Annotated in this window: 47 protein-coding genes, 1 pseudogene and 1 riboswitch; of the genes and pseudogenes, 22 read left to right on the top strand and 26 right to left on the bottom strand. The window is 66.3% G+C overall.

Going from position 1 to position 55,544, the window contains the following annotated elements:
- Window positions 1–219: 219 nt before the first annotated feature.
- Together DQ229_RS08995 and DQ229_RS08990 are read right to left on the bottom strand one after the other, a co-directional pair.
- On the bottom strand, window positions 220–672 hold the full coding sequence (locus tag DQ229_RS08995) for a hypothetical protein (RefSeq protein ID WP_114965945.1): 453 nt from the start codon (window positions 670–672) through the stop codon (window positions 220–222).
- Between the two features lie 4 nt (window positions 673–676).
- Window positions 677–1,879: a pyridoxal phosphate-dependent aminotransferase gene (locus tag DQ229_RS08990; protein ID WP_114965944.1), complete on the bottom strand. Its 1,203-nt coding sequence runs from the start codon at window positions 1,877–1,879 to the stop codon at window positions 677–679.
- Between the two features lie 85 nt (window positions 1,880–1,964).
- Between DQ229_RS08990 and DQ229_RS08985 the strand changes: the two genes are divergently transcribed.
- The 3 genes from DQ229_RS08985 (at window position 1,965) to DQ229_RS08975 (ending at window position 3,255) form a co-directional block, all read left to right on the top strand.
- Window positions 1,965–2,366, top strand: a complete 402-nt coding sequence (locus DQ229_RS08985) for a helix-turn-helix domain-containing protein (protein ID WP_114965943.1) — start codon at window positions 1,965–1,967, stop codon at window positions 2,364–2,366.
- Window positions 2,363–2,656, top strand: a complete 294-nt coding sequence (locus tag DQ229_RS08980; protein ID WP_114965942.1) for an FAD assembly factor SdhE — start codon at window positions 2,363–2,365, stop codon at window positions 2,654–2,656. Before DQ229_RS08985 ends, DQ229_RS08980 begins: the two co-directional genes overlap by 4 nt.
- Window positions 2,657–2,757: 101 nt before the next feature.
- On the top strand, window positions 2,758–3,255 hold the full coding sequence (locus DQ229_RS08975; RefSeq protein ID WP_114965941.1) for a MarR family winged helix-turn-helix transcriptional regulator: 498 nt from the start codon (window positions 2,758–2,760) through the stop codon (window positions 3,253–3,255).
- An 84-nt stretch (window positions 3,256–3,339) separates the two neighbouring features.
- Here DQ229_RS08975 and DQ229_RS08970 read toward each other — a convergent pair whose 3' ends face one another.
- Window positions 3,340–3,768 (bottom strand): VOC family protein, encoded by a 429-nt coding sequence (locus tag DQ229_RS08970; RefSeq protein ID WP_114965940.1) that lies wholly within the window; start codon window positions 3,766–3,768, stop codon window positions 3,340–3,342.
- 65 nt (window positions 3,769–3,833) lie between these two features.
- On the opposite strand from DQ229_RS08970, the gene thyX reads away from it, so the two are divergent.
- Window positions 3,834–4,751, top strand: coding sequence for an FAD-dependent thymidylate synthase (gene thyX, locus DQ229_RS08965; protein ID WP_114965939.1), 918 nt, complete (start codon window positions 3,834–3,836; stop codon window positions 4,749–4,751).
- 95 nt (window positions 4,752–4,846) lie between these two features.
- Here the strand turns inward: thyX and DQ229_RS08960 are convergent, their stop codons facing one another.
- Together DQ229_RS08960 and DQ229_RS08955 are read right to left on the bottom strand one after the other, a co-directional pair.
- Entirely contained in the window at window positions 4,847–5,455 is a 609-nt protein-coding gene (locus tag DQ229_RS08960) for an outer membrane protein (protein WP_114965938.1), read from the bottom strand.
- Window positions 5,456–5,760: 305 nt separating this feature from the next.
- Window positions 5,761–6,228: a hypothetical protein gene (locus DQ229_RS08955; protein ID WP_114965937.1), complete on the bottom strand. Its 468-nt coding sequence runs from the start codon at window positions 6,226–6,228 to the stop codon at window positions 5,761–5,763.
- Window positions 6,229–6,684: 456 nt separating this feature from the next.
- Here DQ229_RS08955 and urtA point away from each other — a divergent pair, with 456 nt between their 5' ends.
- From urtA to DQ229_RS08925, 6 genes are all read left to right on the top strand, one after another.
- Window positions 6,685–7,971 (top strand): urea ABC transporter substrate-binding protein, encoded by a 1,287-nt coding sequence (gene urtA, locus DQ229_RS08950; protein ID WP_114965936.1) that lies wholly within the window; start codon window positions 6,685–6,687, stop codon window positions 7,969–7,971.
- 53 nt (window positions 7,972–8,024) lie between these two features.
- On the top strand, window positions 8,025–10,028 hold the full coding sequence (gene urtB / locus DQ229_RS08945; protein WP_238381012.1) for an urea ABC transporter permease subunit UrtB: 2,004 nt from the start codon (window positions 8,025–8,027) through the stop codon (window positions 10,026–10,028).
- Between the two features lie 19 nt (window positions 10,029–10,047).
- Entirely contained in the window at window positions 10,048–11,265 is a 1,218-nt protein-coding gene (urtC, locus tag DQ229_RS08940) for an urea ABC transporter permease subunit UrtC (protein WP_114965947.1), read from the top strand.
- On the top strand, window positions 11,262–12,005 hold the full coding sequence (gene urtD, locus DQ229_RS08935) for an urea ABC transporter ATP-binding protein UrtD (RefSeq protein ID WP_114965935.1): 744 nt from the start codon (window positions 11,262–11,264) through the stop codon (window positions 12,003–12,005). Before urtC ends, urtD begins: the two co-directional genes overlap by 4 nt.
- A gap of 3 nt (window positions 12,006–12,008) precedes the next feature.
- Window positions 12,009–12,704 carry an urea ABC transporter ATP-binding subunit UrtE gene (gene urtE, locus DQ229_RS08930; RefSeq protein ID WP_114965934.1) on the top strand — a complete coding sequence of 232 codons (696 nt, stop codon included), beginning with the start codon at window positions 12,009–12,011 and terminating at the stop codon, window positions 12,702–12,704.
- Between the two features lie 288 nt (window positions 12,705–12,992).
- Window positions 12,993–15,482 (top strand): GcvT family protein, encoded by a 2,490-nt coding sequence (locus DQ229_RS08925; RefSeq protein WP_114965933.1) that lies wholly within the window; start codon window positions 12,993–12,995, stop codon window positions 15,480–15,482.
- A gap of 47 nt (window positions 15,483–15,529) precedes the next feature.
- Here the strand turns inward: DQ229_RS08925 and DQ229_RS08920 are convergent, their stop codons facing one another.
- The 8 genes from DQ229_RS08920 to xdhA form a co-directional block, all read right to left on the bottom strand.
- Window positions 15,530–15,868 (bottom strand): carboxymuconolactone decarboxylase family protein, encoded by a 339-nt coding sequence (locus DQ229_RS08920; protein ID WP_114965932.1) that lies wholly within the window; start codon window positions 15,866–15,868, stop codon window positions 15,530–15,532.
- Between the two features lie 281 nt (window positions 15,869–16,149).
- Window positions 16,150–17,226, bottom strand: a complete 1,077-nt coding sequence (locus tag DQ229_RS08915) for a BMP family ABC transporter substrate-binding protein (RefSeq protein ID WP_114965931.1) — start codon at window positions 17,224–17,226, stop codon at window positions 16,150–16,152.
- A gap of 56 nt (window positions 17,227–17,282) precedes the next feature.
- Window positions 17,283–18,215 (bottom strand): ABC transporter permease, encoded by a 933-nt coding sequence (locus tag DQ229_RS08910; protein ID WP_114965930.1) that lies wholly within the window; start codon window positions 18,213–18,215, stop codon window positions 17,283–17,285.
- Entirely contained in the window at window positions 18,215–19,300 is a 1,086-nt protein-coding gene (locus DQ229_RS08905) for an ABC transporter permease (RefSeq protein ID WP_114965929.1), read from the bottom strand. Before DQ229_RS08905 ends, DQ229_RS08910 begins: the two co-directional genes overlap by 1 nt.
- Window positions 19,297–20,898 carry an ABC transporter ATP-binding protein gene (locus DQ229_RS08900; RefSeq protein ID WP_114965928.1) on the bottom strand — a complete coding sequence of 534 codons (1,602 nt, stop codon included), beginning with the start codon at window positions 20,896–20,898 and terminating at the stop codon, window positions 19,297–19,299. Before DQ229_RS08900 ends, DQ229_RS08905 begins: the two co-directional genes overlap by 4 nt.
- The gene (gene xdhC / locus DQ229_RS08895) at window positions 20,895–21,875 is read right to left on the bottom strand and encodes a xanthine dehydrogenase accessory protein XdhC (protein ID WP_114965927.1); all 981 of its coding nucleotides are present in this window, start codon (window positions 21,873–21,875) and stop codon (window positions 20,895–20,897) included. The genes DQ229_RS08900 and xdhC overlap by 4 nt, the downstream gene beginning before the upstream one ends.
- Entirely contained in the window at window positions 21,872–24,211 is a 2,340-nt protein-coding gene (gene xdhB / locus DQ229_RS08890; RefSeq protein WP_114965926.1) for a xanthine dehydrogenase molybdopterin binding subunit, read from the bottom strand. Before xdhB ends, xdhC begins: the two co-directional genes overlap by 4 nt.
- Window positions 24,208–25,689 (bottom strand): xanthine dehydrogenase small subunit, encoded by a 1,482-nt coding sequence (xdhA, locus tag DQ229_RS08885; protein ID WP_114965925.1) that lies wholly within the window; start codon window positions 25,687–25,689, stop codon window positions 24,208–24,210. The genes xdhB and xdhA overlap by 4 nt, the downstream gene beginning before the upstream one ends.
- 202 nt (window positions 25,690–25,891) lie before the next feature.
- On the opposite strand from xdhA, the gene dnaE reads away from it, so the two are divergent.
- Window positions 25,892–29,335, top strand: coding sequence for a DNA polymerase III subunit alpha (gene dnaE / locus DQ229_RS08880; protein ID WP_114965924.1), 3,444 nt, complete (start codon window positions 25,892–25,894; stop codon window positions 29,333–29,335).
- A gap of 200 nt (window positions 29,336–29,535) precedes the next feature.
- On the opposite strand, the gene DQ229_RS08875 is transcribed toward dnaE, so the two are convergent.
- Together DQ229_RS08875 and DQ229_RS16300 are read right to left on the bottom strand one after the other, a co-directional pair.
- Entirely contained in the window at window positions 29,536–29,742 is a 207-nt protein-coding gene (locus DQ229_RS08875) for a SlyX family protein (protein ID WP_114965923.1), read from the bottom strand.
- A gap of 457 nt (window positions 29,743–30,199) precedes the next feature.
- Window positions 30,200–30,427 (bottom strand): hypothetical protein, encoded by a 228-nt coding sequence (locus DQ229_RS16300; RefSeq protein WP_155326480.1) that lies wholly within the window; start codon window positions 30,425–30,427, stop codon window positions 30,200–30,202.
- 115 nt (window positions 30,428–30,542) lie between these two features.
- On the opposite strand from DQ229_RS16300, the gene pheT reads away from it, so the two are divergent.
- The 4 genes from pheT (at window position 30,543) to mscL (ending at window position 34,826) form a co-directional block, all read left to right on the top strand.
- Window positions 30,543–32,963 carry a phenylalanine--tRNA ligase subunit beta gene (gene pheT, locus DQ229_RS08870; protein ID WP_114965922.1) on the top strand — a complete coding sequence of 807 codons (2,421 nt, stop codon included), beginning with the start codon at window positions 30,543–30,545 and terminating at the stop codon, window positions 32,961–32,963.
- 192 nt (window positions 32,964–33,155) lie between these two features.
- Window positions 33,156–33,863 (top strand): phosphoribosyltransferase, encoded by a 708-nt coding sequence (locus tag DQ229_RS08865; RefSeq protein WP_114965921.1) that lies wholly within the window; start codon window positions 33,156–33,158, stop codon window positions 33,861–33,863.
- A 4-nt stretch (window positions 33,864–33,867) separates the two neighbouring features.
- Window positions 33,868–34,317, top strand: coding sequence for a YtoQ family protein (locus tag DQ229_RS08860; protein ID WP_114965920.1), 450 nt, complete (start codon window positions 33,868–33,870; stop codon window positions 34,315–34,317).
- A gap of 95 nt (window positions 34,318–34,412) precedes the next feature.
- Window positions 34,413–34,826: a large-conductance mechanosensitive channel protein MscL gene (gene mscL, locus DQ229_RS08855; protein WP_202909544.1), complete on the top strand. Its 414-nt coding sequence runs from the start codon at window positions 34,413–34,415 to the stop codon at window positions 34,824–34,826.
- Between the two features lie 128 nt (window positions 34,827–34,954).
- Here the strand turns inward: mscL and DQ229_RS08850 are convergent, their stop codons facing one another.
- The 3 genes from DQ229_RS08850 to rpsU form a co-directional block, all read right to left on the bottom strand.
- Window positions 34,955–35,899 carry a nickel/cobalt transporter gene (locus DQ229_RS08850; RefSeq protein WP_114965919.1) on the bottom strand — a complete coding sequence of 315 codons (945 nt, stop codon included), beginning with the start codon at window positions 35,897–35,899 and terminating at the stop codon, window positions 34,955–34,957.
- Window positions 35,887–36,573, bottom strand: a complete 687-nt coding sequence (locus tag DQ229_RS08845; RefSeq protein ID WP_114965918.1) for a DUF1007 family protein — start codon at window positions 36,571–36,573, stop codon at window positions 35,887–35,889. Before DQ229_RS08845 ends, DQ229_RS08850 begins: the two co-directional genes overlap by 13 nt.
- Before the next feature lie 204 nt (window positions 36,574–36,777).
- Window positions 36,778–36,984 (bottom strand): 30S ribosomal protein S21, encoded by a 207-nt coding sequence (gene rpsU, locus DQ229_RS08840; RefSeq protein WP_114965917.1) that lies wholly within the window; start codon window positions 36,982–36,984, stop codon window positions 36,778–36,780.
- A gap of 111 nt (window positions 36,985–37,095) precedes the next feature.
- Here rpsU and DQ229_RS08835 point away from each other — a divergent pair, with 111 nt between their 5' ends.
- Window positions 37,096–37,800 (top strand): COQ9 family protein, encoded by a 705-nt coding sequence (locus DQ229_RS08835; RefSeq protein WP_114965916.1) that lies wholly within the window; start codon window positions 37,096–37,098, stop codon window positions 37,798–37,800.
- 42 nt (window positions 37,801–37,842) lie between these two features.
- On the opposite strand, the gene DQ229_RS08830 is transcribed toward DQ229_RS08835, so the two are convergent.
- From DQ229_RS08830 to purD, 3 genes are all read right to left on the bottom strand, one after another.
- Window positions 37,843–39,291, bottom strand: coding sequence for a TrkH family potassium uptake protein (locus tag DQ229_RS08830; RefSeq protein ID WP_114965915.1), 1,449 nt, complete (start codon window positions 39,289–39,291; stop codon window positions 37,843–37,845).
- Between the two features lie 85 nt (window positions 39,292–39,376).
- Entirely contained in the window at window positions 39,377–40,486 is a 1,110-nt protein-coding gene (gene folE2 / locus DQ229_RS08825; RefSeq protein ID WP_114965914.1) for a GTP cyclohydrolase FolE2, read from the bottom strand.
- Window positions 40,487–40,694: 208 nt separating this feature from the next.
- Window positions 40,695–41,987, bottom strand: a complete 1,293-nt coding sequence (gene purD, locus DQ229_RS08820) for a phosphoribosylamine--glycine ligase (protein ID WP_114965913.1) — start codon at window positions 41,985–41,987, stop codon at window positions 40,695–40,697.
- 76 nt (window positions 41,988–42,063) lie between these two features.
- Here purD and xseA point away from each other — a divergent pair, with 76 nt between their 5' ends.
- Window positions 42,064–43,677: an exodeoxyribonuclease VII large subunit gene (xseA, locus tag DQ229_RS08815; RefSeq protein ID WP_114965912.1), complete on the top strand. Its 1,614-nt coding sequence runs from the start codon at window positions 42,064–42,066 to the stop codon at window positions 43,675–43,677.
- Window positions 43,678–43,684: 7 nt separating this feature from the next.
- On the opposite strand, the gene DQ229_RS08810 is transcribed toward xseA, so the two are convergent.
- Window positions 43,685–44,134 (bottom strand): hypothetical protein, encoded by a 450-nt coding sequence (locus DQ229_RS08810; RefSeq protein WP_114965911.1) that lies wholly within the window; start codon window positions 44,132–44,134, stop codon window positions 43,685–43,687.
- A 69-nt stretch (window positions 44,135–44,203) separates the two neighbouring features.
- Window positions 44,204–44,935, bottom strand: a complete 732-nt coding sequence (locus tag DQ229_RS08805; RefSeq protein ID WP_114965910.1) for a BUD32 family EKC/KEOPS complex subunit — start codon at window positions 44,933–44,935, stop codon at window positions 44,204–44,206.
- A 110-nt stretch (window positions 44,936–45,045) separates the two neighbouring features.
- Between DQ229_RS08805 and ftsY the strand changes: the two genes are divergently transcribed.
- Window positions 45,046–46,332, top strand: a complete 1,287-nt coding sequence (gene ftsY, locus DQ229_RS08800; RefSeq protein WP_114965909.1) for a signal recognition particle-docking protein FtsY — start codon at window positions 45,046–45,048, stop codon at window positions 46,330–46,332.
- A gap of 76 nt (window positions 46,333–46,408) precedes the next feature.
- On the top strand, window positions 46,409–47,050 hold the full coding sequence (locus tag DQ229_RS08795; RefSeq protein WP_114965908.1) for an inner membrane-spanning protein YciB: 642 nt from the start codon (window positions 46,409–46,411) through the stop codon (window positions 47,048–47,050).
- A gap of 9 nt (window positions 47,051–47,059) precedes the next feature.
- Here DQ229_RS08795 and DQ229_RS08790 read toward each other — a convergent pair whose 3' ends face one another.
- On the bottom strand, window positions 47,060–47,776 hold the full coding sequence (locus DQ229_RS08790; protein ID WP_114965907.1) for a glutathione S-transferase N-terminal domain-containing protein: 717 nt from the start codon (window positions 47,774–47,776) through the stop codon (window positions 47,060–47,062).
- Window positions 47,777–47,894: 118 nt separating this feature from the next.
- Window positions 47,895–47,973, top strand: a riboswitch (SAM riboswitch).
- A 48-nt stretch (window positions 47,974–48,021) separates the two neighbouring features.
- On the opposite strand from DQ229_RS08790, the gene metZ reads away from it, so the two are divergent.
- Window positions 48,022–49,227, top strand: coding sequence for an O-succinylhomoserine sulfhydrylase (gene metZ, locus DQ229_RS08785; RefSeq protein WP_114965906.1), 1,206 nt, complete (start codon window positions 48,022–48,024; stop codon window positions 49,225–49,227).
- 30 nt (window positions 49,228–49,257) lie between these two features.
- On the opposite strand, the gene DQ229_RS08780 is transcribed toward metZ, so the two are convergent.
- Window positions 49,258–49,722 carry an Lrp/AsnC family transcriptional regulator gene (locus DQ229_RS08780; protein ID WP_114965905.1) on the bottom strand — a complete coding sequence of 155 codons (465 nt, stop codon included), beginning with the start codon at window positions 49,720–49,722 and terminating at the stop codon, window positions 49,258–49,260.
- Window positions 49,723–49,824: 102 nt separating this feature from the next.
- Between DQ229_RS08780 and putA the strand changes: the two genes are divergently transcribed.
- Window positions 49,825–53,313, top strand: coding sequence for a bifunctional proline dehydrogenase/L-glutamate gamma-semialdehyde dehydrogenase PutA (gene putA / locus DQ229_RS08775; RefSeq protein ID WP_114965904.1), 3,489 nt, complete (start codon window positions 49,825–49,827; stop codon window positions 53,311–53,313).
- A 31-nt stretch (window positions 53,314–53,344) separates the two neighbouring features.
- Window positions 53,345–54,085: pseudogene (locus tag DQ229_RS08770) on the top strand (rhomboid family intramembrane serine protease); the annotation flags it as partial.
- Window positions 54,086–54,308: 223 nt separating this feature from the next.
- On the opposite strand, the gene DQ229_RS08765 reads toward DQ229_RS08770, so the two are convergent.
- Window positions 54,309–55,097 (bottom strand): inositol monophosphatase family protein, encoded by a 789-nt coding sequence (locus DQ229_RS08765; RefSeq protein ID WP_114965902.1) that lies wholly within the window; start codon window positions 55,095–55,097, stop codon window positions 54,309–54,311.
- Window positions 55,098–55,544 lie beyond the last annotated feature (447 nt).

Here is a 55,544-nt window from a genome sequence, read left to right as displayed (position 1 = left end):
GCCCCACCGGGGCGACGGTCCCCCTCCATCCCGGCAGGCGCTTCAGACGCCTCACATCTTGTAACGTTGAAAGTTTCCACGGCGTTGCGCCAGTGGCGCCGTCAGGCATGAGCGCCTGCCCAGGCAGGCGCTGCCCTCGGGCCTTTTCGCGGGCCGAGTTATGCAGAGGTCGCTCAAATGCGATTCCCCTGCATCTGCAAGCGCGCCTTCGCCCCCTGTTCAGGAGCCGCCATCACCCCCGGGCGGGCCGGGCGCGACCCCTGCCTTTTCGGCGTCGCGCTTGAGCAGCCGATCAGCCTTGCGGCGCACCAGCACGCCGCGCAGGTCGTGCATGGCCAGCAGAAGCCGGTCGGTCACGGCATCGAGGTCGTCATCGGCGGCGCGCGCCTGCGCCCATTGCGAGACATGGTTGAGATGATCGATGGCACGGAAGATGTCGTCGACCTCGCGGCGGGCCAGTTCGGCCTGCCGGGCCTCCATCCATTCGGTGATGGCGGCTTTCTCGTCCAGGCTGAGGATGCGGTCGCCCTGGGGCTTGATCTGCCCGTTACGGATGTTGACCACGGCGATCTGCTCGAGCTCGAGGCGGCGCTGGCGGTTTTCGCTGTCGACACGAAAGACCGCCGCGCCATTCTCACGCACCCGGAAATAGAATTCCGGCAGATCGCCCATGCAGTTACTCCAGGCCCTTGCAGAAATCCTGTATCCGCGTACAGGCCTCGCGCAGGGCCTCGTCCGAGGTGGCATAGCTGACGCGGAAACAGGGCGAGAGTCCGAAGGCCGCGCCGAACACCACGGCGACGCCCTTTTCCTCGAGCAGGGCTGTGGCGAAGGTCTCGTCATCCTCGACCGTGGCACCGCCCTTGCTGGTCTTGCCCAGGCACCCCGAGATCTCGGGATAGACATAAAAGGCGCCTTCGGGCACCGGGCAGGTGATGCCGGGGGCGGCGTTGAGCATCTCGACCACCATGTCGCGGCGGCGCTTGAAGGCCTTGTTGTTCTCGGCGATGAAATCCTGCGGGCCATTCAGCGCCTCGACCGCGGCCCATTGGCTGATCGAGCAGGGGTTCGACGTGCTTTGCGACTGGATCTTGCCCATCGCCTTGATCAGATCCACCGGGCCGGCGGCGTATCCGATGCGCCAGCCGGTCATGCAATAGGCCTTGGAAACCCCGTTGACGGTGAGCGTGCGCTCATAGAGGCGCGGCTCGACCTGCGCGGGGGTGCAGAACTCGAAATCGTCATAGACGAGGTGCTCGTACATGTCGTCGGTCATCATCCAGACATGGGGATGACGCATCAGGACATCGGTCAGCGCCTTGAGTTCGTCCCACGTGTAGCCCGCGCCCGTGGGGTTCGAGGGCGAGTTGAAGATCAGCCACTTCGTGCGCGGGGTGATCGCGGCCTCAAGCGCCTCGGGCGTCAGCTTGTAGGCGGTCTCGGCCGAGGCCGGCGCGATCACCGGCTCACCGCCGGCCAGCAACACCATGTCAGGGTAGCTGACCCAGTAGGGCGCGGGGATCACCACCTCGTCGCCGGGGTTCAGCGTGGCCATCAGCGCGTTGTAGAGCACCTGCTTGCCCCCAGTGCCCACAGTCACCTGCGCGGGGGTGTATTCCAGCCCGTTGTCGCGGCGGAATTTCTCGCAGATGGCCTTTTTCAGCTCGGGGATACCATCGACGGGGGTGTACTTGGTGCGGCCTTCGTCCATCGCGCGCTTGGCCGCGGCCTTGATGTTGTCAGGCGTGTCGAAATCCGGCTCGCCGGCGCCGAGGCCGATCACATCCTTGCCGGCGGCCTTCAGCTCGGCGGCCTTAGTCGTTACCGCGATGGTGGGCGAGGGCTTTACGCGGGCAAGCGTATCGGACAGGAACGGCATTTAGACCTCCGGTTTGAAACTGGCGCGCCCTTGTCTTAAGTTGCCGTCAGGTGGCGTTCAAGCGCAATAGGAAAAGGCGGCTGTAATGAGTGATGAATCCGGGCCGGGCTGGTTCAGCGAGGAAGCCGCCACTTTCGGCGACCGGCTGGCCGCCGCACGCGAGGCTGCGGGGCTTTCGCAATCCGATCTGGCGCGGCGGCTGGGCGTGCGGCTGAACACCGTCACCTCGTGGGAAAACGACATCTCCGAGCCCCGCTCGAACAAGCTGCAAATGGTGGCCGGGCTGCTCAATGTCTCGCTCACCTGGTTGCTCACCGGACAGGGCGACGGGGTCGAGCCACCAGATGAATCCGGCGCACTTCAGGCCGATGCGCGAGGGCTGGTCGCCGAGGCCCGGCAGGTGCGTGTCGAGATGAGCGCGCTGACCGAGCGGCTGGGCCGGCTGGAAAAGCGGCTGCGCAACCTGCTGCGCGAGGCCGCGCAATGAGCGCGGCGCCCGGCGGGTTGCCCGCGCAGGAGGCCCGGCTGAAACGGCTGCGGATGCGGGCCTGGCGGCGCGGCACCAAGGAGATGGACCTGATCCTCGGCCCCTACGCCGATGCCCGGCTTGCCGTGATGTCACCGGCCGAACTGGACCTGTTCGAGACAATCCTGGAAGAAAACGATCAGGATCTCTACCTCTGGGTCACCGGCAAGGGCACGCCGCCGGCGGAGATTTCCGGGCTGCTGGAGGCCATCGCCGCACATGCCCGCGCGCGGCTGTCGCCCCACGGCTGAAGCCACCACCCCGCCCCGGCAAGGATTGGCCGGGCGGCCTTAACCTTCTGTTCTCCAATTGTCCCCATGCTGACCGGCAGAAGGGAGCAGCGGAGACAGAGATGACACTTCAGAACCTTACACGCGACGATCCTGCCCACGACGCATTGGAGGCATACCTGGAAAGTCTCGCACTGGTCGAGCGGCTGCATCGCCTGCTGCTCGATGTCATCAAGGACGAATTCGAACGCCTGGGCATCATCGACATCAACGCCGTGCAGGCGCTCCTGCTGTTCAACATCGGCGAAAACGAGGTCACGGCGGGCGAGTTGAAATCGCGCGGCTATTACCAGGGCTCGAATGTCTCGTATAATCTGAAGAAGCTGGTCGATACCGGCTATATGCACCACAAGCGCTGCAATGTGGACCGGCGGGCGGTGCGGGTGCGGTTGACGGCCCAGGGGCGGCGCATCCGCACCGTGGTCGCCACGCTGTTCGAGCGGCATGTCACAGTGCTGCGGGGCCGCGGGCTGGCTGGCGGCACCGGGTTTGAGGATGTGAACCGCAGCCTGCGTCGGCTGGAACGCTTCTGGGCCGAACAGATACGGTATATCTACTGAGCGGAGGCCGGCTGGTCCGGGCGCAACCGGCGCAATGTGCCGGGCGGCGCCCCTTGGGCAGATTGCCGAGGAGCGGACCGCCGCTTACCAATGGCCGGTGTTGCCCATGCTGGCCCATGGCTCTTTCGGTGACAGGGCCTCGCCCATCTGCAACAGCTCGATCGAGATGTTGTCGGGTGAGCGCACGAAAGCCATGCGCCCGTCGCGCGGGGGGCGGTTGATGGTGACGCCATTGTCCTGCAAATGCTGGCACATGGCATAAATGTCCTCGACCGCATAGGCCAGATGCCCGAAATGCCGGCTGTCCGAGGGCAGGCCATCGTCCCCGTCCCAGTTGTAGGTGAGTTCGACCGGGCAGTCCTCCTGCCCCGGCGGGGCCATGAAAACCAGCGTGAAGCGCCCCTTTTCATCCTCGCGGCGGCGGGTCTCGCGCAGGCCGAGCAATTCGTAGAAGGCCATCGACTTTTGCAAATCCTTCACGCGCACCATGGTGTGGAGGTATTCGATCTTCATATTGATGCCCCTTCCGGTTAATCAGATTGCTGAACCAGTGTTAGCCGAAACCCACGGAGCCCGCCATGCCCCTGACGCCCGAGCAAGAGGCCGAGATCCAGGCCGCCCGCGCCACCCCGCAACCGACGCTGCGCGCGGTGGCGCCGGGGATGGAAAAGCACCTCTACACCGCCTATCCGGTGCTCGATCATGGGTTCGTGCGTGTCGTCGATTACATGGGCGACGATTCGGCCATCGTCCAGGCGGCGCGCGTCAGCTATGGCGCCGGCACGCGGCATGTTTCCAACGACGAGGGACTGATCCGCTACCTGATGCGGCACTGGCACTCGACCCCGTTCGAGATGTGCGAGATCAAGCTGCACGTCAAGCTGCCGGTCTTCGTGGCGCGCCAGTGGATCCGCCACCGCACCGCCAATGTGAACGAGTATTCGGCACGCTATTCGATCCTTGACCGCGAGTTCTACATCCCCGCGCCCGAGAACCTGGCCGCGCAATCGACGGTGAACAACCAGGGCCGGGGCGAGGTGCTTTCGGGCGACGAGGCCGCGCGGGTGCTGGAAATGCTGAAATCGGATGCCATGCGCGCCTATGACAATTACGAGGCGATGCTCAGCCAGGAGGGCCAGCAGGGCCTCGCGCGGGAACTGGCGCGGATGAACCTGCCGGCCAACATCTATACCCAGTGGTATTGGAAGACCGACCTGCACAACCTGTTTCACTTCCTGCGACTGCGCGCCGATGCCCATGCCCAGTACGAGATCCGCGTCTATGCCGAGGCCATTGCCGCCTGCGTTCAAGATTGGGTGCCGCTGGCCTATGGCGCCTTTGCCGATTACCGGATGGGCGGGCTCAACCTTTCGGCGGGCGCGGTGGCGTGCCTGCGCCGGATGCTGGCAGGCGAGGCCGTCACGCAGGAAAACTCGGGCCTGAGCAAGCGCGAGTGGCGCGAGTTTGCCGAGGCGCTGGACCTGCCGGAAGGGTAGGACCGGCGCGGCCCGTTATGAAAATGAGAACGCGAAAAGCCCCGGTCGCGGCCTGCGGCTCGGGCCTTTTGATCGCGCGGCGTTCTACCCGCCGTTCAGAACCGGAACGAAACCCCGGCCGAGGCCGAAGTGGCGTTGACGGTGTTGCTGGTGCCCGCGACATTGCGGAAGCGGTGATGCACCAACTCGCCGGTGACGACCCATTGCGGATCGAGCGCGTGCGAAACCCCCACCCCGGCCAGCCAGCCAGTATCCGAGTGTGACCCGCCTGCGCCCGAGGTGCGCACATGCGCCGCGCCCAGCGTACCGAAGGCGAAGGTGCGCCCGTCAATGCCCAGTTTCGGCCCGGCGCGCAGCTTCAGGCGCCCGGCTTCCTTGAGGTCCTGATTGCCGGAACTGAGATCAACCAGCGCGCTGGGGGCGAAGTCAACCTCGCCGCCGATAACCCAGTCGCCCATATCGTGGTTCATGCCCAGGTGAAAACCGGCGCCCACACCGCTTTCGTTGGGCCGGTCGCTGAACGTCACCCGACCGACGCCAACGGTCACCCCGGCATAGGGGCCGGTCCAGTTGTAGCTGGCCGGTGCGCCGGCCGACGGGGCTGGCGTGACCACTGGTTCAGGCGCGGGTTCCAGCGCGCCCGCGTTTGCCGCGACCGGGGCGGCAAGCCCCGCGGCCAATGCAAGAATAAGGTGCTTTCTCATCTTCTGCTCCGCATCTGCGCCACACTGCGTTGGGTGGTCTTTTATCTTCTCGGCACGGCAGCGGTGATGGTCACATCACGGTAACTGCGGCGCCCCTGCTCGCCCGAGAGCACGCCCTGACAAGTGTATTATCCGCACTCTCCCTGAAAAAGGGTAAAGCCTGCCGCAAACCTGTCAACCTTAGCGTGTGCAGTGGGCGAAGACTTGCCGCTGGCGTCACCTGGGCACCACAAATATCTGCGGCGGCGCGCGTTGTGGACGCGTCAGTTTTCGACTTGCCGGTAAATCAAATCATCCCCAAGTATTTACCGTTCAAACTGCTCTTCCGCAGGCCCGTCCCATTCGCCCTGACTGTGCAGGCCGAAATAGCCCTCAACCCCGCCGCCGAAATTGAAATCGGCCCCGCCGTGCACATGCGGCGCCCAGAAGCCCGCCGTGCCGAACAGGCCGTCATTGCCAAAGCCCACACCGGCCTCAGCCATAGCGTTGTTCTTGCCGGTCATCCCGGTGAGCCGGACACCGCGGAAGGAAAAGCCATCCGTCAGCCCGATATTGACCGAGGCCCGCACCCCGCGGGAATTGTCATTGGCCTTGGTGCGCACACGAGCGACGCCCAGCACCCCGTCAGCACGCGGTGGGCCGGCACCGAACGCCCAGTTGAGCCCGACGAAGGCGCGGGTTTCGGTGTTCGCGTTCGAGCTTCCCACCTGAGCGGATGCGGCGGCGGGCGCTACGGCGATCAGGGCGGCGGCGATAATTGCTGCTGTGCGCATCAGGTAATTCCTCCTTGTTCATTCCAATGCAGACATATTCCATTTCTCTGTTGGCATTTCAGGCAGCAAGCTTCAACCCAAGCGGCAAGCTAGAAACCGACTGACGCAGCGCGCCCGGTGCAAAGACGCGTCAGCAACGTGCCCCGAGTGCGTAAATTCCCGGCAGTCTGGACATTATTGCCGGAAGTTTGGTCAATCCGGCCCGAAGGATGACGTTGCGGCACCCTTGGCGGGGCCGACATGTTGGCATTCACCCCGAGCATACGTTTGGTGAAAGCGCGCAGGCCGGATCGGTCGCGCATCAAAGCTGCCCGGCGGTCTCATCCTGCCAGACTCCGACCGCCGGACATGTGCAACATGGAATGCTGCGTGGGGGTAATCTGGATGCTTTTCGCAAAAAGACAAGGGCTTGGCGGCCCGCCACCCATGCAGCGCAGACACAGGAGCTTGCGCCCCATGACCAACCGGAACCTTCTTGCCACCGCCGCGACGGCCTCGCTGATAGCCGCCGCCGGCCCCGCGCTGGCCGTCGATTGCCCGATCCAGGTGGGTGTTCTGCATTCGCTTTCGGGCAGCATGGCTATTTCCGAAACGACGCTGCGCGACGTGATGTTGATGATGGTCGAGCAGCAAAACGCGAAAGGCGGGCTGCTGGGCTGCGAGCTGGAAGCCGTGGTCGTCGACCCCGCCTCGGACTGGCCGCTGTTCTCGGAACTCACCCGCCAGCTTCTGACCGTGAACGAAGTCGATGTGATCTTCGGTGCCTGGACATCGGTGAGCCGCAAGGCGGTGCTGCCGGTGCTGGAGGAACTCAACGGCCTGATGTTCTACCCCGTGCAATACGAGGGGCAGGAATCCTCGCGCAATGTGTTCTACACGGGCGCCGCACCCAACACCCAGGCAATCCCGGCGGTGGACTACTTCCTTGAGGAACTGGGCGTGGAAAGCTTCGCGTTGCTGGGCACCGATTATGTCTATCCGCGCACCACCAACGCCATTCTGGCCGCCTACCTGGCCGACAAGGGCATCCCCGAGGAAGATATCTTCGTCAACTACACTCCCTTCGGCCATTCCGATTGGTCCACGATCGTGTCGGATGTGGTCGCACTGGGTGCGGGCGGCAAGCAGGTCGGCATCGTCTCCACCATCAATGGTGACGCCAATATCGGCTTCTACAACGAACTGTCCGCTCAAGGCGTGAGCGCCGACGACATCCCTGTCGTGGCCTTCTCGGTCGGCGAGGAAGAGCTTTCGGGCCTCGACACGTCGCGGCTGGTCGGGCACCTGGCGGCGTGGAACTACTTCATGTCGGCCGACACGGCCGAGAACGAGGAATTCATTGCCGCCTGGCATGACTTCATCGGTGACACCGGCCGCGTCACCAACGACCCGATGGAGGCCCATTACATCGGCTTCAACATGTGGGTGAACGCGGTCGAGGCGGCCGGCACGACCGATGTGGATGCCGTGCGCGAAGCGATGTGGGGGCAGGAGTTTCCCAACCTGACCGGCGGCACGGCAGTGATGAACGTCAATCATCACCTGTCCAAGCCGGTTCTGATCGGCGAGATCCGTGCCGACGGGCAGTTCGACATCATCAGCCAGACCGAGGAGGTCCCGGGCGAGGCCTGGACACCCTACCTTTCCGAAAGCGCCACGCTGGTAAGCGACTGGCAGGAACTTGGCTGCGGCATGTTCGACACCGCAACCGAGACCTGCGTGCAGCTGACCTCGAACTACTGAGTGCGACCGGGTGCGGGCGGCCATCTGCCCGCACCCCTTTTCCCACGCCGAACATGAAGGCCCTTTCAATGCCGCTCAGCTTTCGCACCGCGCCCGTACTGGCGTGCCTGATCTGCCTGTGCCTGGCCGCATTGCACCCGCAGCCGCTGGCCGCGCAGGATGATGCGCCCCAAGGCACCTTGCAGGCACTGCTGCAAACCCATCAGGAAGAAGTTGCACGCCCCTCGCGCAATTCCGTGGCCCTGGTGCTCGATGCCCTGCTTGATGCGCAGCTTGACGGCACGCTGGAATTTCTGCGCCTGTGGCAGGATCGCGAGGTTTATGAGCGTGACGCGGACGGGCTGTTTTTCTATGCTCGCGAGGGCCAAGACCGGATGCTGGTGCTGACCGACATCGACACGGGCGAAGAGGCCGGCGTCATCGGCAGCCGCGAGATCAATCAGATCCGCCCCAATGCCGGTGTGCGGCGCGAAATCGCTGCGGCTCTGGTGCAGTTCGAACTGTCCGATCCCGACCCGGCGCGCCGCCTGGCCGCGCTCGAGGCGATCAGCCGCAGCCCCGACCCCGAGCAGATTCCGCTGCTGGCCGCCGCCATCGAAGGCGAACCCGACCCGGCGATCAGGGAGCGCAAGGAACGGGTGCTGAGCCTTCTCATCGCGCGCCACGGCTCCGACAGCGCCGAGCGAGTCGCAGCCATCGAGGCCCTGACCGGCGACATCAGCACCGAGGCCCGGCGCGTGCTCAACCAGCTTCTGCAAACACAGGCAGGCATTGCCGGGGCGCTGCCCGAGGACGCCAATATCGAACGCGTCCGCAGCCCCGGCGACGATCTGGACCTGATCACCGCCTATGACCGGCTGGCCGATGCCGGGCTGGCGCCCGCGCGGCGAGGCCACAACGCCATTCGCGACGCCTTGCGCGCGCATGTCGCCAACGGACAGGTCGGCGGCGTGGCCCTGCATCGGCTCAGTACCGATGAGGCCCGCCGCGAAGCCTACCGCACGTTGGAAGAGGCCGGCCTCGTGCCGCCCCTTGTCACCGAGGCCGCCATGCAGGCCGCAGTGGCGCAATATGTCTTTTTCGACGCCTATGTCGAACCTGATGCGGCCGTGACGGATGCCGCGCGCGACGCGCTCGACAGCACACGCACGAAGATCGGCATCTACCAGGCCTTTGGCCTAACGCTGGATGCGCTTTCGCTTGCCTCGATCTTCTTTCTGGCGGCGATCGGCCTGGCAATCACCTTTGGCGTGATGCGGGTGATCAACATGGCGCATGGCGAATTCATCATGATGGGTGCCTATACCGGTTATGTGGTCCAGCTTTTCATCCCAAATTACACCTTCAGCCTGGCGGTGGCGCTGCCGCTGGCCTTCGCCATAACATTTGGCGCTGGTGTGGCGATGGAGCGGCTGGTGATCCGCTATCTCTACACCCGCCCGCTCGAGACGCTGCTGGCCACTTTCGGTATCTCGATCGCGCTGCAGCAGCTGGCCAAGAACATATTCGGCACCCAGGCGCGGCCGCTCACCGCGCCCGACTGGCTGGCCGGGTCGGTGGTGTTAAATGACATCGTCAGCATCAGCAGCATCCGAGTGGCGATTTTCGTCCTGGCGCTGATGTTCCTGGCGATGCTGGTGGTGATCCTGCAGCGCACGCGGCTGGGGCTGGAGGTGCGTGCGGTCACGCAGAACCCCGGCATGGCGGCGTCGATGGGGATCAACCCCGACCGCATCAACATGCTGACTTTCGGGCTGGGCTCGGGCATCGCCGGGGTCGCGGGGGTGGCCATCGGGCTATATGCGCAGGTCACATCCGAGATGGGCGCCAACTATATCGTGCAAAGTTTCATGACCGTGGTGGTGGGCGGTGTCGGCAGCGTCTTCGGCACGCTGGCAGGCGCCGGGCTGATCGGCTTCCTGCAAAAGGGGATCGAGTGGTTTAACCCCGGCAACACGCTGGCAGCGCAGACCTACATGGTCCTCTTCATCATCCTGTTCATCCAGTTTCGGCCGCGGGGCATCGTTGCCCTGAAGGGCCGCGCAGCGGGGGATTGACCAAATGGCCGCAGACATCATGACCAGGGGGGCGCGCGGCCCCGCCAAACCGCGCCAACCCGCACCGCCGCGGCGGCGCAGCTTTCTGGCCGAGAACCCTTCGGTCCTGTGGTTCATGCTGGCGTTGGGGCTGTTCACTGCCGTCGTCAGCGTGTTGTCCGAGGCTTTCGGCGCCGGGCTGCTCTCGACCTCGCTGATCAAGGTGCTCGGGATGACGCTGTGCCTGTGCCTCATTGCCATCGCCATGGATGTGGTCTGGGGCTATTGCGGCATTCTCAGTCTCGGGCATTTCGCCTTTTTCGGGCTGGGCGGCTATGCCATCGGCATGTGGCTGATGTATGCCCGCACCGAAATCGTGATCCGCGAGAACCTGGCCTCGGGCACGATCCCGCCCACCGAAACCGAAGTGACCGAAGCCGTCACCGCCCAGATCTTCGGCGTGGTCGGCAGCTCGGAGCTGCCGCTGATCTGGAGCTTCGCCTACAGCCTGCCCTTCCAACTGGCCATGGTGGTGCTGATGCCGGGGCTGCTGGCGCTGATTTTCGGCTGGCTGGCGTTTCGCTCGCGCGTGACGGGGGTCTACCTTTCGATCCTGACCCAGGCGATGACGCTGGCGCTGTCGCTTTACCTGTTCCAGAACGACACCGGCCTGCGCGGCAATAACGGGCTGTCGGGGCTTCAGAACATCCCCGGCTTCCTCGATGTGCCGCAATCGGTGATCTCGATGTGGTTCTTCTGGGCTTCCGCCTTCGCGCTGGGCGCGGGATACCTGCTTTTCGCCTGGGTGGTCTGGGGCAAGTTCGGTTCGGTCATCCGCGCAATCCGGGATAATGAATCGCGCGTGCGCTTCCTTGGCTACAATGTGGAAGGCTACAAGCTCTTTGTCTTCACGCTCACGGCGGTGGCCTCGGGGCTGGCTGGCGCGCTCTATTATCCGCAGGCGGGCATCATCAACCCCGCCGAGATCGCGCCCATCGCCTCGATCTACCTGGCGGTCTGGGTGGCCATCGGCGGGCGCGGGCGGCTTTACGGCGCGGTGATCGGGGCGGCCTCGGTGTCGCTGCTGTCAAGCTGGCTGACCGGGGGCGGTGCGCCCAATATCGACCTCGGCTTCTACCGCATCATCTGGACCGACTGGTGGCTGGTGCTGCTCGGGCTGGGCTTCGTGCTGGTGACGCTGTTCTTCCCCAAGGGCATCGGCGGGCTGTTCGATTACCTGGTGAGGAAGCGGCCATGAGCAAGACCCTGCTGGAAGTCTCGGGCGTGTCGGTCACATTCGACGGGTTCCGCGCCATCAACAACCTCTCGATCCAGGTCGCCGAGCCGGAGTTGCGCGCGGTGATCGGGCCCAATGGCGCGGGCAAGACGACCTTCATGGATATCGTCACCGGCAAGACGCGCCCCGACGAGGGCTATGTGATCTGGGGCGAGCGGTCGGTGTCGCTGCTGGAGATGTCGGAAAGCCAGATCGCGCGCGCGGGCATCGGGCGCAAGTTCCAGAAGCCCACCATTTTCGAGGAACAGACAGTGCGCGAGAATCTCGCAATGGCGCTCAAGAACAGGCGCGGCCCGCTTCCGGTGCTGTTCTGGCGGCCGGGCGCGGCCGATCACGCCCGCATAACCGAACTGGCGCAGGAGATCGGCCTGAGCGACCGGCTGGAACATCGCGCCGGTGATCTGAGCCACGGGCAGAAGCAATGGCTGGAAATCGGCATGCTGCTGGCGCAGGACCCGCGGCTCTTGCTGGTCGACGAGCCTGCCGCCGGCATGACCCCGGCCGAGCGCGCGCACACCACCGATCTGCTCAAGCGGGCAGCGCAGACCCGCGCGGTGATGGTGATCGAGCATGACATGGAGTTCATCCGGCGCCTCGATTGCAAGGTCACCGTGCTGCACGAGGGCGCGGTGCTGGCCGAGGGCAGCCTCGACCACGTGACGCAGAATCAACAGGTGATCGATGTCTATCTGGGGCGCTGAACAATGCTGAACGTGAAGGACCTGACCCTGCATTACGGCCAGTCACAGATCCTGCATGGTGTCTCGCTCGAGGCCCGGCCGGGGGCGGTGACGGCGGTGATGGGACCGAACGGAGTGGGCAAGACCAGCCTGCTGCGCGCCATCGCCGGGCGCCACCCCTATTCAGGCGGCACCATCGCGCTGAACGGCAAGCCGCTCGATCACCTCAGCGCGGCACGGGCGGCGCAGTCGGGGATCGCCTATGTGCCCCAGGGGCGCGAGATCTTCCCCCTGCTCACCGTGACCGAGAACCTGCAGACCGGCTTTGCCTGCCTGCCGCGTTCCGAACACCGCATCCCCGAACGAATCCACGATCTGTTTCCGGTGCTGGAGCAGATGAAGAACCGGCGCGGGGGCGATCTGTCGGGCGGGCAGCAGCAACAGCTTGCCATCGCGCGGGCGCTGATCGCACGGCCCAAGGTGCTGCTGCTCGACGAACCGACCGAAGGGATCCAGCCCAACATCATCAAACAGATCGGCAAGGTGATCGCGCTATTGCGCAGTGAGGGCGAAATCGCCATCGTTCTGGTCGAACAGTATTTCGACTTCGCCTATGGGCTGGCCGATGAGTTCTGCGTGCTCAATCGCGGCGAAGTGGTGCTGTCGCGCCCCGCAAAGGCGGTCAAGCGCGAGGAAATTCTTGCACGGGTTTCGATCTGAGCGGCCTTGCCGCCGCCCGCGCGCCCCTGGCGTACGGCGGATGCCTCCGGCGGGGATATTTTGCTCACAGTGAAAGGGCTGACGTTGGTAACAGGCGGGACGCAGGCTTTCCTGTGCGCGCGTGTCCCTTCTTCTTGGTAATAAATATCCATGCCCGGCTTCAGCCTGTGCGCGGCCGGGGGCGGGGCGCGTCGCAATCGGGCGATGAATGGTCGTGACGATCTTTCCGCCAGGGCCGCGTTCGCGCCATTGATGGCGCAAGGCGGATTGGCACGAAGGAGGCGCCCGATGAAAACCCATGTCAAAGCGCTCGTGGTCGGGGGCGGCGCGGTGGGCACCGCCATTGCCTATCATCTGGCGCGCGCGGGCTGGGACTGCACGCTGCTGGAGCGCGACGAGCTGACCGCCGGCTCCACCTGGCACGCCGCCGGCCTCTTGCCGCTGTTCAACATGAGTTACGCCACCAGCCATATCCATGATTACAGCGTGCGGTTCTACAAGTCTCTGGAGGAGGAAACCGGCCTCAACCCCGGCTTCTATGTGGTGGGCAACCTGCGCATGGCGCAAAGCCGGGAGCGCATGGACGAATACATGCTCTATGCCTCCACCGCCGAGACCGTGGACATCCCCTATGAATGGCTCAGCCCGGCGCAGATAAAGGAACGCTGGCCGCTCGTTCGCACCGAGGATCTGAAGGGCGCGATCTATCATCCGACCGACGGCTACATAAACCCCGCTGACGTGACCCAGGCCATGGCCAAGGGCGCGCGGCAGTTGGGGGCCGAAGTCATGCGCCGGGTGCAGGTGGACGGCTACCGCTGGACCGGCAGTGAATGGGTGGTGTCCTGCACGAAGATGGTGGAGAGGGGCGGCAACCTCGTGCCCTCGGAGGAGCGTTTCGAGATCACGGCCGAGCATGTCGTCACCGCCACCGGCAACCACGCCCAGCGCACCGCACGGCTTCTGGGGCTGAAGATCCCGGCGATCCCTGTCGAGCATCAGTATATCGTGACCGAGCCTGACCCAGTGTTGCGCGACTGGCGCGCGGCCGGCAACCCCGAGCACCCGGTGCTGCGCGATGCCGATGCCAAATGGTATGTGCGCGAGGAGCGCGGCGGCTGGATTCTCGGCCCCTATGAGCGCGGCGCCCCTGCGCGGTTCCTTTACGATGTGCCGGAATCCTTCCGCGCCGACCTGTTCCCGCTCGATCTGGAGCGGATCGAGGAAGAGTACATGTCGATGATTCACCGGCTTCCCAGTTCGGAAACCGTGGGGCTGAAGGACGACTATAACGGCCCGATCTGCTACACGCCCGATGGAAACCCGCTGCTTGGGCCTGCGCCGGGGCTGCGCAACATGTGGCTGGCCGAGGGTTTCAGCTTCGGCATCACGGCGGCTGGCGGTGCCGGCCACTACCTGGCGCAGATGATGACCGGGGGCGAGGCCGAGATCGACATGGCAAGCCTCGATCCGCGGCGCTACGGCAGCTGGATGACAACCGAGTATGCCGCGCGCAAGAACGAGGAAGCCTATGAGCATGTCTATATCCTGCACCACCCGGATGAGGAGCGCGAAGCCTGCCGCCCACTGCGCACAGCCCCATGTTACGACCGGGTAAAGGCGCGCGGCGCGCAATTCGGGCAGGTGAACGGCTGGGAGCGGCCCAACTATTTCGCGCCCGAAGGATTTGACGATCACGCCGCGCGCAGCTTTCGCCGGGGTGGGTGGTGGCAATACGCGCATGACGAGGCCAAAGCGATCCGCGAGGGCGTCGGCATGATCGACGCCACCGCCTTTACCAAGCATCTTGTGCGCGGCCCCGGCGCCACCGCGTTTCTCGACTGGTTCACCTGCAACCGCCTGCCGAAGGTGGGGCGCATCAACCTGACCTATGCGCTGACAGAGGCCGGAACGGTGCGCACCGAATACACCATCGTGCGGCTCGCGGAAAACGCGTATTACCTGATCTCCGCCGGGGCATGGACGGAATATGACGGCGATTACCTGCGCAAGGCCGCCGAGGACAAGCTTGCCGAGTTCGGCTGGATCGACATTCACGATGTCACCACGCAATGGGGTGTCTTTGCCGTGGCCGGGCCGAAATCGCGCGAGCTGCTGGGCAAGCTGGTCAAGGATGCAAACCCCGAAACTGCGCTATCGAACAAGCGCTTTCCGTGGCTTTCGATGCGCCATATCGAGCTGGGCATGTGCCCGGTGCGCGCGGTGCGCGTGGCCTATACGGGCGAATTGGGATGGGAGTTGCACCACCCCGTCGAGATGCAGAATTACCTGTTCGACCAGATCATGGCCGCGGGCGAGGGCGTGGGGCTGAAGCTGGTCGGCGCGCGGGCGCAGAACTGGCTGCGGCAGGAAAAGAGCTATCGGGCGTTTGGCCACGAACTGGGCCGCGATGCGACGGTGATCGAGGCCGATCTGCCGCGCTTTGTCGATATGTCCAAGGATTTCCACGGCAAGGCAGAGATGGAGGCCATCGGCATACGCTCGAAATGCTGCACGCTGCTGATCGACGGCCCCGAGGATGCCGACCCCTGGGGCCGCGAGGCGCTTTATTCAGGCGACGAGAAGGTCGGGCGGCTGACCTCGGGCGGGTATTCGGTGGTGTTCGGAAAATCCATCGGCATGGGCTATGTCCACCCCGAGCTGGCCGCGCCGGGCACACGACTGAAGGTCAGGATGCAGCACCAGCTATGGGACGCCGCGGTGGTCGAGGACAGCCCCCATGATCCGCAAAACCTGCGGATCAGGGCGGATGGTTGAGCCTGCCCGCCAAACAGATATCGGTGAACGGATGAGGGCGGCGCGATCTATTTCGCGGCAAGCTCGTCCCAGCAGGCCAGCGCCTTGGCGGCATACATCACCGCCGGGCCGCCACCCATCTGGATGCACATGCTCAGAACATCGGCCAGTTCCTCGCGCGAGGCACCGGCCTTCATCAATGCGGCCACGTGAAAGGCGATGCAGTCTTCGCAGCGCACCGCGACGGCGATGCCAAGGGCCACAAATTCCTTTTCCTTGACGCCCAGCGTGCCGCTTTCCTTGACGCCCCGGGACAGCCCGGCAAAGCCCTTCATCGCCTCGGGCGCGGCCTGGGCAAGCGCGCGGCTTTGCTCGCGGGTTTTCTGGATCAGGTCGGAATAGCTCATGTGAAGTCCCTCGACGTGAAGTGAATGCCGGAAGTCTTGCCTGCGGAGCGGGCGGGGCGCCTTGATACAGGTCAGTTTCGCTGCGGAAGGGGATTGCCTGACGCGGTGATGGCTTAATGTTGAAAATGGATAATTTTTAGCGTGTAAACAGCCAAATTCTGGGAAATTTATGTTGAATAAATATAATTCATTTCCACCGGAGGGCGGGCGCGCACGATGTGCTGGCGCCGAAAAAGGCCCGCGCGTGTGGCGCGGGCCTTCTCAAGATCAGGCGCGTGGCCTCAGTTGGGGATCTCGGCGGTGATCCCCTCGACATAGAAGTTCATGCCCAGCAGGTCGCCATCGGGCGCGGTCTCGCCCTCGGCAAGCCATGGGCTTCCGTCCTGGCGGTTGATCGGCCCGGTGAAGGGGTGATACTCGCCTGCGGCGATTGCCTCGATCATGAATTCGGCCTCGGCGCGGACATCTTCGGGGATTCGCTCGTTCAAGGGGGCCAGCGCGACCATCCCTTCGGCAAAGCCGTGCCAGACATCGCCGGCTTGCCAGGTGCTGTCCATCACCGCCTGAATACGCTCGATGTAATAGGGGCCCCATTCATCGAGGATCGCGGTCAGATGGGCGTCGGGACCGAAGGCGACCATGTCCGAAGCCTGGCCGAAGGCCATGACCCCGTTCTCCTGCGCAATCGCGATCGGCGCCGAAGAGTCGGTGTGCTGCATCAGCACGTCGGCGCCCTGCTCGATCAGCGCGGTCGCGGCATCGGCCTCTTGCGCCGGGTCGAACCAGCTGTAGACCCAGATGATACGGAACTGTACATCGGGGTTCGCCGCCTTGGCATGCAGATAGGCCGAGTTGATCCCCATGATCACTTCGGGAATCGGGTAGGAGGCGATGTAGCCGATGGTGTTGGTCTCGGTCATCTTGCCGGCGATATGGCCGATCACGGCACGGCCCTCATAGAAGCGCGCATTGTAGAGCGAGACGTTGTCGTGGTCCTGGGTGTAGCCGGTGGCGTGCTCGAACTTCACATCCGGGAAACGCGCCGCGACGTTGTTGGCGTCGGGGCCGAAGCCAAACGAGGTTGCAAAGATCAACTCGTGGCCGGACAGCGCCATCTGGGTCATCACCCGTTCGGCATCGGCGCCCTCGGGCACGCTTTCGACATAGGATGTCTCGACGCCGTCGCCGAAATGCTCTTCGACCATCTGACGCGCGGCGTCGTGGGTGGCGGTCCAGCCATAATCGCCCACCGGGCCGACATAGACAAAGCCGACCTTGAGCGGGTCATCCGCCAGCGCCGGCGAGACGGCGAGGCCAAGCGCCATGGCCGAGCTGGCAAGAAGGGTTCTGCGTTTCATCGGGCGTTCTCCCTGTTGAACGGGGCACGCCTGCGGCGTGCCGGTTTGGGCCCCGTCTATTGCGAGGCGTGGTAGGTCCGGTTCAATGACCCCGGCGCGTTCAGGGCGTTGCGCCCGCGCGACGAGGATATGATCACAAGCACGAGAATCGTTATCAGATACGGCGACATTGCCAAGTATTCGACGGGGATGCGCACCCCGGCGGCCTGCAGATTCAATTGCAGGACGACGATGCCGCCGAAAAGATAGGCACCCAGCAACAGCCGCCAGGGCCGCCAGGCGGCAAACACCACCAGCGCCAGCGCGATCCAGCCTGCGCCGGCGGTCATGCCCTCGGTCCATTGCGGCACCCGCACGAGGCTCAGATAGGCGCCGCCCAGCCCGGCCATCGCGCCGCCAAAGGCAATCGCCATCAGCCGCACCCGCACCACGCGATAGCCCAGTGCATGGGCGGCGTGATGGTTCTCGCCCACCGCACGCAGGATCAGCCCGGCGCGAGTGAACTTCAGGAATACCCAGACCGCCACCACCAGCAGCAGCGAAATGTGGACCATCGGATCATGGCTGAACAGAATGCGCCCCAGCACCGGGATATCGGACAGATAGGGGATCTCGATGCGCGGCACCCGTGGTGGCCGCACCCCTTGATAGCCCTGGCCGATCAGCGCCGACAGCCCCAGCCCGAACAGCGTCAGCCCCAGCCCCGTGGCCACCTGGTTGGCCATGAGAACCTGCGTGATGATGCCGAAGATCAGCGAAATCGCCAGCGCCGCCAGCGCCGCAAAGGCAAAGCCCAGCCAGGGGTTGCCGGTGCCGGCGGCAACGACGAAGCCACAAACGGCGCCGGTGATCATCATCCCCTCGACCCCGAGGTTCAGCACGCCGGATTTCTCGCAGATCAGCTCGCCCGTGGCGGCCAGCAGGATCGGCGTCGCCGCCGCCATCATGCTTGCGATCAGCACGATCGGATTGATCGAGGAAAGGTCCATCACGCCACCTCGCGCGGCTTCAGCCGGATACGGTAATTCGACAGCATATCGAGCGCCAGAAGGAAGAACAGAAGCATCCCCTGAAAGGCCTGAATGGCCGCCGAGGGCAGCCCCAGCATCATCTGCGCCAACTCGCCGCCGATATAGGTCAGCCCCAAAAGCAGCCCGGCCAGCAGGATGCCAATTGGATGCAGCCGGCCCAGAAACGCCACGATGATCGCGGTGAAGCCATAGCCCGAGCCGAAGTCGATATTGATGCGCCCGGCCGGGCCGGCCACCTCGAACATGCCTGCAAGCCCCGCCAGCAGCCCCGCGAGGCCAAGGCAGAACATCACCAGCCGGTCTGGGTTGACCCCGGCGAAGCGCGCCGCGCGCGGGGCCTGCCCGGCCAGTTGCACATGATAGCCCAGAATGTGCCGATGCAGCAGGATGTAGCCGAAGATCACCGCGATGAAGGCCGTGACCACGCCCCAGTGCATCCCCGTGTTCGCGATCAGTTCGGTGTTCGAGGCCGAAGGATAGTTGGCAATGTTGCGCGAGCCGGGGAAGCCGCCGCCTTCGGGGTTGCGCATCCGCCCCATCGCCAGCGCCGCCAGCAGCCGCTCGGCCACATAAACCAGCAGGAGCGACACGAGGATCTCGTTGGTGTTGAAGCGCGTCTTCAGGATCGCCGGAATCATCGCCCAGGCCCAGCCGCCCAGCGCCCCCGCCAGCACCATCAGCGGAAAGATGAACCAGGCCTCCAGCGGGTAGAAGGCCAGCGCCACCCCAGCGCCACACAGCGCACCGATGATGTATTGCCCCTCGGCGCCGATGTTCCAGATATTGGCCCGGAACCCGAACGAGAGCCCCACCGCGATCAAGATCAGCGGCCCCGCCTTCACCAGAAGCTGCGGCCGCGAATACGAGGCGAATTGCGGATTGAACAGCGGATCCCAGAAGATGATGCGGATCGCCGCGACAGGGTCCTTGCCCAGGAGCGCAAACATCAGCCCCCCCGCCAGCATGGTCAGCAGCACCGCCAGCACGGGTGTGGCAGCGGTCCAGAATCGCGACGGGGCCGGGCGGCGCTCAAGCCGGATCATGGGCGGGGCTCCTCGTTGGCGGCGCCGGGCTGGACCAGTTCGCTGATCACTTCCCCGGTGCGTTCGACCGCATCATCCGCGGCAACCTCCATGTCATGGGCACCGCCCAGCATCAGGCCGATCGCCTCAAGCGAAAGCTCACGCATATCGCGCGGCGGGCTGAGGCGCCCGGCATTGAGCGCGGCAAATCGGTCGGCGATTTCCATGAGTTCATCCAGGTCCTGGCTGATCACGACAACTGCCGCGCCCTGCGCCGCCAGATCCATCAGCGCCTGACGGATCGCGGCGGCCGCCTTGGCATCCACGCCCCATGTCGGCTGGTTCACCACCAGCACATCAGGCCGCTGCAAGACCTCGCGCCCGATGACGAATTTCTGCAAATTGCCGCCCGAAAGCGCCCGCGCCGGGGTTGCGGGACCCGGTGTGCGCACGTCGAATTCCTGGATGATGCGGCGCGCAAAGGCCCGCGCGCGCCCCCAGCGGATGAAGCCCGAAGACACCAGCCGTTCGCGCGAGGCGCCGGTCAGCAGGGCGTTTTCCGTCAGCGACATGTCGGGGGCGGCCGCATGGCCCAGCCTTTCCTCGGGCGCTGACAGCAGCCCCAGCGCGCGGCGGCGCTCGGCACCAAGCCGCCCTATCCCGATCCCGCTCAGCTTGAGCGCCTGCGCCGGCAGCCGCGTCTCGCCCGAAAGCACGGCCAGCAGCTCGTCCTGCCCGTTGCCCGCCACTCCGCCGATCCCCAGGATCTCGCCCGCGCGGACCGACAGCGACAGATCGCGCAGCGTGGTGCCGAAGGCCAAAGCGGGCGGCAAGGTGCGAATGTCCAGTTCCAGCACTGTCTCGCCGGGGGGGGCCTTGGCCCGCGCGGGTTGCTGAAGCGTGCCGCCCACCATCATCTCGGCCAATTCGCGCGCGGTCTTCTCGCGCGGGTTGCAGGTATCGACCACGCGGCCATCGCGCAGGATCGTGGCGGCCTCGCACAGCGCGCGGATCTCTTCCAGCTTATGGCTGATATAAAGGATTGCGGTGCCCTCGGCGGCCAGTTTGCGCAGGGTGCGAAACAGGATTTCCACCTCCTGCGGGGTCAGCACGCTTGTGGGCTCGTCCATGATCAGCAGCTTGGGGTTTTGCAGCAGGCAGCGCACGATCTCGACGCGCTGGCGCTCGCCCGCGCTCAACTCACCCACCAGCCGCGACGGGTCGAGCGGCAGGCCATAGGCCTGGCTGATCTCGCGGATCGAGCGCGCAAGCTGGCGCTGGGGCGGCGCATTTTCCATGCCGAGCGCGACGTTCTCGGCCACGTCGAGCGCATCGAAGAGCGAAAAATGCTGAAATACCATGCCAACGCCGGCAGCGCGCGCGGCACTCGGGTCGGCGGGGTGAAAGGGCGCGCCCTGAAACCACATCTGCCCGGCATCGGGGCGCACCAGCCCGTAGATAATCTTGACCAGTGTGGACTTGCCTGCACCGTTCTCACCCAGCAAGGCGTGCACCTCGCCCGGGCGGATGGCGAAGGAGATGTCGTCATTGGCGATCACGCCGGGATAGGCGCGGGTTATCCCCTCGACCCGCAACAGCGCCTCTGTGGTGTCACTCATCCGGCCTGCCCCCGTGAATCAACCGCTCCAACCTGCCGTGACAGCATGTCAGCGACAACACCAAGCGCAATCTTTTGCGGATGTTTTCCCAACTCCGGCGCACCGATCGGGCAGGTGATGCGCGCGATTCGGGCATCGGCGTGCCCCAGCGCCCGCAGCCGCGCCCGGAACCGCGCCCATTTGCTGGCCGACCCGATCAGCCCGGCGCGGGCGAAGCCATGGCCTAGCAGCCGGTGGCAAAGCTCCAGGTCGAGGGCATGGGAATAGGTCAGGATCAGGTGCTCGGCCCCGCGCGGGGCATGGGCCACCAGCGCGGCGGGGTCGGCGGCAGGCACAATGGTCACGCCCTCGGGCGCGGGGTCGGGAAAGCGCGCCGGCGCGGTATCGACCCAGGTGATGGCGAAATCCGGCAGCGGCGCGGCCATGGCGACGATGGCGCGCCCCACATGCCCCGCGCCCCAGACCCAAAGCACCCGGCGCAGTTGCGAGACAGGCTCGACCAGCCAGCCCTGCACCAGCCGCGGGGCCGCCGGCGGGGGTGTCGCGCCGTTGCGCGCAGCGGCCAGAAGGCGGCGCAGGGCAAGGGGCGGCACGCTGCGGCGGCAGGCCTCAACGGTGACGGGCCGGGCGATCAGGCCGTTCTCGGCGTGGCCCTCCAGTTCAGCCAGCCGCGCGGCGTCGAACCATTCATAGACCAGCGTCACCGCGCCGCCGCAGCACTGGCCCAGCCGGGGGCCCAGCGCATGGCGTTCGACCAGCGTATGCGGATCGGCCCGTGCAAGCATCTCCCGCGCGCGCTGGCTTGCGGCATATTCCAGCGCGCCGCCCCCGATGGTGCCCGATTGCCCCTCGGCATGAACCAGCATGAACGCGCCCGCCTCGCGCGGGCTCGATCCCTCGTGCCCGGCGATCAGCACCCGCACAACCGGGCCATGCGCCGCAATCTCGTGCGCCAGGGTTTGCGGCTCAAAGCTCATGGAACTGTCTGCCGGCGGCTTGCGGCGCGCTGGCGCTCGACCGCCCAGAGCACCCGCTCGGGCGTGGCCGGCGCATCCAGCGCGGGATAAAGCGTGCCATCGCCACAGGCCGCCACCGCATCCGACAGCGCCATCAGCACCGAAATCCCCAACATCAAGGGTGGCTCGCCCACCGCCTTGGAGCGGTGAATGGTATCCTCACGGTTGGGCGCGTCATGGAGCACCACGTTGAACACGCGCGGGCGGTCGCCAAAGGCGGGGATCTTGTAGGTCGAGGGCGCATGGGTGCGCAGCCGGCCCTTGTCATCCCAGACCAGTTCCTCGGTGGTCAGCCAGCCCGCGCCCTGCACATAGCCGCCTTCGATCTGGCCGATATCGAGCGCGGGGTTCAGGCTGCTGCCAGCGTCGTGCAGGATATCGGTGCGCAGGATGCGGTGCTCGCCGGTCAGGGTGTCGAGCACCACCTCGCTCACCGCCGCGCCATAGGCGAAATAGTAAAACGGCCGCCCGTGCCCGGCGATCCTGTCCCAGCTCAGCTTGGGGGTGCTGTAAAAGCCCGTGGCCGACAGGCTGATCCGGGCCTGATAGGCGCGCCGGACGACTTCATTGAAACTGTAGTCGCCCGCGCCCGCCTGCACCCGCCCGCCGGCAAAGCGCACCTCGTCGGGGCGGCATTGATGTTCTTGCGCCAGCATCCCGGCCAGCCGGTCGCGGATCGTCATGCAGGCCGCGCGCACCGCCATGCCGTTGAGGTCCGACCCCGACGAGGCCGCCGTGGCCGAGGTGTTGGGCACCTTGTCGGTATCGGTGGCGGTCAGGCGCACTGCGCCGTCCTGCACGCCGAAGGCATGCGCCGCCACCTGCGCGACCTTGCCGAACAGCCCCTGGCCCATCTCGGTGCCACCGTGATTGAGCTGGATCGAGCCATCCTGATACACATGCACCAGCGCTCCGGCCTGGTTGAGATGGCTTAGCGTGAAAGAGATTCCGAACTTCACCGGCGTCAGCGCGATTCCGCGCTTCAATATCGGATTTTTGCTATTCCAGGTGGCAATATCAGCCTTGCGTTGGGTGTAATTGGCAGATTTCTGCAACTGCTCAGTGATCTCATCAAGGATGAAATCCTCCACCTCCATGCCATAGGGGGTGAGGTTGCGCGGCGTTTTCGCTGGCTTGGCGAGGAGTGTCCCGGCTGGCGGATCATAGAAATTGGCGCGGCGGATTTCCAGCGGATCGCGGCCCAGCGCATGGGCGATTTGATCCATCAACCGCTCGACCCCGACCATGCCCTGCGGCCCGCCAAAGCCGCGAAAGGCCGTGGCGCTTTGGGTGTGGGTACGCAGGCGGTGGCTTTCGATGCGCACGGCGGGCAGGAAATAGGCATTGTCGGCATGGAGCATGGCGCGGTCGCAGACCGGCAGCGACAGATCCTGCGCCCAGCCGCAGCGGGCATACTGCCGAAAGACCACGCCCTGCACGCGCCCTTCCCCGTCAACCCCCGCGCGGTACTGGATGCGGAAATCGTGCCGCTTGCCGGTGATCATGAAATCGTCGTCGCGGTCATAGCGCATACAGCAGGGGCGGCCGATAAGCGCCGCGGCCACCGCGCAGGCCACCGCCGGGGTGTTGGCCTGGCTTTCCTTGCCGCCAAAGCCACCACCCATGCGCCGCACCTCGATGCGCACCGCGTGCATCGCAACGCCCAGAACCTCGGCCACCTTGTGCTGCACCTCGGTCGGGTGCTGCGACGAGGCATGCACGATCATGTCGCCGCCTTCCTGCGGCAGCGCCAGCGCGGCCTGGCCTTCGAGGTAGAAATGTTCCTGCCCGCCGATCTCGATCTCGCCCTCGATCAGGCGCGGTGCGGCGGCGATTGCGGCCTCGGCATCGCCGCGCGCCCAGATGCGCGGCCCGCCTTCGAAATAGCTGTCTGCGGCCAGCGCGTCGTCGATGCTCAGAAGCGGCGGCAGCGGGTCGATCTCGGCGCGGCCCAGCCGCGCGGCGCGGCGCGCGGCCAGGTGGCTGTCGGCCAGCACCAGAAAAAGCGGCTGGCCCAGGTAATGCACATGGCCATCAGCCAGCAAAGGCTCGTCATGCGCGGCGGAGCTGACATCATTGGCGTGCGGCAGGTCGGCCGCCGTGAATACCGCGTGCACGCCGGGGGCGGCGCGCACGGCCTCAAGATCGAGCCCGTGCAGTATACCATGCGCAACCTCCGAAAGGCCGAAAGCCAGATGCAGCGCGCCGGCGGGCGCGGGGATGTCATCGACATAGCGCGCCTGTCCGGTCACATGGCGCAGCGCGGAATCGTGGGGCAGCGGGTTGCGGATGCTCATGGCGCGACCTCCAGTATGCTGACACCGCCGCCCCGGCTTTCATGGCAGGCGCGCAGAAGCATGTTGCCCGCGGCGCGCATCCGGTAGCCGCCCGAGGCGCGCATGTCACTGATCGGGCTGAAATCTTCGCTCAAGGCGTCGAGCACGCCCGCCACTGCCTCGGGCCGCCAGTCCAGCCCTTCCAGCGCCGCCTCGAGCGCGCGGGCACGCGCAGGCACCCCGGCCATGCCGCCATAGGCGATGCGGGCCTGCGCGACCCGATCGCCGCCGTCGAGCGTGATGAAGAAGGCGCCACAGACGGCCGAGATATCCTGATCGAGCCGCTTGGACAGCTTGTAGCAGAAAAGCCGCCCCGGCTGCCTCGTGACACTGACACCTTCGACGAATTCGCCGGGGGCACGGTCCTGCTTGCCGTAATCGAGGAAGAAATCCTCGAGCGCGATCTCTCGGCGTGCATCGCCACAGCGCAAGTGCAGCCGTGCGCCCAGCGCGATGAGTGCCGGCGGCAGGTCGCCGATCGGTGAGCCATTGGCGATGTTGCCCCCCACCGTGGCAGCGTTGCGCACCTGTTCGGACCCGAAGCGGCGAACCAGTTCGCCGAGCGCGGGATAGGCCGGGGCGATGGCGGCGCCGAACTCGGCGAGTGTGACGCAGGCGCCTGCCTTGAGATGGTGGTCGTCGAACGAAAGGCCGCGCAGATCCTCAATCCCTGCGATGAAGGCCACCGGCCCGAGATCGCGCAGTGCCTTGGTGACCCACAGCCCCACATCGGTGGCGCCTGCAATCAGCCGGGCCTCGGGGTTGGCGGCATACCATGCGGCCAATTCATCGGAACTGCCGGGACGAAAGCCGGCGGCCGAATCGGGGGGCTGTCTGCCCCCGGACCCTGAAGTTGCGGGGGGCTGTCTGCCCCCCGGCCCCGCCTGGGCGGGGCCACCCCCCGAGGATACTTGGCCCACAGTGAAGGGCAGATCGGCGATGGCTTTCTGGTCGTCGCGCATCCAGTCGGGAACCGGGGCGGAGGCGGCGGCGCGGGCCGCGCGCAGGATCGGGGCGTAGCCGGTGCAGCGGCACAGGTTGCCGGCCAGCAGCGTATCGGGGGCGGGGTGCGCGTTGAGGTGGCCCACGGCCATCGAGACGATGAAACCGGGTGTGCAGAAGCCGCATTGGCTGCCGTGGTGGTCGATCATCGCCTGCTGCACCGGGTGGAGGGTGCCGTCGGGGGCCGCGATGCCTTCGACCGTGCGCACGGCCTTGCCATGCAGTTGCGGCAGCATCAGGATGCAGGCGTTGAGCGCGCGGCTGCCGTTTGCGTCGGTAACCATGACGGTGCAGGCCCCGCAATCGCCCTCGCAGCAGGCCTCCTTGGTGCCGGAGAGGCCGCGTTCCTCGCGCAGCCAGTCGAGCAGCGTGCGCGTGGCCGGGCAGTTTGCCAGCGTGACGGGCGCTCCGTTCAACAGAAACGCTGTTTGTGTCATGTATCAGTGACCTGCCGCGTTACCAGTCTCTGGGTGGGGGACCCTGGTGCCTGACCCGATGCGGCGTAAGGTCGGCGCTACCCCCTGCTGTGGTTTTCAGCAAAGCGGCAAAATGCCGCCCATGCAAGGGGGTTCGTGGCGTGAGGCATTTTCCTGCGGCAACCTACTTTCGCTTTTGCCCGGCTGCGCCTAACCTTGTGGCATGACCAAGCCTCCCCGATTCATTCACCTGCGCCTGCATACCGAGTACTCGTTGCTGGAAGGGGCGGTGCCGGTGAAATCGCTGGCCAGGCTGTGCCGCGCCCATGACATGCCGGCGGTGGCGGTGACCGACACCAACAACATGTTCGCGGCGCTGGAATTTTCCGTGCTCGCGGCGGGGGCCGGGGTGCAGCCGATCATTGGCTGCCAGGTAAGCATCACCCATGATCCGGTGCAGCCGGGCGAGCGCCCGCGCACGCCTGCACCGATCGTTCTGCTGGCGCAGTCCGAGGCAGGCTATGGCAATCTGATGAAGCTGAACTCGTGTCTCTATCTGGAGGACACGGGGCTTGAGCCGCAGGTGACGCTCGAGCAGCTCGAGGCGCATGCGGACGGGCTGATCTGCCTGTCGGGCGGGCCGGACGGGGCGATCGGGCGACATCTGCAGGCCGGGCAGCGCGCCAGGGCCGAGGCGCTGATGACCCGGCTTGCAGCGATCTATCCGGGGCGGCTTTACGTAGAGTTGCAGCGCCACCCAGGCGAGGGCGGGCAATGCACCGAGGCCGAGCGCGCCACCGAACGCGGGCTGGTCGAAATGGCCTATGCGATGGATCTGCCGCTGGTCGCCACGAATGACGTGCATTTTCCCAAGTCCGACATGTATGAGGCCCATGACGCGCTGCTGTGCATCAGCGAGGGCGCTTACGTGGACCAGCAGGCCCCGCGCAGGCGTCTGACCCCGCAGCATTATTTCAAGACATCCGAAGAAATGGCGGCACTGTTCGCCGATCTGCCCGAGGCGTTGGAGAACACTGTCGAGATCGCCCGGCGCTGCGCCTTCAAGGCCGAGAAGCGCGACCCGATCCTGCCGCGTTTCGCCGATGACGAGGTGGAGGAGCTACGCCGCCAGGCGCGCGCGGGCCTGGCCGATCGGTTGCGCGTCAACCCTCATGCTGCCACGGTCGAGGACTACGAGGCGCGGCTCGATTACGAGCTGGGCATCATCGAGGGGATGGGGTTTCCCGGTTATTTCCTGATCGTGGCTGATTTCATCAAATGGGCCAAGGACCAGGACATCCCGGTGGGACCGGGCCGGGGCTCGGGCGCGGGCAGCCTTGTCGCCTGGGCGCTGACCATCACCGATCTGGACCCGCTGCGTTACAAGCTTCTGTTCGAGCGCTTCCTCAACCCCGAGCGCGTGTCGATGCCCGATTTCGACATCGATTTCTGCATGGATCGCCGCGAGGAGGTGATCCAGTATGTGCAGGAAAAATACGGGCGCGAGAAGGTGGGCCAGATCATCACCTTCGGCGCGCTCTTGTCCAAGGCGGCGGTGCGCGATGTGGGGCGGGTGTTGCAACTGCCTTATGGCCAGGTCGACAAGCTTTCGAAGATGATCCCGGTCGAGGGGGTGAAGCCGGTCTCGATCGAGAAGGCGCTGGCCGACGAGCCGCGCCTGCGCGAGGCGGCGCGCACCGAGGAGGTGGTGGGCCGGCTGCTCGATTACGCCAAGCAGATCGAGGGGTTGTTGCGCAATGCCTCGACCCACGCCGCGGGGGTGGTGATCGGCGACCGCCCGCTTGATGAACTGGTGCCGCTATACCGCGATCCGCGCTCGGACATGCCGGCCACCCAGTTCAACATGAAATGGGTCGAGCAGGCAGGGCTGGTGAAGTTCGACTTTCTCGGCCTGAAGACGCTCACGGTGATCCAGAACGCGGTTGATCTGCTCAAGCCGCGCGGGGTCGAGGTGGACCCGGTCATGATCCCGCTCGATGACGAAAAAACCTATGAGCTTTACGCCAGCGCGCGCACGGTGGCGGTGTTCCAGGTGGAAAGCTCGGGCATGATGGATGCGCTGCGGCGCATGAAGCCCACCTGCATCGAGGATATCGTGGCGCTGGTGGCGCTCTATCGGCCCGGCCCGATGGAGAACATCCCCAAATATTGCGAGGTCAAGAACGGCCAGCGCGAGCGAGAATCGATCCATCCGCTGATCGACCATATCCTCGAGGAAACCCAGGGCATCATCGTCTATCAGGAACAGGTGATGCAGATCGCGCAGGAGATGGCGGGCTACAGCCTTGGCGGCGCCGACCTGTTACGCCGCGCCATGGGCAAGAAGATCAAGGAGGCGATGGACGCCGAGCGCCCCAAGTTCATCGAAGGGGCAAAACAGAACGGCGTCGACGCAAAGAAGGCCGGAGAGGTCTTCGACCTGCTGGAGAAATTCGCCAATTACGGTTTCAACAAGTCGCACGCAGCGGCCTATGCGGTGGTCAGCTACCAGACCGCCTGGCTGAAGGCCAATCACCCGGTCGAGTTCATGGCCGCGGTGATGAACTGCGACATCCACCTCACCGACAAGCTCAATGTCTACAAGCGCGAAGTCGACCGGCTGGGCATCGAGATGGTGCCGCCTTGTGTGAACCGCTCGGAGGCGATGTTCAGCGTGTCCGAGGGGCGCGTCGTCTATGCGCTGGGGGGGCTGAAGAACGTGGGCGTCGAGGCGATGCGGCTTATCGTCAAGGCGCGCGGCGAACAGCCTTTCGTCAACCTGTTCGATTTCGCCCGGCGGGTGGACGTCAAGCGCGTGGGCAAGCGCCCGCTGGAGATGCTGGCGCGCGCCGGGGCGTTTGACGTGCTTGACCGCAACCGCGCGCGGGTGTTCGAGGCACTGGATGCGCTGGTGGCCTATTCTGCGGCCGTGCATGACGCCCGCGAATCGAACCAGGTTTCCCTTTTCGGCGAGGCAGGAGAGGATATCCCCGAGCCCCGCCTTTCGCCGCGCGACGACTGGCTGCCGACCGAGCGGCTGGCGGGTGAGCACATGGCGATCGGGTTCTACTTGTCGGGGCACCCGCTGGACGATTACGCCGGCGCGCTGGGGCGCAAGGGGGTGCTGACCCTGGCCGAGGTCGAGCGCAAGGCCCAGGGCGGGGCGTTCGTGGCGCGCATGGCCGGGGTCGTCTCAGCCCGGCAGGAGCGCAAATCCGCCCGTGGCAACCGCTTTGCCTTCGTCCAGCTTTCCGATACTACCGGGCTGTACGAAGTGACGGTATTCTCCGACACACTGGAGGCCGCGCGCGAACATCTGGAAACCGGCGCGGCGGTGGTGCTGACCGTCGAGGCCACGCTTGAGGGCGACACGCTCAAGCTGCTGGCACGCGGTGTGCAGCCGGTGGACGAGGCCGCCGCGGGCGCCGGCGCGGCCGGGCTGCGCGTATATCTCGAGGTCGAAAGCGCGGTGCACTCGGTCGCCAATCTGCTGGGGCGGCTGGGCAAGGCCCCGCGGCAGGGGCGCGGGCCGATCATATTCTGCGTGGCCGATCCGGAAACACGCGAGGAATACGACATCACCATCGGCAGCGATCTGCCCGTGACGCCCCAGGTCAAGGGGGCGATCGCAGCCGTCGACGGCGTGGTGATGGTCGAAGAGGTCTGAGCGCGCGCGCCCGACCGGCGGGGGCCTGCGGCGCGGATATTTTCTTCACAGTGAAGGGCGATGGCGCGGCTGCAAATTCACTGTGGCAAAATATCCCGGCCGGAGGCTTCGGTGCGGCGCAGCCGCGCCGAAAACGGGCATGTCCGAAAGGCCCTCCCCTGGACCCGGGCCCAGGGTCCTCGCGTTCAGGTGGCAACGCCCTACCAATGCGGCGGTCGCTGATCGGACAGCGATATCTGCCCGCCGGCATCTGCCTCGCGTTCGGCCTCGCGTTCGATCAGCTGCGCGACACGGCGTCTTAGACGCCCGATCTCGTCTTCCTGACGGGCGATGATTTCGGACAGCTCGTCCACGATCCGTGACAGATGCGCGATCTGCTCTTCGGCGGCGGTCAGCCGGTCGGTCATGCGTTCTTGCCTTTCGCAAATGCAATTTCAACTCAGGCGGGATCTCCTGACGACCCGGAAGTTGCGGCAAGACAGGAGATTACAGAAACCCGGGATTTCGCTCAAACGGCGCATAGATCGTATCCGTACCCGTCAGATGGCTTGCTGCCCCGGCCATCTGCGCGCTTGCCGCGCAGGATGCAAGAGGGCTGGAGCGATGGCGGGCCGCTTGGGCCTACAAGATCACGGATGGCGCGTATGTGCGCTTTCGCCTGCATTGGTCCCGGCCTGCCTGAATGTCACGTCGTCGCTTGACGCCGCGGCGCCATGAAGAACGGCAAAGAAGGCGATGATGGCGCAAGTTGCAGCAGCGACAAGCCAGGGGCGGCGGTGCGGGCGGTCGGCGGGAATATCAAGCAAGCGATCCTCTTGTGTTACTGCACAGTTTGCATTTTTGGGCGGTGCGATGCGGCAAGGCTCAGTCGGCCGCGATTTCGCCGCCCGCCGATTGCGTCCCGTTCGATGCCACCTGTTCGGGGCCCGCGGCCATCAGGTGAATCGACAGGAGAAACAGAAGGCCCAGTGCGGCGACGAGCGGCGTCATCCAGGTGCTGCGGCGGGGACGATCTCGGGGAATTTCAAGCAATCTGGTCATGCGCACTTGTTGCCGGCCGATCAGGGCGGAAAATGGGCGGATCACGGGCAATCACCCGTCATGGCCGGAACGCTGCGTTTCCAATCCGGAAATCGGGCGGGCGGCTTTTCACCGGGGCCGCTTTGCGCTAATCCGCGCAACAGACCCGCATTGCAAGGATGGCACGATGAAATTCACCCTCTCCTGGCTCAAGGACCATCTGGAGACAGAGGCACCGCTGGCCGAGATCGTCGAGGCGCTGACCGATCTCGGCCTCGAGGTCGAAGGGGTGGAAGACCCCGCCGAGACGCTGGGCGCCTTTCGCATCGCGCGGGTGATCGAGGCCGCTCAACACCCCGATGCCGATCGGCTGCGCCTGTGCCGTGTTGAGACATGGCCCGACGGCCCCGGCGGCCGCCCCGAAGAGGTGCAGGTGGTTTGCGGCGCCCCCAATGCGCGCACGGGGATGGTGGGGGTGTTCGCTCCGGTGGGCACGCATATCCCCGGCACCGGCATTGACCTGAAGCCGGGTGTGATCCGCGGGGTCGAGTCGAACGGGATGCTGTGCTCCGAGCGCGAGTTGATGATCTCGGACGATCACGATGGCATCATCGACCTGCCCGAGGATGCGCCTCTGGGTGCCCGTTTCATCGACTATGCCGGGTTGAACGACCCGGTGATCGAGATCGCCATCACCCCCAACCGCCCCGATGCGCTGGGCGTGCGCGGGGTGGCGCGCGATCTGGCTGCGCGCGGGCTGGGGCGGCTCAAGCCGCTTGAGATCATTCCGGTCGAGGGCAGCTTCGCCAGCCCCATCGGCGTGGAAATCGCGCCCGAACTCAAGGATAAGGGCTGCCCGCTCTTCACCGGGCGGGTGATCCGCGGGGTGAAGAACGGCCCCTCCCCCATTTGGCTCCAGCGCCGGCTCAAGGCGATCGGGCTGCGCCCCATTTCGGCGCTGGTGGATATTACCAATTTCTTCACCTTCGATCTCAACCGCCCGCTGCATGTGTTCGATGCCGACAAGGTGAAGGGCAACCTGCACATCCACCCGGCGCAAGGGGGCGAGGAACTCGCCGCGCTCGATGAAAAGACCTATGCGCTGCAGCCCGGCCAGATGCTGATTTCCGATGACGAAGGCGCCGAGAGCCTGGCCGGCATCATGGGCGGCGAGGCGACGGGCTGCACCGATGCCACCGTCAATGTCTTTCTGGAATCTGCCTATTGGGACCCGATCACCATTGCCGCCACCGGCCGCGCGCTCAAGATCAACTCGGATGCGCGCTACCGGTTCGAGCGCGGGGTGGACCCAGCGTTCACCGAGCCGGGGCTCGAGGCCGCGACACGGATGATCCTCGATCTGTGCGGCGGCGAGCCCTCGGACGTGGTGCGCGACGGCGCGGTGCCGGACACGACGCGCAGCCATGCATTCGATCCGGCGCGCGTGGTGCGCATCGTCGGCATGGACATCCCCGAGGCCGAGCAGCGTGCCACGCTCGAGACGCTGGGTTTCCGGCTCGAGAACGGGCAGGCCTTTCCACCCAGCTGGCGCCCCGACATCCAGGGCGAGACCGATCTTGTCGAAGAGGTCGCGCGCGTCGCCTCGCTCACCCGGCTGGAAGGCAAGCCGCTGCCCCGCCCGCAAGTGGGCGTGCCGCGCCCGGTGCTCACCCCGATGCAGCGGCGCGAAGGCACGGCGCGGCGAATGCTGGCGGCGTTGGGCTATAATGAATGCGTCAGCTATTCCTTCATCGACGGCGACGCGGCGGCGCTGTTCGGCGGAGGCGGTGAGGACGTCCGGCTTGAAAACCCGATCTCGTCGGAAATGACCCATCTGCGCCCCGATCTGCTGCCGGGGCTGTTGCAGGCAGCCGCGCGCAATCAGGCACGCGGCTTTGCCGATCTGGCACTGTTCGAGGTCGGCCCGGCCTTCACCGGTGGCGCGCCGGGCGAACAGGCGTTGCAGGCTGCGGGCCTGCTGGTGGGGGCGGTCGCCCCGCGTGATCCGCATGGCAGCCGCCGCGCGGCCGATCTGTTCGACGCCCGCGCCGATGCCGAGGCCCTGCTGGGCGCGATTGGCGCACCGGCAAAACTGCAGATCGGGCGCGACGTGGCACCCTGGTGGCATCCGGGGCGCTCGGGCGTCCTGACGCTGGGGCCAAAGAACGTGCTGGCCGCCTTTGGCGAACTGCACCCCAAGGTGCTGCGCAGCCTCGGGATCAAGGGCACGGCCGTGGCCTTTACCGTCTGGCCGGCTGCGGTGCCCTTCCCGCGGGCACAGGGCGCGACGCGCGCCGCGCTCACGCTGCACGACCATCAGGCGGTCGAACGCGACTTCGCCTTCGTGCTCGATGCGGGCGTGGAGGCGCAGGCCGTGCTCACCGCCGCGCGCGGGGCCGACAAGGCACTGATCGAAAGCGTATCGGTCTTCGATGAGTTCAGCGGCCCGAAAGCCGAGGCACAGATGGGCGAGGGGCGCAAGTCGCTGGCCATCTCGGTGCGGCTCCAGCCCAGCGGCAAGACCCTGACCGAGCCCGAAATCGAATCCGTGAGTCGGAAGATCGTCGAAAAGGTCAGCCGCGCCACGGGCGGCACTCTGCGCGGCTGACGGTGGCCTTGGGCGGAACAGCGCACAACGAGGGGCGAGAGACTGGCCCCTCTTCTTGGCCCAAATATCCACGACGCGCCGTCTGACCCCCGGCGCGCAGGCAGAAGCCGGTGCGCGTACCCCGGCAAAGGGGCAGGCTGCCCCTTGGCACCCGTCGCGCTGGCGCGCATGATGACACCGGGAGGTAGGGCAATGTTCGCAAACCGCGCCGAGGCCGGGGAACGGCTGGCCGACAGGGTATTGCAGGAGCTTGCCGCGCAAGCGCCGGGCGGCGGCAGCGGCACTGCGCCGCTGGTCCTGGCGCTGCCCCGCGGCGGTGTGCCGGTGGCCCTGCCGGTTGCGCGGCGTCTGAACGCGCCGCTCGATCTGGTGCTGGTGCGCAAGATCGGCGTGCCCGGCGCGCCCGAACTGGCCGCGGGCGCTGTCATGGAAGGGGCGGAGGGGCCGCAGGCCGTCTTCAACGACGATGTGCTGGCGCTGCACGGGCTGACGCCCGACGATCTGCACGACAGCATCACCCGGCTCAGGGCCGAAATCGCCGACCGGCGCGCGCGCTACCTGCAGGGCCGCGCGCCGATACCGGTGAACGGGCGGCAGGTGGTCGTGGTCGATGACGGCATTGCCACCGGCGCCACGATGCGCGCCGCACTCGCCGGCCTCGGCGGTCAGGGCGCGGCCGAGGTGATCCTGGCCGTGCCAGTGGCCCCGCCGGCGGCGCTGGCGCGGCTCAGCGGTGTCTGCGACCGGGTGATCTGCCTGGAAAGCCCACTGCATTTTCAGGCGGTGGGGCAGTTCTACCGAGATTTCACGCAAGTCTCCGATGACGAGGTGATCGCCACCCTGCAAACCGCGCTGCCATTGCGCGATCCCGATGACAACGACAGGAATGAAAGGAAATAGCCGCATGGAACTGACAGTCTATCTTGCCGGGGAAATCCACTCGGACTGGCGCAAGCAGATCATGGACGGCGCCCGCGGGCTGGCGGTGCGCTTTACCGCGCCGGTCACCGATCACGATGCCTCGGACGATTGCGGCGTCGCCATCCTGGGGGCCGAGCCAGACAAGTTCTGGCATGACCGCAAGGGCGCGGCCCTCAACGCCATCCGCACCCGCAAGGCGATCGCCGATGCCGACGTTGTGGTCGTGCGCTTCGGCGACAAGTACAAGCAATGGAACGCGGCCTTTGACGCCGGCCAGGCGGCGGCACTGGGCAAGTCACTGATCGTGTTGCACGGGCCGGAACACGCCCATGCCCTCAAGGAGGTCGACGCAGCCGCGCAGGCCGTGGCCGAGACCCCGCAGCAGGTGGTCGATATCCTGCGCTATGTGCTGGAGGGCACGCTGCCGGGCTGATAATTCCGCCCCTCGGCCCGGCCTGGTGCAGTTTCGCGATTGCCTTTTGCGGGGTTTCGCGCTCAAGCTTTCTTGATGCCTGTTGAACGGGGAACATGGAAATGCTGAGCGAATTTCGCACCTTCGTCGCCCGCGGCAATGTCATGGACATGGCCGTGGGGATCATCATCGGCGCGGCCTTCACGGCCATTGTCTCGAGCCTGGTGAGTGATCTGATCAACCCGATCATCAGCCTGTTTACCGGCGGGATGGATTTCTCGGGGCTGGGCATCCCGCTGGACGAGGGCGAGGAAGCCGCCGTCTTTGCCTATGGCAGCTTCATCATGGCGGTGATCAACTTCCTGATCATCGCCTGGGTGGTGTTCCTTCTGGTCAAGGGGCTGAACCGGCTGAAAGAGGCCACCCGCCGCAAGCAAGAGGCCGCGCCCGAACCCGCACCCCAGCCCGCCGGCCCGACGCAGGAGGAGCTTCTGGCCGAAATCCGCGACCTGCTGAAAGCCCGCGGCTGACGACCCGCCGGCTGCTGTTGCGGCCGGGGCAACGCGGGGGCGGCGCCGCCGTCCCGGCGGCGCGCTTGCAACACTGCGGGCCGCGCCCTCTTGCAGAGCCACTGCTTCGGCCTGCCGGTGGCGCGGCCCTACCAGCCGCCGCGTAGCAACATCTGCCCCGCGACAAGCGCCACCAGCGCGCCTGCCGCCAGTTCCAGCATCGGCACCACGACGCGCAGCGCCGAAAGCCGCCCGGCCCAGATCAGCGCACCATCGCGCGCCGAAACCGAAAGTGCGGCCACCGCTACAGTGACGGCGGCGGTGCCCAGCCCCATGGCATAGGTGCCGGCGATTCCGGCCGCCTGAAGCCCCATGTTCCAGGTCAGGATCAGCAGAAACAGCGCACCCGTGCAGGGGCGCATGGCGATGGCGCCGATCAGCAGCGCCGCATCGCGCCAGCCGCGCAGGCGCGCCACCTCGTCAGGGGCCGGGCCGTGACGGTGGCCGCAATCGGCGCAGGGCGCGGCATCGTGGGACTGACCCTGGTCATGCGCGTGACCGGCGGCCATCATGGCCGGGGCGGGCCGAACCGCCACCTGCGCCAGCCCGTAAAGCCCGCGCGCCCCGCGCCAGACCAGCCACAACCCGATGGCGCCGATCGCGGCAAGGCTGGCCTGCGTCATCGCGCCCTCGCCAAGGCCCAGCACCGTGTCGCGCCCGGCCTCGAACAGAAAAACCCCGCCATAGACCAGCGCCACCGCCGTAGTGGCCTGCATCAGGCTGGAGGCCAGCGCGATCCCGGCCAATGGCGCCAGCCGCACCCGGCTGGCCGCCCCGTAGCCGCCGATCAGGATCTTGCCATGCCCCGGCCCCACGGCATGAAAGAACCCGTAGGCAAAAGCCACGCCGATCAGCGCCGCCAGCGCGCCCGCCTCGCCCGCGCGCAACTGGCGCAGGGTGCCGGCCATGGCGTTCTGAAAGCTGCGCTGCCCCTCGGCGGCCCAGCGCGCCAGCAGGTCGAACCCGCCCGCCAGCCATACCCCGGCCAGCCCCAGCGCCAGCAGCAGGGCGAAGGTGAGGATCAGCTTGCGCATGTCACCAGGATCGTTTCCGCGAAGGCTTCGCCCACCTCGGGAAATTCGGCATCGATCTCCCAGGGGTCGTAGCCTTCGGCCTCGAGTGCGTCCAGTTCGGTCTCCAGCCGGGCTTGTGCAGCCTCAAGGTCGGGGCCCGAGACTTCGGCGCTGCAATCGCCGCGGCCCTTGATGCCGGGGCTGCCGGCCAGGCTGTAGGAGACGTAATAGGTCGGGTCATAAACCTGGATCGTCACGCGATCGCCCCCCACCGCGATCCGTTCGCGCAGCGCGCGGGTATGGGCGACGATGATCCGCCCGTCGCGGTAATCGGCCTGAAGGCTGACGGGGCCGCTGAGATCCAGCCGCCTGCCCCCTGCATAGACATAAAGATCGCCCGCGAAACCTTCGTCCCAGTTGGAATAGATCTGCGTGAGCTCGGCGCGCTCATCCTCGGTCAGGTTGCCGGTGTATTCGCGGTCGAAGCCGTAATCGTCGATGGCGAACATCGAATAGAATTCGTCATAGACCCAGACAACCTGCAACGCGGCAAGGCGGCCGTCTTCATCGAAGGCCACCTCGACCCCGGCATCGACGAAGACATGCGGATGCGCCGTTCCCCGGCCTGGCACAAGTGCGGTGGCCAGCGCCAGCCCGATCGCGAAGCCGTGCGTCATCATGCGCGTTTCTGCCATCGGCGGATCAGCCCTTTGTGGCTCCTCTTGCGCGCCAGACTATCTGCACGCGCCGCGATGAACCAGCCCTGCACCGCGCCCCCGCGCCATGTCTGGCGTCAATTCGCCGAGAGGCGCGCCCAAAAAAGACAAACCCCCGAAGCCGGGGCCACGGGGGTCGCTTGTGGCAGGCACGCCCGCCGGTTCGCCATCGGTCAGGGCGCTTCAGAGCAGCCCTTCGCGCTGTGCCTTCTTGCGCGCAAGCTTGCGCGCACGCCGGATCGCTTCGGCACGCTCGCGGGCTTTCTTCTCGGAGGGTTTCTCGAAATGCTGCCGAAGCTTCATTTCCCGAAACACGCCTTCACGCTGGAGCTTTTTCTTCAGCGCGCGAAGTGCCTGATCGACGTTGTTGTCGCGAACACTTACCTGCATGTGGTTGTCACCACCTTTCCAAGTTAGAGTTTCCGTGATTTGCAGGAAGTGGCGATATAGCAAGATGCACCTATCTTGTCCAGCAGGACCGCGCCGCAAGAGGAGGCTCCGATGCCCGACCGTTCCGACCACAGCGACCCATCCGCCCAGAAAGAGGCGCTGCTTGACGCGATCCTGCCCCATGTCGCCTTCGATGGCTGGAGCCAGGCGGCCTTTCGCGCCGCCATTGCCGACAGCGGCGTTCCCGCGCCGGTGGCGCATATGCTCTGCCCGCGCGGGGCGGTTGACCTGGCCCTGGCCTGGCACGAGCGTGGCGACCGAGTGATGCTTGAGCGGCTGGCGGCGACCGATCTGGGCGCCCTGCGCATCCGCGACAGGATCGCGCTGGCGGTCCGCTTGCGGATCGAGGCCGCCGAAGACCGCGAGGCAGTGCGCCGCGGGGTCACGCTGTTCGCGCTGCCGCCCTATGCGGCGGACGGGGCGCGCGCGATCTGGAACACCGCCGACCGCATCTGGAACGCCCTGGGCGACACATCCGACGATATCAACTGGTACAGCAAGCGCAGCATCCTTTCGGGGGTCTATTCCTCGACCGTGCTTTACTGGCTGGGGGATCAGAGCGCCGGCTACCAGGCGACATGGGCTTTCCTCGATCGGCGGATCGAGGATGTGATGCGCTTTGAAAAGGTGAAAGGGGCGGTCAACAGCAACCCGCTGTTCCGCACGGTATTTGCCGGGCCGCTATGGGCGGTGGGCAAGGTGCGCCCGCCGCGACGGGCGCCCGATGACATGCCGGGGCGGCGAGGCGACAGATGAAGGCGGCGTAATCGCGCGCACGCTGCCCCTACCCCAACGGCGTCAGGCGCGCCAGAAACGCGGCAGCAACAGCACAACCACCGCCAGCATCTCGAGCCGGCCGGCCAGCATGGCCGCGATCATCACCCATTTGGCCAGCGGCGGGAAACCATCGACCGCGCCGGTAGGCCCCACCTCGGGGCCGAAGGCCGGGCCGATGTTGAAAAGCGCCGTCCAGGCTGCCGTGAACGCCGTGCTGATCTGAAGCCCGGTCAGCGAAAGCAGAACCGCCGCGATGCCGAAACCGACCATGAAAAGCGTGAACAACGCGATGACCGAGTTGATGACATCGTCGCCCAGCGGCTTGCCGTCAAGGCGCACGGGCACCACGCGGCTGGGGCTGTGAATGCGCCGGATCTGCGCCTTGATCGCCTCGAACAGCACCAGATAACGAAAGACCTTGATCGAACACCCTGTCGAGGCCGTGCAGGCCCCCACCGCGCCCACCGCGATCACCACGACCAGCGGAAAGGCGCCCCAGGCAGAAACATCGGCGCTGGAATAGCCGGTGCCGGAAAACAGCGAAACGACATTGAAGGCACTTTCACGCAGCCCCGGCAGCACGGCGACCCCTTCGGTCGCGATACGGTAGACCAGCACCGCAGCAACGGCATAGGTTATCCAGCGGATATAGGCGCGCACCTGGATGTCCTGCCAGAGCGGCGCGAAGCTGCCCCCCATGAGCTGCACGAAACGCACGAAGGGCAGGCCGGCAAGGATCATGAACAGGATACTTGCATACTGCGCCGCCGGCGAGAACGCCGCAAACGAGGCATCTGATGTCGAGAATCCGCCCGTGGCCACTGTAGTGAAGGCATGGTTCACCGCATCGAAAGCCGACAGGCCCAGCGCGAAATAGCTGGCCGCGCAGGCCACGGTGATCAGCAGATACACCTCGAACAGCGCCCTTGCCAGGTCAAGCGCGCGCGGCATCACCTTGCCCATCGTGTCGAAGGCCTCGGAGCGGTAGAACTGCATCCCGCCCACCTTCATCAGCGGCAGGAACAGCATTGCCACCACGATGATCCCCAGCCCGCCCAGCCATTGCAGGATCGACCGCCACAAGAGCGTGCCGCGCGGCATCGAATCCAGCCCGACGAACACGGTGGTTCCGGTGGTGGTGATCCCCGACATGGATTCGAAGAACGCATCCGTGAACCCCACCCCCGGCACCCCGAGCATGAAGGGCAGCGCCCCGAAAAGCGGCAGCACCACCCAGGCGCCGGTGGTCAGCACGAAGGCATGGCGCGTGCCCATCTCGGCGCGCGCGCCGTTCTGGCAGGCCAGCGCAACGAAGACCCCCGCGAGAAACGTCACCGTGGCGCTGGCCATGAAAGCGCGCCAGTTCGCATCGCCATCGATCATGTCGGCCGCCATCGGCACCAGCATCGCCAGTCCGATAACGGCGCTCAGCAGGCCAAGGATATATCCGACAGGGCGCAGATCGATCATGGATCGAACGCTTGTCCGGCCCGGATGGAACTGTCAAGCACGCAGCTTCACGCGCCCGGCGCGACGGCGCGACGGGCCAGCGCGATCAGCCGCCATGCACCAGCGTGGCGAACAGCTTCGGGTCCAGGCTTTCGGCCGCGAATGTTTCGCCCCGCGTCAGCACGCTGACCGCATCATGGCTGTGCAGGCTTTCCTGATGGCTGGCCACCACGCGGAAGTCGCCGATCCGTTCATCGCCGGCAAGCTGGGCACAGAAGGCGCGTGCGGCATCCTCGACGAAAATCGGGTTGGCGGCGTTCAGCTCGGCGAAGGCCTGTTCATCCTCGCGCTTGACCATCACCTGGGTCTCGGTCGGCACGGCGGCGCGGCACAGGTCGATCAGATCCTCGAACCAGAGCGTGCGGCCCTCGATCAGCTCGATCGAGACGCGCGCCACCGAACGCTGTGAATGCGGCGTCGCCAGCTGCCCGCGCGTGGCCCGCGCATGTTCGGAAAGCTCAAGCGAGCAGGGGCAGGTCGAGGAATAGACATAATCGAGGTGCATGAACCGGCGGCGCACGCCGGCCCGCTCCACCAGTTCCAGCGCGATGTCGTAATACTGATACCCCTCCAGCCCAGAGCGCAGCGCGCGCATCTTCATGGGGAAGGAAAAGCGCATCATGATCCGAGCGTCGATACTGTCGAGATCGGCCTTGTAATCATCGAGCGCGGCCTCGATCACCTGAAAGCTGAAGGTGCGCCCTGCATGGCCGTAGAAGCTGCGCATGATGCGCGACATGTTGATGCCCTTCTTCTCGGCTTCCAGGCTGACGGTGCCGGTGACGCTGGTCTCAAGCGTCAGGTCGCCGTTGTCGCGCGTATGAAAGCTGATCGGCAGGCGAAAGTTGGAAATCCCCACATGCTGGATCGGCGCCCGCGCGCCCACGATCAGGCTGGCCGGGCCGTTTTGCAGATCGGGCAGCGAGGCGCGGTAGGCATCATCGGCCCGGAAACCTTCCGGATAGCTGCGGCTGAAGGCCGGGTATTCCGAAGCTGACCCAACCGGTGCATCCGGCGCTAGCCTCGACACCGCCGGGTCAAGCGTGGCGATTTCGTCGTCACTTGCCTTGTCCGCCCACTTCCTGAGCACCTCAAGCGCGGCTTCGGCCTCGTCACGGCTCGGTTTCCGGTCGATCTCAGGCGTATGAATGTTCATCGCGCTTCCCCTCTCGCCCAGTTCGGCGTCACTCCCAATATGGGGCTTTTGACGCTGCGCTTCCAACCCTTTCATTCTGATACGGGTCCGGGGGCGTTACGGATCAAACTGGGCAGCGCGAGAATGCGGGGCGCTCGCAGGGTCATGCGGGCGCGCATTACCGGCAGACATTGCGCCTGTCGGCGCGGCGGATGGGCAACGCGCGCGGTCAGTCTTTGCCCGGCGGTGTCGGACCACCCAGCGCACGCCAGCCTATATCGCGGCGGTAGAACCCTTCGGGCCAGTCGATGCCCGCGATCATCGCATAGGCCTCTTCGCGCGCCTCGGACAGCGATGCGCCGCGCGCCGTCACGCCCAGCACCCGGCCGCCCGCGGCGACGATCTCGCCGCCGCGCTCGGCGGTTCCGGCGTGGAAGGTCATGTGGCGGCTGTCTTCGAGCAACTGGTCGAGCCCCCGGATCACGCTGCCCTTGTCGTAGCTGCCCGGATAGCCCCTGGCCGCCATGACGACACATATCGCGTGATCGTCGGCCCAGTTGACGGCACATTCGGCCAGCCGCCCCTCGGTGCAGGCCAGCATCAGGTCGAAGACTTGCGCGCCCAGCCGCAGCATCAGTGCCTGGCATTCGGGGTCGCCGAAGCGCACGTTGTATTCGACCAGCCGCGCCACGCCGTCCTGGATCATCAACCCGGCGTAAAGGACACCCTGGAACGGGGTGCCACGACGCGCCATCTCGGACACGGTGGGGCGGATGATTCGGGCAAGCACCTGCTCCTGCAGTTCGGGCGTCAGGATCGGCGCGGGCGAATAGGCGCCCATCCCGCCGGTGTTGGGGCCGGTATCGCCCTCGCCCACGCGCTTGTGGTCCTGGGCGGTGCCGATTGGCAAAACAGTTTCACCATCGCAAAGCACGAAGAAGCTGGCCTCTTCGCCCTCCATGAATTCCTCGATCACGACACTTGCGCCCGCCTCCGCGCCAAAGGCCCCGGCAAAGATGTCATCGATCGCGGCCAGGGCTGTGGCCTCGTCCATCGCCACCACAACGCCCTTGCCGGCGGCCAGCCCGTCGGCCTTGACGACGATCGGCGCACCGGTCTCAAAAATATGGGCGCGCGCGGCTTCGGCATTGTCGAACCGGGCCCAGCGTGCGGTGGGGGCGCCGCAGGCATCGCAGATTTCCTTGGTGAAGGCTTTCGACGCCTCGAGTTGCGCCGCCGCCGCCGTGGGGCCGAACACCGGCACGCCCGCGTCGCGCAGCCGGTCGGCCACGCCGGCCGCCAGTGGCGCCTCGGGGCCGATCACCACGAAATCGATGGTGTTTTCCTCGGCGAAATTGGCGACCACACCGCCATCGGTGATGTCGATATCGGCGGTCTCAGACATCTGCGCGATGCCGGCATTGCCGGGGGCCACGATCAGCCGGTCGCATTTGGGGTTCTGCTTGATCGCCCAGGCCAGCGCATGTTCGCGCCCGCCGCTGCCCAGCACCAGAATGTTCATCTTCGCGCCCCACGTGCTTTTCACCCGATGCCGGGCGTTCTAGGGTGCGGCGAGGTGCAGCACAAGTGAGGCGGCCATGGATCTGATCGACGACCCCGCGCCGGGGCAGAACGCGCCCGAGTATTCGGTCACGGAAATCTCGGGCGCGGTCAAGCGGGTGATCGAGGGCGAATTCGGCCGCGTGCGCGTGCGCGGCGAGGTGGGGCGCGTCTCGCGCCCGCGCTCGGGGCATGTCTATCTCGACCTCAAGGATGACCGCAACGTGCTGGCGGGTGTGATCTGGAAAGGCGTGGCCGGGCGGCTGGCCACCCAACCCGAAGAAGGCATGGAGGTGGTCGCCACGGGCCGGCTGACCACCTTTGGCGGGCAGTCGAAATACCAGATGGTGATCGAGGAAATCGCCCCCGCCGGCATGGGCGCGCTGATGGCGATGCTGGAAAAGCGCAAGGCGCAACTGGCCGCCGAGGGGCTGTTCGACCCCGCGCGCAAACGCCCCCTGCCCTATCTGCCGCGCGTGATCGGGGTTGTTACCTCGCCCTCGGGGGCGGTGATCCGCGATATCCTGCACCGGCTGTCCGACCGCTTTCCACGCCATGTGATCGTCTGGCCGGTGGCGGTGCAGGGCGCGGCCTGCGCGCCCGAGGTGGCGGCGGCGATCCGTGGCTTCAACGCCCTGCCCGCCGCCGGTGGGCCGGTGCCACGCCCCGATCTTCTGATCGTCGCGCGCGGCGGCGGCTCGGTCGAGGATCTGTGGGGCTTCAACGAGGAAATCGTGGTGCGCGCCGCCGCCGACAGCGCGATCCCGCTGATTTCGGCCGTGGGGCACGAAACCGATACCACCCTGATCGACTTCGCCGCCGACCGGCGCGCGCCCACCCCCACAGCGGCGGCCGAGATGGCGGTGCCGGTGCGCAGCGAGTTGCTGGCCTGGACCGATGAACAGGGCGCGCGCCTTGTGCGCGCCACCGGCCAGGCGCTTGAACGCCGCGGCCAGCGGCTGCGGGATCTCGCGCGCGCCATGCCGCGCCCCGAAATGCTGGTGGGTCAGGCTGCGCAACGGCTCGACAACCTGGCCGACCGGCTGCCGGGTGCGTTGCGCGCCAGTGTGCAGGCCCGGCGGATTGCCCTGGGCCGCGCCGAGGGGGGGCTGCGGCTGCAAACCCTGCAGGCCCGCATCGACAGCCAGCACGAGGCGCTGGCGCGGCTGGGGCAGCGACTGGATGCGGCGCCCGGGCGGCTGCTGCGCGACCGGCACAGGCAATGGTCCGACCGCGCCGGACGGCTTTCCCCCCGGGCGCTGGCACGTCAGGTGGCCGATGGGCAGCAACGCCAAAGCGTGCTTTCCCAGCGTTTTGCCGCCGTGGCACAGGGCCAGCTCGCACGCTGGCGCGACCGGCTGGAGGCGCTGGAACGGATGCGCCAGACGCTGGGCTACCGCGAAACGCTCAGGCGCGGCTATGCCGTGGTGCGCGGCGATGGCGCGGTCGTGACCAACAGCACGGCGGCGGCAAATGCGGTGGCGCTCGAGATCGAATTCGCCGATGGGCGCATGAACGCCGTGCCGGGTGGTGGCGGCGCGGGCGGTCCGGCAGGCGGCACAGGCAAACCCGGAAAGCCCCGCAAGGCCGAAGCCCCCGGCAAGACGTCGCCCGGCAAAGCCCCCCCGCCGCGCCAGGGCAGCCTATTCTGAGCCACCGTCACGACCCCAGCCAAAGCCCCGGGCATTCCATCGGCCCTTCGGCATGACCCACCTCAACCAGACCGCTGCCGGGCGGGTCCCCTTCTGCTTGCGCGCGCAGCCCCGCGTCGGTGTCGAAAAACTGCCAGCAATGCAGCCGTTCGGGCGCATCGTCATAGACGAAACAGATGTGATCGTCGGCCTCGAACCATGTCCCCTGTCGGCACGCGTCACCGGCAAAAGCCCATATCACGCGCCGGCCGGGCAGATACTGCTCGATGCCGTAGACCAGCCCACCGACACCATAGGTCATCGTCCGCCCTGTCGTCAGCGCCTCGAACTCTGCCCCGTCGAGCATCCGCCCCGGCGGATCGGCGACCACAGGCGACGCCACCCATCCTGCCGATAGCAGCGCCACGGTGATGCTGGCGTGGCGTAGGGCATTTGCGAACAACTCGGTCAATGGCATCTCTGGTTCCGGCTTGGCACGTGCTGGGAATATCCCCGTATCAGGGCCGAAACTGGCCTGCCCGCGACCTCAGCGCAAGAACGCAATCAACAAGGGGATCGCGTAGAACTCGCTCTTCTGCTTGGCGCGGAACCGGTGATACAAGATCACCGGCGCGACCAGTGGCGCAAACCACCGCATCCGGCGCGCGCGCCGGCGTGCAAGCTCCCAGATGCCGCCGGGGTCATGGGCACGGTAGCCAACTGCAATCTCTTCCGCACCGCAAAGGAACTCGGACCGTTGCGCCAAGGCCGAATGCAGCAGCACAAGCAAATCGCGGGCCATGTCACGAGGGCGGGCATCGAGCCGCGCGCCGGCCTCCAGGTCAAGGAAGGTGACGGTTTCGCCATCCCAGCACACGTCGCGGATACAGGGCCGCCCATGCGCCAGCCCCAGCGCATGCATTTCGGCCAGGGCCTTGCCGGTGGCGCGAAAAGCGGGGCGAAACTCCTCGCCCGGTTTCAGTAGGCCGGGCAGGTTCGGGCCGCAATCGGGCAACACCATAAACCCCTGCCCTTGCGCCGCGATCGGCGGCACGGCGGCCCCCCGTGCGGCGAATTCGGTCAGCAAGTGCTGTTCGCGGCTGAGGCTGCGCCCGGCGTTACCCTTGAACAGTCGCAAGCGCAGCGAAGCGATCTCTTCCTCGAACTTCACCCAGTAGCGTTGACCATCGTGGATGAAACTGCCGATGCGGCCGGGCGGCAGGGCGCGGGCCTTGCGGGCAAGCTGCGCGGCATCGGGCTGGGCATGTGACATCGGCATGACGTCTGATTGCGGATTGTCATGAAAACGTCAAGCTTGGGGGCGCCCGCTCACTTTCAAATCCGGGCGCGCTGTATTAGCTGTGTCGCAGATAGTTCGAAGGGTGGCGCATGTCGTTTTTCAAGAAGCTGAAGGAGCGGATGTTCAAATCCTCGTCGCGGCTGGGCGAGGGGCTGGATGCCGTGGTCGAGGAAGGCGCCGAAAAACCGGCGCCCGAAGCCGCGCCTGCCTCCCGCACAGACGAGGCCCCCGCCCCAGCGGCACCAACCGAAGCACCAGTCGAAACACCTGCTGACGACGCCCCGCCCCCGCCCGAACGCAGCCAGCCGCAAGCGATGCCGCCGCGCCCCACGCCGGCCTCGGACGCGCCCGCACCGGCCGCACCCGTGGCCCCCGCCGTGCCCGAGCGCAAGGGTCTGCCCCAAGACGAACCGCGCGTCGCGCCGGCGGAAGAGGGCGAAATCCCTGCGCCGCCGCAGGAACCCGACCCCGACGACGCCCGCCCTGGCCTGCTGGGCCGGCTGCTGGGGCGCGGCCCCGCGCCTGCGGATGCACCGCGCCGTGTGCTTGACGATGCCATGCTCGAAAGCCTCGAGGATGTGCTGATCCAGGCCGACATGGGCGTCGAGACCGCTATGCGCGTCACCGCCAACCTGGCCGAGGGCCATTTCGGCAAGCGCGTGTCGGGGCAGGAGGTCCGCGCGCTGCTGGCACAGGAGATCGCCGCCATCATGGAGCCCGTGGCGCGCCCGCTGCCGCTTTACCCGTCGCGCCCGCAGGTTGTGCTGGTGGTCGGCGTGAACGGCTCGGGCAAGACCACCACCATCGGCAAACTGGCCGCGCAGTTCCGGGCCGCCGGAAAGAACGTGGTGATCGCGGCGGGAGATACCTTCCGCGCGGCCGCGGTCGAGCAGTTGCAAGTCTGGGGCGAGCGCGCCGGTGTGCCGGTGCTGACCGCGCCCGAGGGCAGCGACCCGGCAAGCCTGGCCTATGACGCGCTGTCGAAGGCGCGCGCCGACGGGGCCGACCTGCTGATGATCGACACCGCCGGGCGGCTGCAAAATCGTGCCGACCTGATGGAGGAACTGGCCAAGATCGTGCGGGTCCTGCGCAAGCTGGACGAGACCGCGCCGCATAACACGCTGCTGGTCCTGGATGCCACCACCGGGCAGAACGCGCTCAATCAGGTCGAGATATTCAGCAAGATCGCCGATGTCTCGGGGCTGGTGATGACCAAACTCGACGGCACCGCCCGCGGCGGCGTTCTGGTGGCGCTGGCCGACCGCTTCGGCCTGCCGATCCATGCCATCGGCGTGGGCGAGCAGATCGACGATCTGCAACCGTTCGAGCCAGAGGAATTCGCCCGCGCCCTGACCGGCGCGGATGAGGGCGCATGAAGCCGTCGCCACTGCGCCGTAGCTGTTGCGCGCGATGCCGGGCATGCTATGTCAGCCCCAGTCAGGAGAGCACCGCATGAGCGAGACCCGCGCGATCAACCCAAAGCTGAAGATGGTGCTCGAGATGGGGCCGCTTCTGGCCTTTTTCCTGGGATATGTCTGGCTGCGCGGCGAGACCTACGAGGTGGGGGGGCGCGATTATGACGGCTTCATCGTCGTCACGGCGCTGTTCATCCCGCTGCTGTCGGCCTGCACCCTGGTGCTCTGGCGGCTGTCGGGCAAGGTGTCGCGCATCCAGGTGACAACGCTGTTCATGGTCGTCGTCTTTGGCGCGCTGACCGTCTGGCTGAATGACGAACGCTTCTTCAAGATGAAGAGCACCTTCGTCTTCGGGCTGTTCGGGCTGGTGCTCTGGGTGGGGCTGTGGCGCGGGCAGTCGTATTTCGCCTATGTGATGGAAGGGCTTTTGCCGATCTCGCCCGCCGGCTGGATGGTGCTGACCCGCCGGCTGGCCTGGTTTTTCTTACTGATGGCCGTGGCGAATGAGATCATCTGGCGCTCGTTCTCGACCGATGTCTATGTGGTCTGGGATACCTTCGGCCAGGCCGGGGCGATGTTCGGCTTCTTCATCGCCCAGTCGAAACTGATCGAAGCCCACTGGATCGAGCCGGACACGGCGGGGTCGGCGGGCCAGTCAGGCCCGGCCGACAAGCACTGACGCGCGGCCTCAGCCCGCAGCGCGCTGGGTGCCATAAAGAAGCTCCTGCGCCTTGCGGTCCTTTGGCGCGTCCTTGCGCTTTTCGATCGCCAGCGCGCGGCCGCGTTGCACCGCCGGGCGCGCGCCAACCTCGTCCATCCAGCGCACGAAGTTGGGCACTTCGTCGAGGGTCTGCTCCTGCTTTTGCCACAGCGAGGCCCAAGGCCAGATCGCCATGTCGGCAATGGAATAGAATTCGCCCGCGACAAAGCGATTGTCGGCAAGCTGCCGGTCCAGAACCCGGTAAAGCCGCGCCACCTCGTTGCGGTAGCGATTCTTGGGATAGGGCAGGTCCTGCGGCGGATCGAGTGTCGGCGCTGTCGCGAGGAAGTGATGCGCCTGCCCCGCCATCGGCCCCACGCCGCCCATCTGCCACATCAGCCATTGTTCGACCTCGACGCGCTCGCGCTCGGTGCTGCCGCCGAACTGGCCGGTCTTGCGCGCCAGATATTGCAGGATCGCGCCCGACTCGAAAATCGAGATCGGCGCCCCATCGGGCCCTTCGCGATCGATGATCGCGGGCATCCGGTTGTTCGGGGAAATCTTCAGGAACTCCGGCCTGAACTGTTCGCCTGCACCGATATCGACCAGATGCAACTTGTAAGGCAGGCCCATCTCCTCCAGTGCGATCGAGATTTTCCAGCCATTCGGGGTGGGCCAGTAATAAAGGTCGATTTCGGCGGTCATTCACAAAACTCCTTGTTGCCTCACACCTACATGTCACCTTCTGGCCCGAAGGCAAGAGCCGCCGCGCCGGGCGCATCCTGCGTGCAGGGCGGTTGACCTCGCGCGCGTTCGGGCGTATCCGCCGGGGCGTGGCGATTTGTATGCTGGATTGCGGGCCACGTTAAACAAGCCGCTAAAGAGGTCGGGCCTGAGGCCCGGTGCCTTGGTCGGCATCGGGCTTTTTTGTTTGCGGCGGGGGTCGGACAATGACGGGCAACAGCGACAAGACGCAGCAAGGCGGCTGGAAGCCGCGCACACGCGCAGTGCATGCGGGCACACGGCGCAGCCAGTATGGCGAGATGTCCGAGGCAATCTTCCTTACCCAGGGGTTTGTCTATGAAAGCGCCGCCGCGGCCGAGGCCCGCTTCATCGAGGCCGGTCCGGACGAATTCATCTATGCCCGCTACGGCAACCCCACCGTGCGCATGTTCGAGGAACGCATCGCCGATCTGGAAGGCGCCGAGGATGCCTTTGCCGCCGCCTCCGGAATGGCCGCAGTCAACGGCGCGCTGATGTCGATGCTGCGCGCGGGCGATCATGTGGTGTCGTCGCGCGCGCTGTTCGGCTCGTGCCTCTATATCCTCGAAGAAGTGCTCACCCGCTTCGGCGTCGAACTCACGCTGGTCGACGGCGCCGATCTCGACCAGTGGCGCGCCGCGATCCGCCCGGGCACGAGGGCGGTTTTCTTTGAGACCGTGTCGAACCCCACGCTGGAACTTATCGACATCGCCGCCGTGGCCGAAATGGCCCATGCGGCAGGCGCGCTGGTGGTGGCTGACAACGTATTCGCCACGCCGGTATTCTCGCGGGCGATCGAGCTGGGCGCCGATATCGTGGTCTATTCCGCCACCAAGCACATCGACGGCCAGGGCCGTTGCCTGGGCGGGGTGATCCTTGGTCGGCGCGAGTTCATCCGCAAGACGGTCGAACCCTACATGAAACACACCGGTGGCGCGCTCAGCCCGTTCAACGCCTGGGTGATGCTCAAGGGAATGGAAACGCTGGATTTGCGGGTGCGCGCGCAGGCCAAGGGCGCGCTCAAGATCGCGCGCACGCTCGAGGGTGACGCGCGGCTTGCGCGGGTGCTCTACCCGCATCTGGAAAGCCACCCCCAGCACGCGCTGGCCCGCGCGCAGATGGAATCGGGCGGCACGGTGCTTTCCATAGATGTGAAGGGCGGGCAGGAAGCCGCCTTCCGGATGCTCGACGCGTTACGCATTTTCCGCATCACCAACAACCTGGGCGACGCGAAAAGCCTGGTGACCCACCCGGCCACCACGACCCACCAGCGCCTGCCCGACGATCAGAAAAAACACCTCGGAATCACACCGGGGCTGGTGCGCCTGAGCATCGGGCTGGAAGACCCCGATGACCTGATCTCCGACCTGCGCGGCGCGCTCGACCAGGTCTGATTGCCGCGCGGCACCGTCCCTGCCCTACGCTCAGGGTCCGGTTTCCTTGACCGCCTCCATCGCGACATGGGTCGAGGTCGATGTCACATGCGGCAGGCTTGAGATCCGCTCGGCCAGCACATGGCGATAGGCGGCGATGTCCTGCGTACGCACCTTTATCAGGTAATCGAACCCCCCGGCGATGAGGTGGCATTCCTCGATCTCCGGCACCTGCCGGACCGCGGCGTTGAAGGCATCGAGCGCGGCCTCGCGCGTATCCGACAGCTTGACCTCCACGAATGCCACATGCGCCGCCCCGATCCGGACCGGGTTCAGCACCGCGCGGTATCCCAGGATCACCCCGTCATCCTCGAGCCGCCGCAGCCGTGCCTGGGTCGGCGATTTCGAAAGCCCGATGCGGCGCGCCAGCTCGGTCACGCTCAGCCGGCCCTCGGTCGACAGCTCGCGCAGAATCGCCGCGTCAAAGCGGTCCAGACCGGAATAGTCTTTTTGCATTTTAAAATACCTCCACAGAAGCCATTTAGACCCACAATTGCGCAAAATAAGGAAGAAAGAAACCGCATTTCACGATAAAGTCGGGAAAAAAGGAGCCTCGCCATGACAGATGATCAGCTTGCCGCGTTGCGCCATCGGGTCGAGACGGAAGCCCTTGCCGAAGAAACGGCAGCATTGGCCCGGTTGACCGAGCTTGCCGCACTGCCCTCCGATGCGCGCGCGCGCATCACCGCGCGGGCCGCCGATCTGGTACGCGAGATCCGCGCCAGCGCAAAGCCGGGCCTGATGGAAGTGTTCCTGGCCGAATACGGGCTCTCCACCGATGAAGGCATCGCGCTGATGTGCCTGGCCGAGGCGCTGTTGCGCGTGCCCGACGCCCCCACCATGGATGCCCTGATCGAGGACAAGATCGCCCCCTCCGACTGGGGGCAGCATCTGGGGCATTCTTCGTCGTCGCTGGTCAATGCCTCGACCTGGGGGCTGATGCTGACGGGCAAGGTTCTGGAAGACAGCCGCCCCGGCGTCGCCGGCACCTTGCGCGGGGTGATAAAGCGGCTTGGTGAGCCGGTCATCCGCACCGCCACCGCCCGCGCCATGCGCGAGATGGGGCGGCAGTTCGTGCTGGGCGAAACCATCGAGGCCGCGATGAAGCGCGCGCGCGAACTCGAAGCCGAAGGCTACACCTATTCCTATGACATGCTGGGCGAGGCCGCGCGCACGGGACCCGACGCCGGGCGCTATTTCGCGGCCTATGCAAGGGCGATCGGCGTGATCGGCAGCGGCGCCTCGGCCGGGGATATCCGTGCCAATCCCGGCATCTCGGTCAAGCTATCGGCGCTGCACCCGCGCTACGAGATGGCCAAACGCGCGCGCCTTGAGGATGAGCTGCTGCCGCGCGCGCGAAGGCTGGCGCAGATGGCCGCGCAGGCCGGGATCGGGCTGAACATCGACGCCGAAGAGGCCGACCGGCTGGTGCCTTCGCTCGATGTGATCGAGGCGCTGATGGCCGATCCGGAGCTTGCCGGATGGGACGGGTTGGGCGTGGTGGTGCAGGCCTATGGTCAGCGCGCCGGCACGGTGCTCGACTGGCTGCACGAACTGGCAGAGCGGCACGACCGCCGCATCATGGTGCGGCTGGTCAAGGGCGCCTATTGGGACACCGAGATCAAGCGCGCGCAGGTGCTGGGGCTTGATGGTTTCCCGGTTTTCACCCGCAAGCCCGCCAGCGATGTGAGCTATATCGCCAATGCGCGGCGACTGCTGGCGATGCGCGCGCGGATCTATCCGCAATTCGCCACCCACAACGCCCATAGCGTGGCAGCGATCCTCGATATGGTGCAAGACATGCGCGTGCAGCCGGAAGAATATGAATTCCAGCGCCTGCACGGCATGGGTGAACGCCTGCATGAGATCGTGCGCGCGCGCCATGGCACGCGCTGCCGCATCTATGCCCCCGTCGGCGCGCATCGCGACCTGCTGGCCTATCTGGTGCGGCGGCTGCTGGAAAACGGGGCGAATTCCTCCTTCGTCAACCAGATCGTCGATGAAAACGTGCCGCCCGAAAAGATCGCCGCCTGCCCCTTCGCAGCGCTGGAACAGGCAGGGCCGGGCAGCAACCCGCTGATCCGCCGCGGCCCCGAGCTGTTCGCGCCCGAGCGGCCCAATTCCCGCGGCTGGGATCTGACCGACCCGGTCGATCTGGCCGTGATCGAGGCCGCCCGCGCGCCCCATCGCACGGCCCGGTTCACCGCCACCCCGATTCTGGCCGGGCCGGTCGAGGGGGCCGAATCGCTACCGGTAATAAACCCCGCCCGCCCCGATGACACGGTGGGCACCGTCACACCCGCCAGCACCAGCGATGTGGAAACCGCGCTTGCCGCCGCCGCACCCTGGCAGGCCAGCGCGGGCGAGCGTCGCGCAGTGCTGGCCCGCGCCGCCGAACTCTATGAGCGCGATTTCGGCCCGCTCTTCGCCATTCTCGCGCGTGAGGCGGGCAAGACGCTGCTCGATTCGGTGGGCGAATTGCGCGAGGCCGTGGATTTCCTGCATTTCTATGGCGCGCAGGCGGAAAAGCTGGAAACCGGGCCGCGCGGCACCTTCGCCTGCATCTCGCCTTGGAATTTCCCGCTGGCGATCTTCACCGGGCAGATCGCCGGCGCGCTGGCCGCCGGCAATGCGGTGCTGGCCAAGCCGGCCGAGCAGACAGCGCTGGTGGCCGCCGCCGCCGTGCGCCTGCTGCACGAGGCCGGCGTGCCGCGCACGGCGCTGCAACTGCTGCCCGGCGATGGCGCGACAGTGGGCGCGGCGCTTACCTCGGATGCGCGCGTGGCCGGCGTGGCCTTCACCGGCAGCACCGAGACCGCATTAATGATCCGGCGCAGCATGGCCGCGCATCTGGCCCCCGAGGCGCCCTTGATCGCCGAAACCGGCGGGCTGAACGCGATGATCGTCGATTCCACAGCGCTGCATGAACAGGCCGTGCGCGATATTCTTGCCAGCGCCTTCCAGTCGGCGGGGCAGCGCTGTTCGGCCTTGCGCTGCCTTTATGTGCAGCGCGATGTCGCGCCCGAGTTCCGCAAGATGCTGTTCGACGCGATGGACGAGCTGACCCTGGGCGACCCGTGGGATCTGGCCACCGATACAGGCCCGGTGATCGACCGGCAGGCCGCGCGTGACATTCGCGCCCATATCGAGGCCGCGCGCAGCGAAGGCCGCGTGGTCAAGGAGTTGTCTCGCCCCGGCGCGGGGTATTTCATCGCGCCCACCGTAATCGCCGTAAAGGGCATCCAGGACCTGGAGCGCGAGGTCTTCGGCCCCGTGCTGCATATCGCCGAATTCGACGCGCGCCGGATCGACGCGGTGATCGATGCGGTGAACGCCAGCGGCTACGGGCTGACCTTCGGGCTGCACAGCCGCATTGACGACCGGGTGCAGCAAGTCGTCGACCGGCTGCATGTGGGCAACATCTATGTCAACCGCAACCAGATCGGCGCGGTGGTGGGTAGCCAGCCGTTCGGGGGCGAGGGCCTTTCTGGCACCGGCCCCAAGGCAGGCGGGCCGCATTATGTGCCACGTTTCGCCGCCGCCTGGCCCGCACCCGAAACTGCGCCCGACACCGGGGCGGAGGACACCGCCGCTGCCAGTGCCGACATCGCCACGCTTCAGGCCGCGATTGATGCCGCGCAACCCGATGACACGCCGGTCTCCACCACCGAGATGCCCGGCCCCACGGGCGAATCGAACCGACTGTCAACGTATCGGCGCGCGCCGCTTCTGTGCCTGGGGCCGGGCAAGGCAGCGCAGGACGCACAGCGCGCCGCGGTCGAGGCGCTTGGCGGCATCGCCCTGCCCTGCGGCCCCCTTTCCGCCGTGGCGCTGACGCGGCTGCACGGGTTTTCGGGCGTGCTGTTCTGGGGCCCCGAGGACGAGGCCCGCGCCCTGGCGCAGGCTCTGGCCGGGCGCGACGGGCCGATCCTGCCGCTGATCGCCACGCTGCCCGACCCGGCGCATGTGCTGCTTGAGCGGCACCTGTGCATCGACACCACCGCCGCGGGCGGCAATGCGGCGCTGCTGGCGCGGGTGAGCGCTTGACCATCCCCCGCGGATCGGGAAGCCTGCGTGGATGTTCCCGATCCGCGATCACAACCCCTCGGGCCGCGTGCCCTTTGTCACCTACGGGCTGATCGCGGCGAATGTGGCGCTGTTCTTCAGCTACCTGCCACTGTTCGAAGAACCTTATGAACTGATGCTCCTATATGCAGAATGGGGCATGGTGCCGGCCCGGCTGGAGGCGGGCCAAGGGCTGCACACGCTGATTACCTCGCAATTCCTGCACGGCGGCTGGCTGCACCTTGGCTTCAACATGCTGTTTCTGTGGATTTTTGGCGACAACATGGAAGAGGAATGGGGCCACCTGCCCTATCTGCTCTTTTATCTGGCCTGCGGCGCGGGGGCGGCACTGTTGCAGTTGCTGTCCGATCCCGGCTCGATGATCCCGATGGTGGGGGCCTCGGGGGCCATTGCCGGGGTGCTGGGAGGGTATCTGCTGATGTTTCCGCGCGCGCGGGTCGATGTGTTCCTGTTTCTGGTGATCTATTTTCGTGTGATACCGGTGCCGGCATGGCTGATGCTGGGCATCTGGTTCGCGTTACAGGTGATCGGCGGCATCGCAGCGCCCCCCGGCGAAGGCGGCGTGGCCTACTGGGCCCATGCGGGCGGCTTTGCGCTGGGGCTGGTGCTGACCGTGCCGATCTGGCTGCGCCGGGGTGGCGTGGCCTATTGGGGGCGCAATTTCGGCCAGCCGCCGCACCCGGAGGCCACCTATCGCATCGGCAAGACGCATGTTCCGGTAGTGCGGCGGCGCAAGACCCCGACGCGCACGACCGGGGGCAGCGGCCCCAAGGGCCCGCCCCCCCTGCCCGGCCAGTCACGACATCCCGCGCCGCGCGCCCCGAAGGGGCCGCCGCCGGTGCCGCAGCAGGATAACGAGCGGGAAAAACCACGCCAGGGGCCGCCTCCCGTTCCCGAAGCGGGCCGGGTGCCGAAGGTGCCGCGCCGCAAATGAAACGGTGACGGCAGGCGCGGGGTCAGTCGGCGCGCAAAATCTCGGTGAATGGCTGGTAGATTTCAGCGTTCGCGGCAATGACGGCACCTGATTCCAGGATATCGCTGCCCTCGCGCAGACCCGAGACCATGCCGCCGGCCTCGCGCACCAGCACCAGTCCCGCGGCCATGTCCCAGGGGTTCAACTCGCGCTCCCAGAAGCCATCATAGCGCCCGGTCGCCACATAGGCGAGATCGAGCGCCGCCGCCCCCCAGCGCCGCACCCCCGCGCAGGTCGGCATCAGCCGCGCCAGGTCCTTGAGCGTGGCAGGCAGGGTGCGCTTGGCCCCGTAGGGCACGCCCGTTGCAAAGATCGCCTCATGCAGGTGCCGACGCCCGGAAACCCGGATGCGGCGGTCATTCATGAAGGCCCCAACGCCCTTTTCGGCAACGAACATCTCGTCCTTGGCGGCATCGAAGACGACGCCCGCGACAATCTCGCCCTTGTGCTCGAGCGCGATGGAAATCGCCCAATGCGGCAGACCGTGCAGAAAATTCGTGGTGCCGTCCAGCGGATCGACGATCCAGCGGCGCGTCGGGTCGGTTCCGGCGACGGGCTCGGATTCCTCGCCCAGCCAGCCATAGGTGGGGCGCGCGCCCATCAGCTCGGCCCGGATCATCCTTTCCGAGGCCAGATCGGCCCGGCTCACGAAATCACCCGCCCCCTTGACCGAGACCTGGAGGTTCTCGACCTCGCGGAAATCCTTGACCAGGCTGCGGCCGGCCTTGCGGGCGGCCTTGATCATCAGGTTGAGGTTGGCGCTGCCTTGCATCTTGATCTCCGGGTTTTGCAGCGCTGGCTATACGCGCCCGGGCAGGGGATGTGAAGGCCCCGCGCCAACAGGTCCGCAGGCGCGGGGAAACGACGCTTTGCGCCGGTGGATGTGGCGCAACTCCGCCACGAGACGCAGTAACCGCTGGCAGAAAGCTATCATGCGGGATTGCAGAAGCCCTGCGCGCAATCGCGGCAAACCCACGCGAGTTGCACGCGCTTCTACCAGCATCGAAGCGGCACATTGGCCCCGGTCTGGTCCGGGCGACCAGCCCGGGCCGCGCGTGGCTCGAATGTTCAGGCAGTTGGGCGTTCTTACACGCAGCAGCCCCGCAGTGGCTTTTCTCGGTAGCCCCCAATGTTTTGCCACCTGACAAATCGTTCTCACTGCCCTTCCATCGCGGCTTTGCCCGCATGGATGACATTGCGAGACCCGCTTTGCGAGGCG

The organism is Alkalilacustris brevis (assembly GCF_003350345.1).
Lineage (GTDB): Bacteria > Pseudomonadota > Alphaproteobacteria > Rhodobacterales > Rhodobacteraceae > Alkalilacustris > Alkalilacustris brevis.
The sequence above is the reverse complement of the archived record's forward strand: the minus strand, read 5'-3'. Positions and strand labels throughout refer to the sequence as shown.

What these genes read in the sequence shown, in the direction of transcription:
- DQ229_RS08995 (WP_114965945.1), bottom strand. Translation starts at nt 672, where the DNA reads ATGGGCGATCTGCCGGAATTCTATTTCCGGGTGCGTGAGAATGGCGCG.
- DQ229_RS08990 (WP_114965944.1), bottom strand. Translation starts at nt 1,879, where the DNA reads ATGCCGTTCCTGTCCGATACGCTTGCCCGCGTAAAGCCCTCGCCCACC.
- DQ229_RS08985 (WP_114965943.1), top strand. Translation starts at nt 1,965, where the DNA reads ATGAGTGATGAATCCGGGCCGGGCTGGTTCAGCGAGGAAGCCGCCACT.
- DQ229_RS08980 (WP_114965942.1), top strand. Translation starts at nt 2,363, where the DNA reads ATGAGCGCGGCGCCCGGCGGGTTGCCCGCGCAGGAGGCCCGGCTGAAA.
- DQ229_RS08975 (WP_114965941.1), top strand. Translation starts at nt 2,758, where the DNA reads ATGACACTTCAGAACCTTACACGCGACGATCCTGCCCACGACGCATTG.
- DQ229_RS08970 (WP_114965940.1), bottom strand. Translation starts at nt 3,768, where the DNA reads ATGAAGATCGAATACCTCCACACCATGGTGCGCGTGAAGGATTTGCAA.
- thyX (WP_114965939.1), top strand. Translation starts at nt 3,834, where the DNA reads ATGCCCCTGACGCCCGAGCAAGAGGCCGAGATCCAGGCCGCCCGCGCC.
- DQ229_RS08960 (WP_114965938.1), bottom strand. Translation starts at nt 5,455, where the DNA reads ATGAGAAAGCACCTTATTCTTGCATTGGCCGCGGGGCTTGCCGCCCCG.
- DQ229_RS08955 (WP_114965937.1), bottom strand. Translation starts at nt 6,228, where the DNA reads ATGCGCACAGCAGCAATTATCGCCGCCGCCCTGATCGCCGTAGCGCCC.
- urtA (WP_114965936.1), top strand. Translation starts at nt 6,685, where the DNA reads ATGACCAACCGGAACCTTCTTGCCACCGCCGCGACGGCCTCGCTGATA.
- urtB (WP_238381012.1), top strand. Translation starts at nt 8,025, where the DNA reads ATGAAGGCCCTTTCAATGCCGCTCAGCTTTCGCACCGCGCCCGTACTG.
- urtC (WP_114965947.1), top strand. Translation starts at nt 10,048, where the DNA reads ATGACCAGGGGGGCGCGCGGCCCCGCCAAACCGCGCCAACCCGCACCG.
- urtD (WP_114965935.1), top strand. Translation starts at nt 11,262, where the DNA reads ATGAGCAAGACCCTGCTGGAAGTCTCGGGCGTGTCGGTCACATTCGAC.
- urtE (WP_114965934.1), top strand. Translation starts at nt 12,009, where the DNA reads ATGCTGAACGTGAAGGACCTGACCCTGCATTACGGCCAGTCACAGATC.
- DQ229_RS08925 (WP_114965933.1), top strand. Translation starts at nt 12,993, where the DNA reads ATGAAAACCCATGTCAAAGCGCTCGTGGTCGGGGGCGGCGCGGTGGGC.
- DQ229_RS08920 (WP_114965932.1), bottom strand. Translation starts at nt 15,868, where the DNA reads ATGAGCTATTCCGACCTGATCCAGAAAACCCGCGAGCAAAGCCGCGCG.
- DQ229_RS08915 (WP_114965931.1), bottom strand. Translation starts at nt 17,226, where the DNA reads ATGAAACGCAGAACCCTTCTTGCCAGCTCGGCCATGGCGCTTGGCCTC.
- DQ229_RS08910 (WP_114965930.1), bottom strand. Translation starts at nt 18,215, where the DNA reads ATGGACCTTTCCTCGATCAATCCGATCGTGCTGATCGCAAGCATGATG.
- DQ229_RS08905 (WP_114965929.1), bottom strand. Translation starts at nt 19,300, where the DNA reads ATGATCCGGCTTGAGCGCCGCCCGGCCCCGTCGCGATTCTGGACCGCT.
- DQ229_RS08900 (WP_114965928.1), bottom strand. Translation starts at nt 20,898, where the DNA reads ATGAGTGACACCACAGAGGCGCTGTTGCGGGTCGAGGGGATAACCCGC.
- xdhC (WP_114965927.1), bottom strand. Translation starts at nt 21,875, where the DNA reads ATGAGCTTTGAGCCGCAAACCCTGGCGCACGAGATTGCGGCGCATGGC.
- xdhB (WP_114965926.1), bottom strand. Translation starts at nt 24,211, where the DNA reads ATGAGCATCCGCAACCCGCTGCCCCACGATTCCGCGCTGCGCCATGTG.
- xdhA (WP_114965925.1), bottom strand. Translation starts at nt 25,689, where the DNA reads ATGACACAAACAGCGTTTCTGTTGAACGGAGCGCCCGTCACGCTGGCA.
- dnaE (WP_114965924.1), top strand. Translation starts at nt 25,892, where the DNA reads ATGACCAAGCCTCCCCGATTCATTCACCTGCGCCTGCATACCGAGTAC.
- DQ229_RS08875 (WP_114965923.1), bottom strand. Translation starts at nt 29,742, where the DNA reads ATGACCGACCGGCTGACCGCCGCCGAAGAGCAGATCGCGCATCTGTCA.
- pheT (WP_114965922.1), top strand. Translation starts at nt 30,543, where the DNA reads ATGAAATTCACCCTCTCCTGGCTCAAGGACCATCTGGAGACAGAGGCA.
- DQ229_RS08865 (WP_114965921.1), top strand. Translation starts at nt 33,156, where the DNA reads ATGTTCGCAAACCGCGCCGAGGCCGGGGAACGGCTGGCCGACAGGGTA.
- DQ229_RS08860 (WP_114965920.1), top strand. Translation starts at nt 33,868, where the DNA reads ATGGAACTGACAGTCTATCTTGCCGGGGAAATCCACTCGGACTGGCGC.
- mscL (WP_202909544.1), top strand. Translation starts at nt 34,413, where the DNA reads ATGGAAATGCTGAGCGAATTTCGCACCTTCGTCGCCCGCGGCAATGTC.
- DQ229_RS08850 (WP_114965919.1), bottom strand. Translation starts at nt 35,899, where the DNA reads ATGCGCAAGCTGATCCTCACCTTCGCCCTGCTGCTGGCGCTGGGGCTG.
- DQ229_RS08845 (WP_114965918.1), bottom strand. Translation starts at nt 36,573, where the DNA reads ATGGCAGAAACGCGCATGATGACGCACGGCTTCGCGATCGGGCTGGCG.
- rpsU (WP_114965917.1), bottom strand. Translation starts at nt 36,984, where the DNA reads ATGCAGGTAAGTGTTCGCGACAACAACGTCGATCAGGCACTTCGCGCG.
- DQ229_RS08835 (WP_114965916.1), top strand. Translation starts at nt 37,096, where the DNA reads ATGCCCGACCGTTCCGACCACAGCGACCCATCCGCCCAGAAAGAGGCG.
- DQ229_RS08830 (WP_114965915.1), bottom strand. Translation starts at nt 39,291, where the DNA reads ATGATCGATCTGCGCCCTGTCGGATATATCCTTGGCCTGCTGAGCGCC.
- folE2 (WP_114965914.1), bottom strand. Translation starts at nt 40,486, where the DNA reads ATGAACATTCATACGCCTGAGATCGACCGGAAACCGAGCCGTGACGAG.
- purD (WP_114965913.1), bottom strand. Translation starts at nt 41,987, where the DNA reads ATGAACATTCTGGTGCTGGGCAGCGGCGGGCGCGAACATGCGCTGGCC.
- xseA (WP_114965912.1), top strand. Translation starts at nt 42,064, where the DNA reads ATGGATCTGATCGACGACCCCGCGCCGGGGCAGAACGCGCCCGAGTAT.
- DQ229_RS08810 (WP_114965911.1), bottom strand. Translation starts at nt 44,134, where the DNA reads ATGCCATTGACCGAGTTGTTCGCAAATGCCCTACGCCACGCCAGCATC.
- DQ229_RS08805 (WP_114965910.1), bottom strand. Translation starts at nt 44,935, where the DNA reads ATGCCGATGTCACATGCCCAGCCCGATGCCGCGCAGCTTGCCCGCAAG.
- ftsY (WP_114965909.1), top strand. Translation starts at nt 45,046, where the DNA reads ATGTCGTTTTTCAAGAAGCTGAAGGAGCGGATGTTCAAATCCTCGTCG.
- DQ229_RS08795 (WP_114965908.1), top strand. Translation starts at nt 46,409, where the DNA reads ATGAGCGAGACCCGCGCGATCAACCCAAAGCTGAAGATGGTGCTCGAG.
- DQ229_RS08790 (WP_114965907.1), bottom strand. Translation starts at nt 47,776, where the DNA reads ATGACCGCCGAAATCGACCTTTATTACTGGCCCACCCCGAATGGCTGG.
- metZ (WP_114965906.1), top strand. Translation starts at nt 48,022, where the DNA reads ATGACGGGCAACAGCGACAAGACGCAGCAAGGCGGCTGGAAGCCGCGC.
- DQ229_RS08780 (WP_114965905.1), bottom strand. Translation starts at nt 49,722, where the DNA reads ATGCAAAAAGACTATTCCGGTCTGGACCGCTTTGACGCGGCGATTCTG.
- putA (WP_114965904.1), top strand. Translation starts at nt 49,825, where the DNA reads ATGACAGATGATCAGCTTGCCGCGTTGCGCCATCGGGTCGAGACGGAA.
- DQ229_RS08765 (WP_114965902.1), bottom strand. Translation starts at nt 55,097, where the DNA reads ATGCAAGGCAGCGCCAACCTCAACCTGATGATCAAGGCCGCCCGCAAG.